We start from the raw sequence: 57,080 nt of genomic DNA, 5'->3' as shown, positions 1-57,080 counted from the left end.
TGCCCGGCCGCGGCGAGCGCCTCCGCGGCCCGGGCCGCGAGGCGGGCCCGCTCGGCCGGGAGCAGCGCGGCGAGGACCGCCTCCCTGGTCAGGGCGTGCGACCAGCCGAGCCCGCCGGCGTCGCGAACCAGCAGGCCCTCGGCGACCCCGCCGCGCAGGGCCGCGCCGATCTCGTCCTCACCGAGCCCGGCGACCGGCCCGAGGACCTGCCAGTCCGGCGCGGGACCGAGCACCGCGGCGGCCTCCACCGCTCGCCGCGCCGCCGGCGCCAGCGCCTCGAGCCGACCCTCGACCAGCGCCGCGAAGGTCGGCGGCACCGCCCGCCCGGGTGCCGCCAGCATCTCCTCGACCACGAACGGCAGCCCCTCCGAGCGGGCGTGCAGAGCGGCGACCTCGTCCTCGGCCGGGGGAGTGCCGTCCCGGCAGGCCGCGACCAGCGCCGCGACCCCGGCCGGGTCGAGCGGCCGCAGCGGCAGGACCCGCAGGCCCGGGGCCGTGGCGAGCCGTGTGGCGGCGGGACCGGGCCGGCACGACACCGCGACGAGTAGTCCGGGGCCCGCACCGGTCAGGGACGCGACCGTCGCGAGGGTGTCCCGGTCCGCCCAGTGCAGGTCCTCGAGCCGCAGGACGCAGCCGCCCGGCACGGTCGCCCGCAGCAGCCGGCGCAGCCCCTCACCGAGGACCACGGCCTGGTCGGGGGCACCGGGACCGGACTCGGGCCCGGTGCCGGAGCGCAGCCGCTCCAGCGCCGCGCGGTACGGCCGGACCACCTCGCCGTCGCCCGCCGGATCGTCGAGACGGGGGAGGACGGCCTCGGCGAGCGGCCGGAACACGCCGCCACCGGGCACCGCGCGCCCGGTGAGGACGGTGAGCCCGGCGGTCGCCGCCGCGGACGCGATCTCGTCGAGCAGGCGGGTCTTGCCGATCCCGGCCTCGCCGACGACGGCGACCGACCCGCCGCCGCCCGCCGCCGTCGCCGCGACGAGCCGGCGCACCTCGGCCAGCTCGGCCGCCCGTCCGACCAGGACGGGGCTGCGGACGACGGTCTGCACCCGGTCAGTGAAGCGCGGTCGGGCGACGCCGGGAAGCCGTTGTGCAGGGGTGCTCATCAGGGGCCCTGCTCAGGGCCTTGCTCCGCGCCCACCACGACGTGCAGCCGTATCCTCGACCGGGCCGCTTCGAGTCCGCTCAGAGCGCGCGCCCCGTCAGCAGCCAGGCCGCCGAGCCGAGCGCGACGCCGTCGGGTCCCGCCCCCTCCGCCAGGACCGCCCGCAGGGCCACGATCGCCCGTTCCCGGTCGGCCGGGCCCAGGCCGTCGAGTCCTCCCGCCAGGATCTGCCGGACCAGCCCGAACGCCTCCTCGACGTCCCGGCCCAGCACCACGGGCGCCGCGCACGGCTCCACACCGACCTCGGCGAGGCCGGCGCCCTCCAGGAGGGCCCGGGCCCGCTCCGGGTCGGCGAGGCCGAAGGCGCCCGGCCCGGGCGGCGGCTCCGGGGGCATGCGGCCCGTCAGCGCGCGCATCAGCTGGTGCATCCAGGCGTTCTCGGCGACCGAGCGCCACACGACGAACGCCACCCGGCCACCCGGCCGCAGCGCCCGCGCCAGGTTGGCGAAGGCGGCGGGCGGGTCGCCGAAGAACATCACGCCCGAGCGGCTGATCACCCGGTCGTACCGGCCGGCGAAGTCGTGCACCTGGGCGTCGGCCTCGAGGAACGTGACGCCACCCAGCCCGGCGCTGCGGTCCCACGCGACCTGCAGCATCGGGCCCGAGATGTCGACACCGGTCGCGGTGCCGTCGGGCGCCACCGCGGCGGCCGCCTTGCGGGTGACCGACCCGGTCCCGCAGCCGACGTCGAGCACCTGCAGGCCCGGCGCGAGCTCGGCGGCCTCGAGCAGCAGGGCGTCGTAGCCCGCGGCGGACGCCTCGAACTGCGCGGCGCGCGCCGCCCAGAGCAGCCCGAGGTCCCCGCCCCACTGCGCCCGCTGCTCGGCGTTCGGAGCGGCCCCCGGCGGGCCGACCGCCATCAGATGCCCTGGGCGGGCAGCAGCGGCGGGCTGGTCCAGCGGGCGGCCGGGTCGAGCAGGCCGTCCGGGTCGACCTCGGCCCGCAGCGCGTCGAGCCGGGCGACGGTCTCCGGACCGAACCCGGCCCGCAGCCGCTCGACCGCCTCCGGGTCGACGCCGCCGGCGATGTTCGTGGTCGTGCCGCCGGTCGACCAGGGCAGCAGCCGCTCGACGATCGTGGCGAGGGCGCCGGGCACGTGCTCGGCGATCGGCGGCACCAGCATCCCGACGGAGTCCAGGAAGTACGGTGCGGTCCGACCGGCCACCGCGTTGGGCACCGCCGGCGGCCGCGCGAAGGCCGCGCCCAGCAGCCGGATCTCGCTCAGCACGAACGGCAGCCCGGCGGCGGGCGAGGTGACCTCGGCGAACGCGTCGAGCGCCGCGTCGGGCAGCTCCGCGAGCATGACGCCGCGGTCGACGAACGGCATCGGGTCGACCGGGTCGGCGTGGATGGCGGCGAACGCGGGGACCGGCAGCGGGCCGACCGTGTCGAGCAGGGGCTCGGGCAGCGCGGCGCGCAGGGGCGCGATCAGCCGCTCGCCCTCGGCGGCGTCGCCGACGAACGCGAACCGGATGTGCACCACGGCCTTGCCGCGCAACGGCTCCGGCAGCATCGGCAGGTCCGGCAGGTTGAGCCGGGCGACGGAAGGACCGGCCGTCTCGGGCAGCGCCTCCGCCCAGTCCCGCCAGGTGCGCAGGAGACCGGGGACATCGGCCGTCGTGGCGTCGACGAAGATCCCGCCCGCGTAGAGCTCCGGTACCTCCACGAGGTCGATGGTCATCGCGGTGACGATGCCGAACGCCGCGCCGCCGCCGCGCAGGGCCCAGAACAGGTCGGGATCGTGGTCGGCGTCGACGGTGCGCAGCACGCCGTCGGGCGTCACGACCTCGATCGACCGCACGTTGTCCGCCGCCCAGCCGAAGGTCCGGCCGATCGGGCTGAGGCCGCCGCCGAGGGTGTAGCCGACGACACCGGCGCCCGGCGACGAGCCGCACAGCCCGCCCAGACCGTGCGGAGCCGCCGCGTCGAGGACCTGCTGCCAGCGCACCCCGGCGCCGAGCGTCGCGGTGCGGGCCGCGGGGTCGACGGTGAGGGCGTCGAGGTCCGCGGTCACCAGCAGCACCGTCCCGGGGCCCGCCGGTGCGGCGCCGTGCCCGGTCGCCTGCACGGCCACCCGCCGCCCGGTCTCCCGGGCGTACCCCACGGTCGCCACGACGTCCTGCGCGTCCGCGGCCCGGACCACGTGGTCCGGCCGATGCTCGGTCGCGAGGTTGTAGCCGGCGGCGGCATCGGCGTACCCCGGGTCGCCGGGGGCGAGGACCACGCCCGTGACCAGGGGACCGAGCTCCGGGGTGTCGGTGGTGAGGCTCATGCGCTGCTCCTGTGCGTGATCGAGAAGTACGTCTCCGAGCACGTGTGGATCAGCGGCGGCGTTAACGCCCGTCGTCAACTCTGGGGACGGCTGCCGCGCCGGGAGGCGCGGACGTACCTCCGTGCGGGCGCGCCCGAGAACGACGACGGCCCCGGGCCGGAGCCCGGGGCCGCGCGTCGGACTCGACTCAGTCCAGGTAGTCCCGCAGGACCTGCGACCGCGACGGGTGGCGCAGCTTGGACATGGTCTTCGACTCGATCTGGCGGATCCGCTCGCGGGTCACGCCGTAGACCTGGCCGATCTCGTCGAGCGTGCGGGGCTGGCCGTCCGTGAGGCCGAACCGCAGCCGGACGACGCCCGCCTCGCGCTCGGACAGCGTGGCCAGCACCGACTGCAGCTGGTCCTGCAGCAGCGTGAAGCTCACCGCGTCGACCGCGACGACCGCCTCGGAGTCCTCGATGAAGTCCCCGAGCTGCGAGTCGCCCTCGTCGCCGATCGTCTGGTCCAGCGAGATGGGCTCCCGGGCGTACTGCTGGATCTCCAGCACCTTCTCCGGGGTGATGTCCATCTCCTTGGCCAGCTCCTCCGGGGTGGGCTCGCGGCCCAGGTCCTGGAGCAGCTCGCGCTGGATGCGGCCGAGCTTGTTGATGACCTCGACCATGTGCACCGGGATGCGGATGGTGCGGGCCTGGTCGGCCATCGCGCGGGTGATGGCCTGGCGGATCCACCACGTCGCGTAGGTCGAGAACTTGTAGCCCTTGGTGTAGTCGAACTTCTCGACCGCACGGATCAGGCCCAGGTTGCCCTCCTGGATCAGGTCCAGGAACGCCATCCCGCGGCCGGTGTAGCGCTTGGCCAGCGAGACGACGAGGCGCAGGTTCGCCTCGAGCAGGTGGTTCTTGGCCCGCTCGCCGTCCCGGACGATCCAGCGCAGGTCGCGGCGCAGCTGCGGCGAGAGCTTCTCCGAGGCCTCGATCGCCCGGCGCAGCCGCTCGGCGGCGTAGAGGCCGGCCTCGATCCGCTTGGCGAGCTCGACCTCCTCCTCCGCGTTGAGCAGCGCGACCTTGCCGATCTGCTTGAGGTAGGCACGGACCGAGTCGGCCGAGGCGGTGAGCTCGGCGTCCTTGCGCGCCTGGCGCAGGGCCTCGGACTCGTCCTCGTCCCAGACGAACTCGGTCGACTTCTGCTGGGAGGAGCGGGTGGTCGGGGCGCGACGGTTGGCGCCGGTGTTGGCCGGCTCCTCCTCCTCGTCGTCCTCGTCCTCCTCGTCGGCGGAGTCCTCGGCCGCCTCGGCCGTGTCCTCCTCGACGTCCTCGATCTCGACGTCCTCGAGCTCGACGTCCTCGCCGAGCTCGGCGTCGTCGAGGTCGACGGCCTCCTCGTCGCCCTCGGCCGAGGTCGACTTCTTCTTGGCCGAGGTCTTCGGACCGGTCTTCGCGCCCCCACGTGGGCGCGCCGGCCTGGCCTTCGTCGCGGTACCCGCCCCGCGGCCACGACGGGCGGGTGCGGCCGCCGTCTCGTCCACGGTCGAGTCGGTTCGGGTTGCGGAGTCTGCGGCTGCCACCTAGGCCCTCTCGCTGCGTGCGCTTGCGGTCCGCCGGAGCTGCCGAGAACGCGGCGGGCGCTCCGGTCCGGCTGGCTTCGAGTGACTTCGCCTCGCCGGTCGCCGCCGTTTCTCGTGGGGTCGGCGCGCGTCCCGGGGGTGAAGTTCTCCGCCATTGTAACTGCGCCTGCGCCCGGTGCTCGCCGGTCGCGCCCTCCTCAGAGCACCCGCATCGGTTCAGAGAGGGCCCGGACGGGCCGGACGGACGTCCCGCTGCGCCGGGCGGCGCCCCGCGGGCCGGGCCGAACCCCTCGCCGACCTGCGGGCTGTGGTCGGATGGGTGACATGACCACGAGCAGTGCCCCGGCCGGCGCCGGAGTACCCGGCACGGACGCGACCACACTTCCGGACGCCGCGGAGCTCGCCGAGCTCCGGCGTGTCGCGGTCCGGGTGGCGGAAGAGGCGGCCGCCCACCTGCGCACCCTGCCCGCACCCCGGGAGACCGGCGCGGTCGGGACCAAGAGCACGCCCACGGACGTCGTCACGGAGTCGGACCGGGCCCTCGAACGCCTCGTCCGGGAGCGGCTCGCGGAGCTGCGGCCGGGCGAGCCGGTGTACGGCGAGGAGGCGGCGGGCGACGCGGGGGCCGCCCGCTGGGTCGTGGACCCCATCGACGGCACCGTGAACTACCTCTACGGGCTGCCCTGGTACGCGGTGTCGGTCGCGGCGGTGCGGGACGGGGTGTCGCTGGCGGGCGCGGTCGTCGAGCCGGCATCGGGCGTGGTGTGGAGCGCGGCGGCCGGGGCGGGCGCGACCCGCGACGGCGTGCCGCTGCGGGTCACCACCGAGACCGAGCTCTCCCAGTCGCTGGTCGCGTGCGGCTTCTCCTACGACGCGGGCCGCCGCGCGCGGCAGGCCGCGATGATGGCGGCGGTGCTCCCGCGGGTCCGTGACCTGCGGCGGACCGGATCGGCGGCGCTCGACCTGTGCGGCCTCGCCGCCGGCCGGATCGACGCCTACGTGGAGCACGGCATCAACTGGTGGGACTGGGCGGCCGCGGCGCTCGTCGCGCAGGAGGCCGGGGCCCTCGTGCGCGTGCGGCCCGCGCCCGGGCGCGCCCGCGGGGACGGCACCGAGCTGGGGGAGGACGTCACGCTCGCGGCCACCCCCGGCGTCGCCGAGGCGTTCGAGGAGCTCCTGCGGGAGGCGGGCGCCGCGGACGTCTGACCTCGTCCGCCGGCGTCAGCAGCGGGCGGCCTCGCGCGCCTCCGCCAGCACCTGCGGGTCGAGCTGGGGCGCGGCCACCTGCTGGCCCTCGCCGGTCTCGCCGGAACCGGGGGCGCCGAGCTGCTCCAGGGCGTCGCGGACGGCGCGGTTGGGGTTGACGTCGGTGAACCCGGTCCCGACGGCGACGTCGACCGAGTCGTCGCCCCGCTCGTCGCGGACCAGCTCGAGGCAGGGGAGAACCAGCTGCAGCGTCGCCGCCGAGCCCTCGCCGGACTGCCCGAACCGCAGCTGGCCGTGGCACTCCAGGTCGCCGCCGGGGTAGAGCGGGTCGTTGTCCGGCTGCCGGGCCTCCCCGAAGCCGAGGTCGCCGAGCTGGGCGGCCACGAGGTTGGCCTGCCCGCGCTGGCCGCCGGCGTTGAGCACGGTCGTCCGGATGTCCGCCGGTGGCGTCGGGGCGGCCGAGGCCAGCGCGTCGGAGTCGAGCACCTCGCCGGCGGCGCCCGAGGCGGAGGTGTTGCACGCGGCGAGGCCGGACTCGGCGGAGGCGTTGAAGAACACGATCGTCCAGGTCACGAGGGCGGCCACGGCGAGCGCGCCCACCGTGATCGCGACCGGCCGGGACCGGCGCCGCCGGTAGGGACGCAGCCCCGCGCTCACGCGTCCACCCCACCCGAACACACCCCGCGGATCAGCACGGCGGAACCCTAACGCCCCCACCGCTCCCCGGCGGGCGGGCGACACGGGTGGGCCCGGTGCGGGGGCTTGACCGCTCGGCTACCCTCTGCGCGCCGACGGGGGAGCACGACGTTTCGCGGGGCCCGGTCACGGGTGCCGCGGGTCCCTGCCCTGGTCCCGGCGAGGGCTGCGCCGTTCCGCAAACGGGTGAGACCGGCGTCACTCCGATGCCGGGCACAAACGCCTGCGGCCGGGACGTTGTGCAGCGGCACGACAGAAGACGAACAGTACTGAGGGTGGGAACGATGGCTACCGACTACGACGCACCGCGGCGCAACGAGGCCGACGACATGGCGGAGGACTCGCTCGACGAGCTCAAGGCCCGTCGGAACGAGGCGCAGTCGTCCGCGGTCGACGTCGACGAGTCGGACACGGCGGAGAGCTTCGAGCTCCCGGGGGCGGACCTCTCGGGCGAGGAGCTCACGGTCAAGGTCCTGCCGAAGCAGGCGGACGAGTTCACCTGTGGCAGCTGCTTCCTGGTGCACCACCGCAGCCGGCTGGCCGAGACCCGCGGCAACCTGTTCATCTGCCGCGACTGCGCGGCCTGACGGACCGCCGCCGGCCCGACCCGGCGTCGAACGACGCGGACACCGACGAGGGCGTCCCGGATCCCCGGGACGCCCCTTTCGGCGTTCTCGGGGCCGGGCGTCCTCGGGGCTAGGCGCGGGTGGCGCTCAGCGCGGCCACCAGCTCCTCCGGGCGGCGGGTGCTGACGACCCAGTACGGCACCGGGCTCGCGGGGTCGCGCGTCTCGATCCGCACGACCGGGCCGATCCAGCCGCGGTGCAGCACGTGGGCGACCGGGTCCAGCTCCGGGCCCAGCGCCTGCTGCTTGTCCTTCCTGGACACGATCTGGGTGCGGCCGACGTGCTCCAGCGCGATCCGCTCGTCGCCGGCCACCAGCTCGGTCTCGGTCACCTGGACCCGCACGCTGCCCAGGCGCCACACCACCAGCAGCGCCAGCGGGATCAGCACGGCGTAGCCGATCCACGAGCGCACGCCCGGATATCCCATGTGGATCTCGGCGCCCAGCAGCACGGCGACGCCGCCGGCGAACAGGAACCACCAGAGCGGTGTACTCAACCGCTCGTCGAACCCAGGACGGCCGGACGTCGCAGGACCGGCGCTGGACGGGTGCTCGCTCACGACGACCCACTGTAACGTCGCCCGTTGTGCCCGGCCCGATCGATGCTCCCCCGCACGAGCCGATGGTCACGCCGCTCGTCGACGTGCTGCTGACCCGCCTCGACCCCGACATGCCGCTGCCCGCGTACGCCCGACCCGGCGACGCGGGGGCGGACCTCGCGACCACGTCCGACGTCGTCCTCGCCCCCGGTGAGCGCGCCGTCGTCGGCACGGGCGTCGCGATCGCCCTGCCCATGGGCTACGCCGGCTTCGTGCACCCGCGCTCCGGGCTGGCCGCCCGCGCGGGGCTGTCGGTCGTCAACGCGCCGGGCACGATCGACGCCGGATACCGCGGCGAGATCAAGGTGTGTCTGATCAATCACGACCCCCGCGAGGAGATCGTGCTCCGCAGGGGTGACCGGATCGCCCAGTTGGTCGTTCAGAAGGTGGAGTACGCGCGCTTCGTCGAGGTGCCCGAGCTCCCGGCCTCCGACCGGGGGCCGGGCGGGTACGGCTCGACGGGTGGGCACGACCGGCTGGCGGGAGGGGACGGACCGTGAGCGTCCGCTACGGCGAGGACCTCGAGGACCTGGAGGCCGACGACTCGGTGGAGACCGGGTACGACGGCGAGTACGACGAGGAGTACGACAGCGAGTACGACGGGCCGGACTTCGGCCCGTTCGACGTCGCCAAGCTCGACCCCGAGATGACGGACGCGCTCACGCGCATGGACTTCGGCGCCGTGCAGGTGCCGATCCCCCCGCAGGGCAGCGTCGTCGAGCCGGAGGACGGCGCGCGGCTGTCCGCGGTGCACATCACGATGCCGGGCGGTGGGCGGCTCTCGCTGTCCGCGCTGGCCGCGCCGCGCTCGGGCGGGCTGTGGAAGGACCTCTGCGAGGAGATCGCGCAGTCGCTGCGCGAGGGCGGCGCCACCGTGCGCTCGTACACCGGCGAGTGGGGCCGGGAGCTGCGCGCGACCACGCAGGTCGCCTCGTCGGTGTTCGTGGGCATCGACGGCGAGCGGTGGATGGTCTACGGCGTCGCCGCGGGCCCCGAGGAGCAGGCCGAGCGCCTCGACGCCGAGATGCGGCGGATGCTGCGCGGCACGATCGTGGTGCGCGGCAAGTCGCCGTACCCGCCCCGGACCGTGCTCCCGCTGACGCTCCCCTCGGCGGTCGACGAGGCCCCCGATCCCGACGCCGAGGCCCCGCAGCCCAAGGCCACCCTCACCCTGCGCACCCGGTCGGTCACCCCGGCCGAGGAGGCGGGGGAGTCGGCGGAGGCCGCCGCCGAGGCTCCTGCGGGTCCGGCCGGCGCCGGGCAGGTCGGGGTCGGGCAGGCCGGCGCCCCGGGCGGTGGGGCGCCGGGCGGTGCCGCTCCGCTCGCGCCCGCGGCATCCGCGGGGGCGTCGGGTGGGGTGGGCGCCGGGGCTGGTGGGCCCGGTGCTGGTGGGCCCGGTGCTGGTGGGCCCGGAGCTGGTGGGCCCGGAGCTGGTGGGCCCGGTGCGCCGCAGCACGGCCCTGCCGGGCCGCGGCCTGATCAGCCCCAGTTCGGCGGTCCTCAGGTCGGTGGTCCGGAGTTCGGTGGCCCGGCCGGCGGGCGGCCGGCGGGCGGCGGGTTCGGTGGGCCCCCGGTCGGCGGTCCCGGTTTCGGCGGTCCCGGCCCCGGTGGTCCGGGGGCCGGCGGTCCCGGCTTCGGTGGACCTGGGTTCGGCGCTCCGGCGGCCGGTGCTTCGTTCGGCGGCCCGGCCACGCAGAGCGGATACACGCCTGGCCCGGGTGCAGGCGGTCCGGCAGGTCAGGCACCGTTCGGCGGCCCGACCGGTGGGTACACGCAGGGTCCGGGAGCCGGTGGCCCGGCGGGCCAGGCGTCGTTCGGCGGCCCGGCCACGCAGGGCGGGTACACGCAGGGTCCGGGCACCGGTGGCGCGGTCGGCCAGGCGCCGTTCGGCGGCCCGGCCACCCAGAGCGGCTACACGCCGGCGCCGGGCCTCGGCGGTCCGGCGGGCGCTCCGCCTGCGGGCCCGCGCTCGTTCGGTGACCCCGCCGACGCCCCGAGCGGCCCGTACACCGCGGCCGGTCCCGGTCCGTACGGCCCCGGCACGGGGAACACCCCCGCCGGGTCCCCGTCGGTCGAGGGCGCGGGGTTCGCGCCGGCCGGCCCGTCCGGGACCTACCCGGCGGCCGGTCAGGACCCGCGCTTCGGTGGTCCCGCCGCGCCCTCGACCGGCGCGCACGCCGGATCCGGCGCATTCCCGCAGGCCGGGCCCGGCGCCCAGGGTGGCGCGGCCGGCGCGGGCGAGACGCGCGCCCTGCCCGTCGTCGGGCGGGGTGCGGGTGGTCCCGGGTCCTGGGGCGACCAGCCCGTCGAGCCCGCTCCGCAAACCGCCGGCCCGCACAGCGGCGGCTGGGCGACCGCGGAGTACCGGCCCGACCGGTCCGCCGAGGACCGTGCGGACCGCGACCCGGGCTCCGGTGAGTTCGGCGGGAGCGGCGGGGGTGAGTTCGGCGGGAGCGGCGGGAGCGGCGGCCCGCGCCACTCCGGGCCGACGGCCGACCAGGCGAGCGGCGGCTGGGCGACCGGCGGTCGCCACGGCGACCCCGCGCCCTCCCGCTGGGCCGAGCGGCAGCCGTCGGAGCCCGGGCGGGACCCGCGGTTCCCGGCTCCGGGCGACGTCCAGCGCCCCGGCTGGGCCACCGAGCAGGCGGACGGCCCGCGGCACTCCGGCTGGGCGGCCGAGCAGCAGGACAACGGTCGGGCCGGCGACTCGCCGCAGTCCGGCCTCGGTGCGAACGTGAACCCGTCCGGCTGGGCTGCGGACCAGCAGGGCAGCAACTCGCTGCAGCCGAGTGCCGGTGCGGCGTCCGCCCCGGGCCGGGGCAGCGAGCAGCAGGACTCCTGGGCCGGCGGCTCCTCGCAGTCGCCGGCGGCGTCCGCGTGGGGCCCGGAGCAGGGCGGTCGCTTCGGTGGGCCGCAGCAGTCCGGCCCGGCGGCGGGCGGTCGGCGCGCCGAGGTCCCGTCGTGGCAGGACCGGCCCGCGGAGCAGCCGAGCGGTGGCTGGACCGGCGCGCCGGCGTGGGGGAGCGGGAACCCGTCCGCGGACGGCGGACGGCCCGGCGAGCAGCCGAGCGGCCGCCGCGCCGCCCCAGAGCCCACCCAGGGCGACCGAGGAACCGGCCACGGCCTCTACGACGCGCCGTCGCACGGCGGTCAGGCCGCGGAGGGCCGTCCGGACGGCTGGACGCCCACCGTGCACCAGCCGCCGGGCCCGGGTTACGAGACCGTCGACCGGGACTCGGGCCGGCTGCCGCAGTACGGCTACACCGCGTCCGGCTGGTCGTCACAGGGCGGCGGCCGCGAGGTGACCGGGTTCGCGGGCGTCCGGACGGGTCCCGGCTCGCCGGCCGACGTCCCGACCAGCCTCTTCGACGCCCTCATGGCCGAGTCCGCCGACCGCGCCGCCGACCACCGTCCCGCCGCCCGCAACGGCTACGGCCCGGTCAACGGGCACGCCGGCCCCGGTGGCACGAACGGCCACGACGCGCGCAACGGCTGGGCCGGCCCGAACGGCTACGCCGGCTCGCCCGGCCACAGCGGCCGGAACGGCGGTGGGAGCCCGGAGGGCCACGGCACTCCGAACGGATACAGGGCACCGAACGGCCACGGCCCGTCGGACGGCTACCGCGGCCAGAACGGCCACGGCCCGTCGGAAGCCTCTTGGGGCCAGAACGGCCAAAGCCCGTCGGCCGGCTTCCGGGGCCAGAACGGTCACGGCCCGTCGGACGGCTACCGCGGCCAGAGCGGCCAGGTCGGCTACGGCGGGCACGGGCACGACGCCCCGAACGGACACAGCGGCCCGGGCGGCCACGGCTCCCGGGAGCCCGGCCCCGGCGAGCCCGAGGCGGGCGGGAACCGCCGCCACGGCGAGGGCCCGGGCTCGCGACCGGCGCTGTCGTTCCTCGACGCCGACCCGCTCAACGGCGCCGACCCGGACCGCGGCCGCCACCGCCGCCCCGAGTAGGCCCGCCACACCGCGGCAGTCGACCCGGCACACCGCCGAGGAGCGCGGCACACCCCGCCAGCGGGGTGTGCCGCGCTTCTTCGGTTGTGCGGCGCTCCTCCGGTCGTGCTTCCTCCCGCACGCCGCCGTCCGAGCCGCGGTCGTCGCAGGGCGGTGAGAGCGAGATTCGGGTTCGCACACCCCTTCTGGCCGGCTGTCACACCTGGGAGGAGCGCGCGACACATGCCATCGATGGGCTGTGCCCCGCTCACTCGAGGTGTGAGAGCCGACCACGACGGGTGTGCGAGCCCCCACCCGCGTCCACCGGCACGCCGAACGGCGCGAGACCAGCGTCACACCCATCCACCGTGACGACGAGCGGGAACCGCACCCCCGTGAATCCGCCCAGAACGCCGCAATCCGGGCACGCTGAGCCGCATCACCCGTCCGGGGACCCGCGTGTCGTCGCGATGATCTGGCCGCTCACCGACGGGGGAGATCGGGATCGCGTCCGGCTGCGGGAAGCCGCCCGTTCCGGGCACACATCCCGTTTCTCCCGCGTTACCCTTGCACGGGCAGCGGCCGGATCAAGGGAGACGGCCCGCGCCCGAGCAGCCGAGGAGAGAGATGGGCAGCACGGACGGTGGGGCGTTCCGCCGCATGCTTCGCAAGCTCACCAGCGACGTCGACGTCCTGGACGCGGACGACCTGTCCGAGGATTCCGAACGTTCCGGCGCGCAGCGCGCGAGCGAGTGTGCGTGCGGACAGGAGGTGACCATGCTGGGTCGCCTCCGGAGTGTGGAGTTCTGCCCCGAGGACGACAGCAGCGCACAGCTCCAGGCGGAGCTGTACGACGGCACCGAGGGAGTGACGCTGGTCTGGATGGGTCGACGCCGGATCCCGGGCATCGAGCCGGGCCGGACGATGCGGGTGCGCGGCCGGATCTCGGTCCGGGACGGCCGGAAGGTCCTGTACAACCCGTACTACGAGATCTGCCAGGCGCAGTGACGCCGGGTCCCGAAGGGGACCAGCCGACCACCCGGATCCCGCGGGTGGCCGGCGAGCCGGCGGACCACGACTCGGCCACGGGCCCGATACCGCGCGTCCCGGCCGAGGAACCGGCCGGTGTGACGGCGGAGATCCACGAGAACGACCGGTCCGAGGACACCGACGACTCGGGGCGCCGGCCCACGCTCCTCGAACAGATGGGCGGCATCCCCGGCATCATCGCCTCGACGGTGCCGGTGGCGGTCTTCGTCGTCGCCAACGTCCTGTTCGAGCTCAAGCCCGCCCTGATCGCCGCCGTCGTGGCCGGCGTGCTGGTGGCGGTGTTCCGCATCGCGCGCAGGCAACCGCTCCAGCCGGCGATCTCCGGGCTGTTCGGTGTGGCCGTGTGCGCCTTCATCGCCTACCGCACCGGCGAGGCCCGCGGCTTCTACCTGCCGGGCCTGCTCTACAGCGCGGCGCTGGGGCTCGCCTTCCTGGTCTCGATCATCGTGCGAAGGCCGCTCGCCGGCGTGATCTGGCACGCCGTCAACGGGCACGGCCAGGGCTGGCGCCGCAACCCGCGCATGCTCCGGGCCTACAGCTGGGCCAGCGCGCTGTGGGCGCTGGTGTTCGCCGCCCGCCTCGTGGTCCAGGGCTGGCTGTACAACGCGGACGAGGAGACCTGGCTCGGCATCGCCCGGCTGGCCATGGGTTACCCGCTGCTCGGCCTCGCGATCGTCGGGACGGTCGTGGCCGTCCGCCGCGCCGAGCGCACCCCGGCCGCCGGCTGAGCGACCTCCCGGAGCACAGCCGCCGGCCCGCCGTCGACGAGTCGGTGCACGCCCTGGAGCCTCAACCCCTCGCGGCGTCGACGACCGCCGCCCGGATCTCCTCCTCGACCGCGGCGGTGGCGACGAAGAGCAGCTCGTCGCCCGGCTCCAGCGCGTCGTCCGCCTGCGGGACGATCACCCGGCCGCCCCGCAGGATCGTGACCAGCGCGGAGTCCGGGGGCAGCGCCAGGTCCCGGACGGGCCGCCCGGCCAGCGGCGTGTGCGTGGGCAGCGTGACCTCGACGAGGTTCGCCTGACCCTGCCGCAGCGTCAGCAGCCGCACCAGGTCGCCGACGGCCACGGCCTCCTCGACCAGCGCCGCGAGCAGCCGCGGGGTGGAGACCGAGACGTCGACGCCCCAGTTCTCCCCGAACAGCCACTCGTTGCGGGGGTCGTTGACCCGCGCGACCACCCGGCGCACCGCGAACTCCGTCTTGGCGAGCAGCGAGACGACCAGGTTGACCTTGTCGTCCCCGGTCGCGGCGATCACGACGTCGCAGCTCTCGATCCCGGCGTCCTCGAGCGTCGTGAGCTCGCAGGCGTCGGCGTGCACCCACTCCGCCTCCTCCACGGCGGCGGGGTCGATCTGGCCGAGGTCGCGCTCGATGAGCATGACCTGGTGCTTGTTCTCCACGAGCTCGCGCGCGATGGAGCGGCCGACGGCGCCGGCCCCCGCGATGGCGACCCTCATGACCTCACGCCCTCTCGGGTTCTCAGGAGTCGGCGGGCGGTGCGGCCGCCGCGGCCGTGACGTCGGAGACCGTGCCCGAGACCGCCGCCACGTAGACGACGTCGTCGGCCTGCACGGCCGTCTCGCGGGTGGGCAGCACGCCGCTGCCGAACCGGACGACGAACGCCACCCGGGAGTTGGTGGCCTCCTCCAGCTCGCGGATCGGGCGCCCGACCCAGTCCTCGTGCAGTGGCAGGGGCAGGATCGCGACGGTGCCGGCGGGCTCGCGCCACGCCGTCGCGACGCCGTCGGGCAGGACCATCCGCATGAACCGGTCCGTGGTCCACGGCACGGTCGCGACGGTCGGGATGCCGAGCCGCTCGTAGACGGCGGCGCGCTTGGCGTCGTAGATCCGCGCGACGACCCGCTCCACGCCGAAGGTCTCCCGGGCGACCCGGGCGGACAGGATGTTGGAGTTGTCGCCGGAGGAGACGGCGGCGAAGGCGTCCGCCTTCTCGATCCCGGCCTCGATGAGCACCTCGCGGTGGAACCCGAACCCGACGACCTGGCGGCCGCGGAAGTCCGTCCCGAGCCGGCGGAAGGCCTGCACGTCCCGGTCGATGACGGCGACCTCGTGACCGAGGCGTTCGAGCCCGGCGGCGAGGGACGCGCCGACGCGGCCGCATCCCATGATCACGACGTACATCGGATGGGCCCTCCCGGGCTCGCTCGGTCTCACGTGTCGACGGGCCGGCTCCTCCGATCGGGCCCCGGGCGCGTCGTCGACGCACGCTATCGCGTCCGTCCGCCGTCGAGAGCATAGGCTTCGGACGTGTCCAAGCTCGGCGTCGCCGTCAAGCGCATCCTGGTCGGTCGCCCGCAACGCAGCGACCGCCTGCACAGCACGCTGCTGCCGAAGCGGATCGCGCTGCCGGTGTTCGCCTCCGATGCCATGTCCTCGGTCGCCTACGCGCCCGAGGAGATCTTCCTGACCCTGTCCGTCGCCGGGGTCACCTCGTACGCGCTGTCCCCGTGGATCGGCCTCGCGGTCGTGGTCGTCCTGCTCACGGTGGTCACCAGCTACCGGCAGAACGTGCACGCCTACCCGTCCGGCGGTGGCGATTACGAGGTGGCCACGGTCAACCTCGGCCGCAAGGCCGGGCTCACCGTGGCGAGCGCCCTGCTCGTCGACTACACGCTCACCGTCGCGGTGTCGATCTCGGCGGCCGCGGCGAACATCGGCGCGCTCATCCCGTTCGTGGGGGAGCACAAGGTGCTGTTCGCGGTGCTCGCCATCGCGCTGCTCACCGCGATCAACCTGCGCGGCATCCGGGAGGCCGGGGCGGCGTTCGCCGTGCCGGTCTACCTGTTCATGCTCGGCATCGGCACGATGATCGTCTGGGGTCTGACGCGGGTGCTGCTCCTGGGCCAGGACGTCGAGACGGCCAGCACGAACCTGCACCTCGTGGCCGAGGGCGACACCTTCACCGGGCTCGCGCTCGTGCTGCTGATCCTGCGTTCGTTCACCCAGGGCGCGGCGGCGCTGACCGGCGTCGAGGCGATCTCCAACGGCGTGCCGGCCTTCCGCAAGCCGAAGTCGCGCAACGCCGCGACCACGCTGCTGATCATGGGTCTGATCTCGGTCAGCATGTTCATGGGCCTGATCGCGCTGGGCCGGCTCACCGGCGTGCAGATCGCGGAGGACCCGGCCCACCAGTTCCCCGACGCCCCACCGGGCTACCAGCAGCAGACGATGGTCGCGCAGCTGGCCGACGCCGTGTTCTCCGGCTTCCGGCCCGGGTTCTTCTTCGTGGTGATCATGACGGCGCTGATCCTGGCGCTGGCCGCGAACACCGCGTTCAACGGCTTCCCGGTGCTGGGCTCGATCCTCTCCCAGGACCGCTACCTGCCCCGGCAGCTGCACACCCGCGGCGACCGGCTGGCCTTCTCCAACGGCATCCTGATCCTCGCGGCCTTCGCGATCGTGCTGGTGGTCGGGTTCCAGGCGGAGGTCACCCGGCTGATCCCGCTGTACACGGTGGGCGTGTTCGTGTCGTTCACGCTGAGCCAGGCGGGCATGGTCCGGCACTGGAACCGCGAGCTCGCCTCGACGACGGACACGCGCGAGCGGGCCCGGATGCGCCGCTCGCAGACGATCAACGGCTTCGGCGCGATCATGACCGGCCTCGTGCTGCTCACCGTCCTGATCACCAAGTTCACGCTCGGCGCGTGGATCACCATCGTGGCGATGGCCGGCTTCTTCGTGCTGATGGTCGCGATCCAGAAGCACTACGACCGGGTCTCGGCCGAGCTCGTGGCCGGCGAGTCCGACGGGGTGCTGCCGAGCCGCAACCACGCCGTCGTCCTCGTGTCGACGCTGCACAAGCCCACGCTGCGGGCGCTCGCCTACGCCCGCGCGACGCGGCCGGACGTCCTCGAGGCGGTCACGGTCAACGTCGACGACGCCGACACCAAGCGGCTCGTCGCGGACTGGGGCAAGCGCAAGATCCCGGTCAAGCTGAAGGTCGTCGAGTCGCCGTACCGGGAGATCACCCGACCGGTCCTCGAGTACGTGAAGCGGTTGCGCACGAACAACCCGCGCGACGTCGTCACGGTCTACATCCCCGAGTACGTCGTGGGCCACTGGTGGGAACAGCTGCTGCACAACCAGTCCGCGCTGCGGCTGAAGAGCCGGCTGCTGTTCCAGCCGGGCGTGATGGTCACGAGCGTGCCCTGGCAGCTGGACTCCTCGGCCGCCGCGCAACCGCTCTCGCCGCTCTTCGCGCCGGGCGCCTCGCGCCGCGGCTACCCCTCGATGGAGCAGCTGCCCGGCGAGCAGGTCACGAGCGCCGCCGCCTCGCGCGCCACCGCGCTCCGCAAGGACGCCGCGACCGGCAAGGAGACCCCACCCCGGAAGGACACCGGTGACCCGGTCCGCTGAACGCACCCTCGACTGGACCGACCGGGTCCTCGACCTGGAGGTCGGGCCGGTCGCCCACGGCGGGCACTGCGTGGCCCGGCACGAGGGCCGCGTGCTCTTCGTGCGGCACGCGCTGCCCGGCGAGCGGGTCCGGGCGGTGGTGACCGAGGACCAGGGCGGGTCGTTCTGCCTGGCCGACACGATCTCGGTGCTCGACGCGTCGCCGGACCGGGTCCCGGCGCCGTGCCCGTGGGCGCGCGCCGGCGGGTGCGGGGGCTGCGACTTCCAGCACGTCGCCCCGCCCGCGCAGCGCGCGCTCAAGACCGCCGTGCTGCGCGAGCAGCTCACCCGGCTCGGCGGGCTGACCGGCGGGATCGCCGGGACGGTCGAGGTGGAGGAGCTCTCCGGCGGCGCGCTCGGCTGGCGGCAGCGGCTGCGCCTCGCGGTCGACGACGAGGGCCGCGCCGGCCTGCGCGCCCACCACAGCCACGAGGTCGTCCCGATCTCGGACTGCCTGCTCGCGCCCGCCGGGCTGCTCGACGACCTGCTGGAGCGGCACTGGCGGCCCGGCGACGAGATCGAGGTGGCCGTCGACGCCCTGGGCGAGCGGCACCTCGGCGCGGGCGTGCCGCCCGCGGAGCGCAGCGCCTCCGTGCAGCACGCCGCCGGCCGGGACTGGGAGCTCTCCCCGGGCGCCTTCTGGCAGGTGCACCCGGAGCTGGCGGACACGCTCGTCGAGATCGTGGGGGAGTGGGCGGCGGCGCCCGCCGGCGGCACGGCCTGGGACCTGTACGGCGGCGTCGGCCTGTTCGCCGCGGTGCTGGCCGGGCAGGTGGGGCCGGAGGGCTCGGTGACGGTCGTCGAGTCGGCGCGGCAGGCCGTGGCCGACGGCGAGCGCGCCCTGCGGGACCTGCCGCAGGTCTCCTTCCGGTCCGGCCGCGTCGAGCGGGTGATCACCGGGCTGCCCGACCCCGACGTCGTCGTCGCCGATCCGCCGCGCAAGGGGCTGGGCCGGGCGATGGTCGACGAGCTGTGCGCGCGGGCGCCGGAGCGGATCGTCTACGTGGCCTGCGACCCGGCCGCGCTCGGCCGCGACGTGAAGCTCTTCGCCGCCCAGGGCTACGCGCTCGCCGCCCTGCGCTCCTTCGACGCCTTCCCGATGACGCACCACATGGAGTCGGTCGCGCTCTTCCACCCCGTGAGTGCCGAACGCCCCTAGCGGGGCAGTCGGCACTCACGACCCCGGCTGACCAGCGCAAACGACGGCAGACAGGAGGACCATGGGCATCGCTGAGTACGTCGAGGGCTGGGAGCCCGGACCCGTCGAGGTGCGGGAGGTCCTGGATCGCGTCCCGTCGGACTCCTTCGCGGGGCTCCTGGACCAGACCTCGCCCATCGACGCCCCGGGCCAGGGCTCGACCGCGATCCCGCCGCTGTGGACCGCGTTCCACTTCCTCGAGCGGCCCGCCACCGCCGAGCTGGGCGAGGACGGGCATCCCCGCGAGGGGCACTTCCTGCCGCCGATCCCGAACCGCCGCCGGATGTTCGCCGGCGGGCGGCTCACCGTGCACTCGCCGCTGCGCGTCGGCGACGAGGTGACCCGGCGCAGCGCCCTGAGCTCGATCACCCCGAAGTCCGGGCGCTCCGGGGACATGCTGTTCGTGACCCTGACCCACGAGTACCTGCGGGCGGGCGAGGTGGCGCAGGTCGAGGAGCACGACGTCGTCTACCGGGAGCAGGAGCCCGGCGCGGCGCGCGCCGCGGCCCCGGCGGCCCCGGAGCCGCGCGAGCCCGAGCCGCCGGCGCCGGGGGAGTGGCAGGCCGTGCTGCGCCCCGACGAGGTGCTGCTGTTCCGGATGAGCGCGCTGACCTACAACGCCCACCGCATCCACCACGACCTGCCCTACACCCGGGACGTCGAGGGCTTCCCGGGGCTCGTGGTGCACGGGCCGCTGCTCGCGCTGATGCTGCTCGAGCTGCCCCGCCGGTTCGCCCCGGACCGCCAGGTCGCGGAGTTCTCCTACCGGTTGCGCCGCCCCGCCTTCGCCGGCGCGCCGGTGGTGGCGACGGGCAAGCCGGACGGCTCCGACCTGGTATGCGGGGTCCCCGGCGCCGACCCGAGCATCACCGGCCAGGTCACCTTCGCCTGAACCCGTCCGCACCGAACCCGACCCCGCCCGCACCCGTCCGGGGGCGGCCCGGGGAGGATGGGGGCGTGACAGGTTCGGTTCCCGCAGCGGCCTCCGCGGCCCCCACCGGGGCGTCGGCTCCGCAGTCCCAGACCACCGTCCAGCCGTCGATCGAGCAGCGCATCGCCGACGAGCTGGGCGTGCGCCGGCACCAGGTCGCCTCGGCCGTCGACCTCCTCGACGAGGGGTCGACGGTGCCGTTCGTGGCCCGCTACCGGAAGGAGGCGACGGGCGGGCTCGACGACGCCCAGCTCCGCACCCTCGAGGAGCGGCTGCGCTACCTGCGCGAGCTGGAGGAGCGGCGGACCGCCGTGCTCGAGGAGATCCGCAAGCAGGGCAAGCTCACCCCCGAGCTGGAGCAGCAGGTCCTCGCCGCCGAGTCGAAGGCCCGGCTCGAGGACGTCTACCTGCCGTACAAGCCCAAGCGCCGCACCAAGGCCATGATCGCCCGGGAGAACGGCCTCGAGCCGCTCGCCGACGCCCTGCTGGCCGACCCCTCGCTGACCCCCGAGGACGAGGCGGGGAAGTACCTCGGCGAGAACGTCGCCGACGCCGCCGCCGCGCTCGAGGGCGCCCGCGCGATCCTCGTCGAGCGCTTCTCCGAGGAGCCCGACCTCATCGGCGGCCTGCGCGAGCGGATGTGGAGCCGCGGCCTGCTGGTGTCGAAGGTCCGCCCGGGCAAGGAGGCCGAGGGCGCCAAGTTCTCGGACTACTTCGACTTCTCCGAGGCCTTCACCTCGCTGCCGAGCCACCGCATTCTCGCCGTGTTCCGCGGGGAGAAGGAGGAGGTGCTCGACGTCTCGCTGGAGCCCGACGCCGAGCCCGCCGAGCCGGGCGTCCGCACCGACTGGGAGACCCTGATCGCCGCGCACGTCGGGATCTCCGACCAGGGGCGGCCTGCGGACCGGTGGCTCAACGACGTCGTGCGCTGGACCTGGCGCACGCGCATCCTGCTGCACCTGGGCATCGACATCCGGGTGCGGCTGCGCACCGCCGCGGAGGAGGGCGCGATCGGCGTCTTCGCCTCCAACCTGCGCGACCTGCTGCTCGCCGCGCCCGCCGGGACCCGGGCGACGATGGGCCTCGACCCGGGCCTGCGCACCGGCGTGAAGGTCGCCGTGGTCGACGGGACGGGCAAGGTCGTCGCCACCGACACGATCTACCCGCACGAGCCGCGCAAGGACTGGAACGGCGCGCTGGTCAGGCTGACCAAGCTGGCCACCGAGCACGCCGTGGACCTGATCGCGATCGGCAACGGCACCGCCTCCCGCGAGACGGACAAGCTCGCCGGTGAGCTCGTGGCGATGAACCCCGGCCTGAAGATGACCAAGGTGATGGTCAGCGAGGCCGGCGCGTCGGTCTACTCGGCCTCGGCGTACGCGTCGGCCGAGCTGCCGGACCTCGACGTGTCGCTGCGCGGCGCGGTCTCCATCGCGCGCCGGCTGCAGGACCCGCTCGCCGAGCTCGTGAAGATCGACCCGAAGTCGATCGGCGTCGGGCAGTACCAGCACGACCTGCCCGAGGCCTCGCTGTCCCGCTCGCTCGACGCCGTCGTCGAGGACTGTGTGAACGCCGTCGGCGTCGACCTCAACAGCGCCTCCGCGCCGCTGCTGCGGCGGGTGTCGGGCATCAGCGAGTCGCTGGCCGCGGCGATCGTGTCCCACCGGGACGCCAACGGGCCCTTCCGCACCCGGACCGCGCTCGTCGACGTCCCGCGGCTGGGCCCGAAGGCCTTCGAGCAGTGCGCCGGCTTCCTCCGCATCCGCGGCGGCGACGAGCCGCTCGACGTCTCGGGCGTGCACCCCGAGGCCTACCCGGTCGTCCGGAAGATGGTCGACGCGGCCAAGGTCGGCATCGACGAGCTCATCGGCAACACCGCGAAGCTGAAGAACCTGCAGCCGCAGCGGTTCGTCGACGACCGGTTCGGGCTCCCGACCGTCTCCGACATCCTCGTCGAGCTGGAGAAGCCGGGCCGCGACCCGCGTCCCGCCTTCCGCACCGCGACCTTCGCCGAGGGCGTCCACAAGATCGCGGACCTGCGGCCGGGCATGGTGCTGGAGGGCGTGGTCACGAACGTGGCCGCGTTCGGCGCGTTCGTCGACGTCGGCGTGCACCAGGACGGCCTCGTGCACGTCTCGGCGATGTCGAGCCAGTTCGTGTCGGACCCGCGCGAGGTCGTCAAGTCCGGCGACGTCGTCAAGGTCAAGGTCCTCGACGTCGACGAGGACCGGAAGCGGATCTCGCTCACCCTGCGTCTCGACGACGAGCCGGGCAAGGGCGGCGCCGGCGGCCGGCAGCGCGGCGGCGGGGACCGCCCGCGCGGCGACCGCGACCGGCAGGGCGGCGGCAGGGGCCAGGGCGGCCAGGGTGGCCGCGGCGGTCAGGGCGGTCAGGGCGACCGCGGGGGCAAGGGCGGTCAGGGCCGGCAGGGCCAGGGCGGCGGCCGGCAGGGCCAGGGCGGCCAGCGGAACCGCCAGGAGAAGCCCGCCCCGCTGAACAACGCGATGGCCGACGCCCTCAAGCGCGCCGGCTTCAAGTGACCCGTGAGTGGCGATAGTCGCTATAGCGACTATCGCCACTCACGAGGGCCGTTCGGGCGTCGGTCAGCCGACGAGCCGGCGGGTGAGCAGGTCGAGGTCGTCCGGGTCGGTGCCGTGGGCCAGCAGGTGCCCGCGCAGGCCGGACGGGTGCGCCTCCATCTCGTCGAGCACCGCCTCCAGGGCCGCGCGGTCGACGCCGAGCAGGCCCCGGACGTCGGCCGGCAGGGGAGCGCCGGCCGCCTCCAGCCGCGCCCAGAGGCGGTCGAGGTTCTCGTTGGTCCGCAGGTAGTCCGCCACGACGTGCTCGCGCGGCACCCCGACCACGCCGAGCACCACGGCCGTGACGATCCCGGTGCGGTCCTTGCCCGCGGCGCAGTGCACCAGCACCGGGCCGCGGGAGCGCGCGACGATCCGCACGATCCGCGCCAGCTCGGCGGAGGCCTCCGTGACGAGCAGCCGGTAGGCCCAGGCGAGGTCGCGCTCGTCGGCCGGGGTGGCGGCCACGACGTCGGGCGCGAGCGCAGCCCCGAGCGGCACCGCGTGCACGTCCGCGACCCCGGTCAGTGGGTGCGCGAGGCCGCGGGTCTCGGCGGTCGAGCGCAGGTCGACGACGGTGCCGGGGACGACGGTCGTGAGGTCGCCGGGCTGCGGGGCGTCGCTGCGCAGGTACTCGCCGGCGCGGACGCGGCGCCCGTCGGCGGTCGGCAGGCCGCCGACGTCGCGGAGGTTGGCCGGGATGTGCAGGTCGGAGGTCGGGGCGGTCGGCGAGAGGCTCACCCGTCCGAGGGTCCCGGCGCCCGGTGAACGCCGGGTGGAATGGTGACCGGACCCACGGCCCGGCCCGCACGGGATCACAGTCGGGCCGCGATCACGGCGCTGAACAGGGCGGGAACGGGCGGGAACAGGCAGGCGCCGACGGGTGTTGATCCTCGTGTCGGCGGGCAGGACCCCGGCCCGCCGCGATCTCCCGCGACCCACGTGTGACAATGGGTGCCGTCGGCTGTCAGCGATGACGTCAGCCGAGAGCCCCATGGTCCTTGTCAGGCGGTACCGAGCCGCTCCGGGCCCGCGGGCTTCCCCGCGGGTGCGTCGTCCGTCCGGATGTCGGTCGGCCACCCCGCTGCGACGAGGACATGAGTGAGCACTCTGCTGGACCTGCCCGAGAACGACTTCGACGACTTCGAGAACGACCTCGCCTCCGAGCGTGAGGACGGCGAGGACACCGAGAACGACGACACCGAGGACGACGCCGCCGGCAGCGGTTTCGCCGAGCTGGGCCTCGCGCCCGGCATCCTCGGCGTGCTCGCCGAGCTCGGTTACGAGAGCCCCAGCCCCATCCAGGCCGAGGCGATCCCCTCCCTGATCGAGGGCCGCGACCTGCTGGGCCAGGCCGCCACCGGCACCGGCAAGACCGCCGCGTTCGCGCTGCCGATGCTGCAGCGCCTGAGCGGGACCGACCGCCGGGGCGAGCGCCGCCCGTTCGGCCTGGTCCTCGCCCCCACCCGCGAGCTGGCCATGCAGGTCAACGACGCGATCACCCGCTACGGCTCCGAGATCGGCGCGCGCGTGCTCGCCGTCTACGGCGGCGCCCCGATCGGCCCGCAGCTCGGCTCCCTCAAGCGGGGTGTCGACGTCGTCGTGGCCACCCCGGGCCGGGCGATCGACCTGATGAACCGCGGCGCGCTGTCGCTCGACGCGCTCGAGACCGTCGTGCTCGACGAGGCCGACGAGATGCTCGACATGGGCTTCGCCGAGGACATCGAGACGATCCTGCAGGCCACCCCGGACGAGCGGCAGGCGGTGCTGTTCTCCGCCACCATGCCGCGCCGCATCGAGTCGCTGGCCCGCGAGTACCTGCGCAACCCGGTCACCGTGCGGATCGCGCGCGAGGAGGTGCCGGCCGGCGAGGCGCCGCGTGTGCGGCAGACCGCCTACATGGTGCCGCGCACCCACACCACCACCGCGCTGGGCCGCATCCTGGAGCTCGAGCGGCCCACCGCCGCGATCGTGTTCTGCCGGACCCGGGCGGACGTCGACGCCGTCACCGAGACCCTCACCGCCCGCGGCCTGCGGGCCGAGGCGCTGCACGGCGGCATGGACCAGGAGCACCGCACCCGCGTCGTCGAGCGGCTGCGGTCCGGCCGCACCGACCTGCTGGTCGCGACGGACGTCGCCGCCCGCGGGCTGGACATCGAGCAGCTCACGCACGTGGTGAACCACGACGTGCCGAAGTCGCCCGAGGCCTACGTCCACCGCATCGGCCGGGTCGGCCGCGCGGGCCGCGAGGGCGTCGCGATCACGCTGGTGCCCTCCGGTGCGATCCGGCACCTGCGCAACATCGAGCGGCTGATCGGCAAGAGCGTGCCGGTCGCCCCGGTGCCCACCGTCGCGGACCTCAAGCAGGCCCGCCTCGAGCGCACCCGCACCCAGCTGCACGAGCAGCTCGTCGCCGACCTGCGGGCCGACGCCGACTCGGACCCGGACGGCGTCCGGGCCATGGTCGAGTCGCTGGCCGGGGAGTTCGACGCGCTCGACGTCGCGGCCGCCGCGGTGCGGATCGTCCGTGCCGGCAGCACCACCGCCGACGACGAGATCGACATCCCCACGCTCTCCGCGCCCCGCGAGGGCCGTGGTCCCCGCGACCGGGCCCCGCGCGAGGGCCGTCCCGGTGGTCGCGGCCAGGGTGCCCGTCCGCCGAAGGCCGGGGCCACGCGCCTGTTCGTCTCCGCCGGGCGTGCCGCGGGCATCCGCCCGCAGGACATCGTGGGCGCGCTGGCCAACGAGTCGCGGCTGTCCGGCCGGGACATCGGGGCCATCCAGATCCACGAGCGGCACACGCTGGTCGAGATCCCCGAGCACGCGGCGGACGACGTGCTGCGCTCCCTGCGCGGCGTCACCACCCTGAAGGGCCGGCGGGCCAACGTCCGCCGGGACCGCGCCACGAGCTGACCCGCGCACGGCCGAAGGGCCCCGCACCTCCTCCGAGGTGCGGGGCCCTTCGTCGTGGATCTAGTGGATCTCCACTTCGTCGCCGACCTCCAGGTCGTCGTACCAGGCGACGGCGTCGTCGTGGCCCAGGTGCACGCAGCCCGCGGACGGGTTCTGCGGGTTGCCCTCGTGGAAGGCGATGCCGCCGTCGGCGAAGAACACCGAGTACGGCATCGGGGCGTCGTTGAACTCCGCGGACCGGTGGTCCTTGTCCTTCCACTGGACCTCGAAGTCCCCGGTGGGGGTCTCCTTGCCCTGCCCGCCGTGCGAGATGCCGACCGGGCCGCGGGTGACCTTGCCGTCGTGGATCAGCCAGGCCTGGTTGTGGGCGAGGTCGACGCACGCCCGGGCGTGCTTCGAGCACGGCGTGCCGTCGGTCTGGTTCCAGTGCCCGTCGTCGGCGAACGCCGCGCCGGTGAGGGCCGCGCCGCCGAGCAGCGCGGTGAGTGCGCCGGTCGCGGCGAACCCGGTGATGCGTCGCCGGCGGCCCTCGGCGCGCCAGGCGTGTCGTGCCATCTTCTCGTCGTCCCTTCGCCCGTTCCCGAAGCCGCAACGACGGCGCGCGATACAGGTGACGGGCCGTGACCGCAAGTCGACCGGACGTGCCGGGAGTCCGGATCGTCCCCGTCGATCTTGTGTCTCCGAGGGGCTGCCGAGGCGGCCGTGAGGGAGCACGATGACCCTTGAGCCCACCACGGATCGCGATCGACGAGGAGCGCCTCCATGCCCGATCTCAAGCCCCGGTCCCACCAGGTCACCGACGGCATCGAGCGCACGGCCGCCCGCGGCATGCTCCGGGCCGTCGGGATGCGCGACGCGGACTTTGCCAAACCGCAGATCGGCATCGCGTCGAGCTGGAACGAGATCACCCCGTGCAACCTGTCGCTGCAGCGCCTGGCGCAGGCGGCGAAGGAGGGCGTGCACCGCGCCGGCGGCTACCCGATGGAGTTCGGCACGATCTCGGTGTCCGACGGCATCTCCATGGGCCACGTGGGCATGCACTACTCGCTGGTCAGCCGCGAGATCATCGCCGACTCGGTGGAGACGGTCGTGGAGGCCGAGCGGCTCGACGGCACCGTCCTGCTCGCCGGCTGCGACAAGTCCCTGCCCGGGATGCTGATGGCCGCCGCCCGGCTCGACCTGGCCGGGGTGTTCGTCTACGCCGGGTCGATCCTGCCCGGCCACGTCGACGGCCGCGAGGTCAACATCGCCGACGCGTTCGAGGCCGTCGGGGCGTGCGCGCGCGGGCTGATCAGCCGCGAGGAGCTGGTCGAGATCGAGCGGGCGATCTGCCCCGGCGAGGGCGCGTGCGGCGGCATGTACACGGCGAACACGATGGCCAGCGCGGCCGAGGCACTGGGCATGGCGCTGCCGGGCTCGGCCAGCCCGCCCGCGGTCGACCGGCGGCGCGACGGCATCGCCCGCGCCTCCGGCGAGGCCGTGGTCGGGCTGCTGGAGAAGGGGATCACCGCCCGGCAGATCCTGACCCGGGAGGCGTTCGAGAACGCGATCGCGGTCGTCCTGGCGTTCGGCGGGTCCACCAACGCCGTGCTGCACCTGCTCGCGATCGCCGCCGAGGCCGGGGTGCCGCTGGAGCTCGACGACTTCAACCGGATCGGCGAGCGTGTCCCGCACCTGGCCGACGTGAAGCCCTTCGGCGCGCACGTGATGAGCACGGTCGACCAGGTCGGCGGCGTGCCCGTCGTGATGAAGGCGCTGCTCGACGCCGGCCTCCTGCACGGTGACGCCCTCACCTGCACCGGGCGCACCGTCGCCGAGAACCTGGCGGAGATCGACCCGCCGGGCCTCGACGGCACGGTGATCCGCGACCTCAGCGACCCCATCCACCCGACGGGCGGCCTGACCATCCTGCGCGGCTCGCTCGCGCCCGACGGCGCCGTGGTGAAGAGCGCCGGGTTCGACGCCGCCGAGTTCCGCGGGCGCGCGCGGGTGTTCGACGGCGAGCAGGGCGCGCTCGACGCCGTCACGGACGGCACCGTCGTCCCCGGCGACGTCGTGGTGATCCGGTACGAGGGCCCGCGCGGCGGGCCGGGGATGCGGGAGATGCTCGCCGTGACCGGGATGATCAAGGGCGCCGGGCTGGGCAAGGAGGTCCTGCTGGTCACGGACGGTCGGTTCTCCGGGGCGACGACCGGCCTGTGCATCGGGCACGTCGCGCCGGAGGCGACCGACGGCGGCCCGATCGCGCTGGTGCAGGACGGCGACCCGATCGTGCTGAACATGGCCACCAAGACCCTCGACCTGGACGTCTCTGAGGAGGAGCTGGAGAAGCGGCGGACGGACTGGACGCCGCGCGACCCGGGGCGGCGTCGGGGCGTGCTCGCGAAGTACGCGAGACTCGTGGGGTCGGCGGCGCAGGGGGCGGTCTGCTCCCAGGACTAGCGCCGGAACGCGCACGAGGAGCGGTGTGGGCAAGAAGCAGCAGTCGCGGGGCCAGAAGCGGGCGGCGAAGGTCGCGGCGCGGCGGAAGAAGGCCGGGCGGCCGCACGAGCCGCTGCGTCCCGTCACCACCCTGCCCGGCCTCGACGAGTACGGGCCCGCCGACGGCCTCGGGCAGGACCTCGTCGAGGAGCTGCAGCCCGTCGACGAGATGCGCTACGCCGTCGCGGAGATCCGCACCGTGCGGGCGGTCGGCCCGTACGACGGCAACCCGGAGTGGCTGGAGGTCCTGGAGGCCAACGTCGCCGCGCTCGCCGAGGCCGGGGAGGACGACCTGGTCGTCGAGATCATCGACGACCGGGTGCGGCGGGCCGTCGCGGACACCCTCGCCTCGTCGTCGCCCGAGCCGGCCCGGGAGGAGGTCCGGTGCCTGGTGGCGTCGGACGGCGAGACCGCGCCGGCCGACCTGGCCCCGGGCGAGCCCGGCGGCGCGCCCGCGCAGGCCCTGGCCTTCGCCGTCCTGCTCGGCTGGCTCGCCAACAGCGGCCCGCGGCCGATCCCGGCGGCCGCCCGCACGCGCGTCCCGGAGTGGGTCCGCTCGACCCTGGGCGACGGGGCGGCCGCGGCCGTCGACCGGGTGATCGGGATCCTCGGCTCGGATGCCGACCGTGCGGAGGCGATCGGCCCGGTCGCCGAGGAGCTGGGCGACGACTACCTCGCCGCCCTCATGTGGATCGCCGCCGGCCTCGTCGCCCTCTACGGCGAGGGCTCGACCGACTACCTACCCGGCGTCGACGCCGAGGGCTGACCACGCAGGTCCGTGTGTGGCCCCGTGCCTCGGGCGAGTAGTCACGCGTCCTGGACCGCGAAGACGGGGTAGCGCTCGGCCAGGGGCGCGAGTTGCTCGATCGAGGGGTGGGGCGGCAGATCGAAGTAGTACCGCGCCGCCCGCGCGGGGGAGCGGGACAGCGCGCGACGCTGCAGGAACGCGTGCAGGATCGGGGCGCGGTCGGGCACTGCCACCGGGGTGAGCCGCACCCGTCGGGCGTCGCCGTGCCGGAGCACGGCCTCGCCCCCGGCCGCGCGCAGGTTGCGCACCCACTCCGACTCGCCCGCCAGGGACACCAGGTAGTCGCGGTCCGCGTGCCGTGCGACGACGACCGCGATCCGCCGCGGCAGCCCGGTACGGCGCCCCCGCACCTCCAGCGAGACCGTGTTCCCCGGGGTCAGGCCGCGCGCCGCGAGCCGTTCGACGGCGGCGTTCACCCGGTGGCCGAGCGCCGGCGGCAGGGCGTTGGTACGGCGGCGGGCCGGTGCGCCGGGAGTGCTCCCGGGCGGCACGTCGGACGTAATCCGGAAGACGGGAAAGTCCCCGGCGATCCGTTCGAACTCCGCGAGCGGGGCGTCGGAGGGCACCCGCAGGTGGGGCCGGGCGCCGGGGGCGAGCTGCAGGTAGCGCCGCAGGATCGGGGCCCGGGCGGCCGGCTCGAGCTCGTCGAGGTGCACCGCCTCGCGCCCGCGCCGACGCAGCACCGCCCGCCCACGCGCGGCGCGGACGTTGCGCACCCACTCGGCGCGCTCGCCGAGCATCGACACCAGGTACCGCCGGCCCTCCTGCTCGACGACGACGACCGGCAGCGCGATGGTCCGACCCGACCGCCGCGCGGTCACCTCCAGCGTCGCCGCCCGGCGCGGCGACAGCAGGCCTGCGGCGAACTGCGCCGCTGCCAGGTGGTTCATCGCCCGGGCGAGCCGGCCCGGTCGTCCGCCCCGATACATCCACCGCTTCAGCGCGTGCAGCCACTCGACCGACCGAGCGCGGTTGCCACCGGTCATCCGGCACCCCTCCGTCGGCCATGCTCCCGGCGGGCCGCTCCGGCCGAGAAGAGCCGTTGGGCCCGGGCCGTCCGCGTGGTCCGCAGATCCCGCAACCCGATCCACACCCACGTCGAGGGTCGACTACGCAGGTCCGCGTATGGTCCGCGCCCGGGGCGAGCGGGACCATCCCGGCATGTCGACGGAGCCGATCGGGGTCGTGGTCATCCCCGGCGCGGGCTGGCGGGCGGCCGACGTGCGGGAGGTCGCCCGGGCGGCCGAGGACGCGGGTTACGCGGCGGTGCTGAGCGCCGAGGTGAACAGCGACACGCTCACCACGGCCCAGGTCATGGGTGGCGCGACGAGCCGGATCCGGGTCGGGACCTGGGTGGCCGACATCTACCTGCGCCACTCGTACGTGCTCGCGAAGGGGGCCGGGCTGATCGCCGACGACACGGGCGGCCGGTTCGTGCTCGGCCTCGGCGTGAGCCACCAGCCGGTCAACACCGCGCTCGGCATCGCGATGGGCGAACCGGGCGCCGACCTGCTGCGCTACACCGCCGAGCTGCGCGACTGGTTCGCCGGCAAGGGCCCGGTCACGCACCTGCCGCAGCAGCCCGCGCCGGTCGCGGTGCCGATCCACCACGCGACGCTCGGGATGCGCGCCGTCGAGCGGGCCGCCGAGGTCGCCGACGGGATCATGCCGACGATGTGGTCGCCGGAGCGGACGGAACGCAGCCGCGAGGCGATCGTCCGGGGCCGGCATCGGGCCCCGCAACTCGGCCCGCTGGAGGTGACGCTCGGGATCCCGACCTTCGTCGGCGACGACCTGCCCACCCTCCGCGACCTCGCGCGGCAGAACCTCGCGCTCTACACGACCTTCCCGTTCTTCCGCCGGATGTGGCGCTCCGAGGGGTACGTCGAGGAGACCGACCGGATGGCGCGGGGCGAGGGCGGCGCCGCGCTGAGCGACCGCCTCCTCGACTCGTTCTGCCTGCTCGGTCCGGTGCCGCGGTGCCGGGAGCGGCTGGCGCGCTACCGCGAGGCCGGGGTGGAACTGCCGATCCTCGTGCCGCCCATCGGCCCCGCCGCCGCCCTCGCCGTCCTGGACGCCCTCGTCCCTGGGTGACCGCTCATGCGGAGCGGGTCCGGCCCTCCTCCCACGCCTGCTCCAGCAGCTGGAGGAGGGCGTCGGCAGGCTGGGCACCGGAGGCGCCGTAGGTCGCGTCGACCACGAAGAAGGGGACGCCGGTGATGCCGTAGCGGCGGGCCTGGTCCTCGTCGGCGCGGACGGCGTCGAGGTACTCGTCGGATCCCAGGACGCGGTCGACGGCCGCGGCCGGCAGCCCGGCGTCGAGGGCGAGGCGGCGCAGGGCCTCGGGCTCGCCGATCGGCTCGCCCTCGGCGAAGTACCCCTGCTGCAGGCGCTCCTTCAGCGTCTCCTGCAGTCTCGCGCCGCCCTCGTCCCAGGCCAGGTGGAGGAGCCGGTGGGCGTCGACCGTCGATCCGTCCTGCGCCTTCTCGAACCGGAACTCCACGCCCTCCGCGGCACCCATGTCCGTCATCCGGTCGTGCATCGCGCGGACCTGGGCGCGGTCGCTGCCGAACTTCGCCGCGAGCCGCTCCTCGCGGTCGCCCTGGTGCCGCCGCGGCGCCCCGGGGTCGAGCTCGAAGCTGCGGTAGCGCACCTCGACCTCGTCGGCGTGCGGGAAGCGGGCCAGCGCCGCGGCGAACCGGCGCCGGCCCAGCACGCACCACGGGCAGACGACGTCGGACCAGATCTCGACCTTCACCCCTCGCCCAACCGCGGAGGCGTCAACCCGATTCCGCCGTCCGGCTCACAGGCTCCTCTCAGCGCCGTCCTACCGCTCGGCGAGCGGTTCGGGCCATGGTCGTGGAGTGGTACTGAGGGGGAGACGGGAGACGGGGGAGCGCGCGAGACGGCCGGAGGGACCGGACCGGGAGATCGTGGCGCGGGCGTCGGCGGGGGATCCGGCGGCCGTCGCGGAGGTCCTGCGGATCGTGCGGCCGTTCGCGCTGCGCTACTGCCGCGCGCGGATGGGGACGGCGCTGCCGGGCCTGACGGCCGAGGACCTGGCCCAGCAGGTCTGCATCGGCGTGCTCGGGGCGCTGCCCCGCTACGAGGACCGCGGCCGGCCGTTCCTGGCGCTGGTGCACCGGATCGCCGTGCACGAGGTGGGCGACGCCTACCGCGCCGCCGCGCGCAGCCCGGAGCTGGCCGACCTGGTCCCGGACCGCCCGGACCGCTCGGCCGGGCCCGAGGAGCGGGCGCTGGCGCACGACGACGTCGCCCGGCTGCGGCCGGTCCTCGACCGGCTGAGCGCGGCCGCCCGCGAGGTCCTGGTACTACGGGTCGTCGTGGGCCTGTCGGCCGACGAGACGGCGGCGGTCGTCGGCAGCACGCCGGGCGCGGTCCGGGCGATGCAGCACCGCGCGCTCACCACCCTGCGCCGGCACGCGGAGGCCGAGGGGCTCTCGCCGCCGGCGACCGCGGAGATCACATCCCGCTGAGCTGCGGCGCGCCGGGATGTCCGGCCCCCTTACCTCCCGGCAACACGCCGGATCCGGTGCCGACACACGGGAGATCCACCGTGGCGGTATGCAGGAGAGCGTCGGAGGCCCCGTGGGTGGCCCTGTGCACGGCGTGGAGGCCCTGGCCGCGCCCGGTCCGTCGCCGACCTCCGGGGTCGGCGTGATCGTGCCGTTCGACTTCGCGCTGGACCGCGAGCTCTGGCGCTGGGTGCCCGACGACGCCGCCCTGCACGTCACGCGCACGCCGTTCGTGCCGTCGCCGGTCACCGCCGAGATGGCGCGGGCGATCTCCGACCCGGAGCCGGTGCGCCGCGCCACCCGGGACGTGCTGGTCCCCGAGCCCGGGGTCGTCGCCTACGCCTGCACGTCCGGCAGCTTCGTCGACGGCGCGGCGGGCGAGATCGCGCTGACCGGGGTGATCCGCGAGGCGGGCGCGCCGCACGCGCTCACCACGGCCGGGGCGCTCGTCGAGGGCCTGCGGTCGCTCGACGTGAACCGGGTCGCCGTCGTCACGCCGTACGTGGACGACCTGACCCGCCGGCTCGAGGAGTTCCTCGCCGCGCACGGGATCGACACGGTCGCGAGCGTCGGGCTGGGGCTGCTCGGCCAGATCTGGCGGGTGTCCTACGAGGAGGTCGTGCGCGCGGTCCGCGCCGCCGACCGGCCCGAGGCCGAGGCCGTGTTCATCAGCTGCACCAACCTGTCCACCTACGACGTGATCGCTCCGCTGGAGCGCCTGCTCGGCAAGCCGGTGATCACGGCGAACCAGGTGACGATGTGGGCCGCGCTGCGGGCGGTCGGGCACCGCGCTGTCGGACCCGGCCAGTCGCTGATCCACGGCACGGCCGGGTCGCCGCCGCCACCGCACCTGCGCGTGGTGCCGGACCAGCCGGCCCACCACGACGCGGACCCCGGCGGCCGGGGCGGGGGTCCCGGGGACCCGCAGGTGCTGCACAAGGTCCGCGTCCGGCTGCCGGACGAGTCCGGCGCGCTCGCCCGGCTCACCGAGGCGGTCGCCCGCGCCGACGGCAACATCCTCGGGCTCGCGGTGCACGGGCAGGACTCGCGCTCGGTCGTCGACGAGATGTTCGTCGGGTCCTCGCGGGGCGCCGACGAGCTGGCCCGCGCCATCCGCGAGGGCCTCGGCACCCAGGATCCCGGCGCCGTGCTCGTCACCCCGGCCGATCCGCACGACCTGGTCGACGCCCCCACCCGGGCCCTCGACCTCGCGGTGCAGGCGGTCGGCGGCGCGGCCGCGGGGGACGACTCCGCGCTGGCCCGCGGCCTGGGCGCGCTCGTCCACGCCGACGACGTCCGGCTCCGGCCGACCGAGCCCCCGCACCACCCGCACGTCCTGTCCGTGCCCGCGCCGAACGGCGGGTGGCTGGTCGCGCTGCGCGACTGGGCGCCGTTCACGGTCACCGAGCAGGCCCGCGCGGAGGCGTTCCTGCGCGCGGCGGACCTCGAGCCGGTGCGGCCGCGGTGGGACATCGTGCTGCTCTCCGGCGACGAGCTGGTCGCCGAGCCCGCCACCGGCGACGAGGTGGGCGCCGTGGAGGACCTGCTCTGCGCCTGCCTCGCCGCGCTGGGCCCGGCGGACAGCTACACCGCCAGCTGGACCGACCGCGAGCTGCGCAACCTGCTCGTCACGCCCCGGGGCCCGGCCCTCGTGGTGCGCGACGAGGCGGGCGTGCTCGTCGGGCTCGGTGCCGTGCTGGAGGGGTCGGCACCGGGCGCGGACGGCGAGCTGGTCCTGCTCGTGCACCCGGACTACCGCGGGATGCGGCTCGGGCGGTGGCTGCGCAAACGCCTCGCCGCGCGCGCCGTCGTGTGAATGCGTCCTAGGCTGGGGGTGTGCCGCTCCCCGAGAACTGGTCGCAGTGGAAGGACACGGTCGAGGTCGGCCGTTACGACGCGCGCTGGGACGCCCTCGCCGCCGCCGGGAAGAACGTCCACGGCGAGGCCGACCTCGTCGCCGCGTACTCCCCGGGCTCGGTGCTCGACGGCGGCTGCGGCACCGGGCGCGTCGGCATCGAGCTGGCCCGCCGAGGGATCGCCGTGGTCGGCGTCGACCCCGACCCGGACATGATCGCCGCGGCGACGGCCAAGGCGCCGGAGCTGCGCTGGATCCGCAGCGGCCTGGAGGACCTGGACATCACCGACAGGTTCGACGTCGTGGTCCTGGCCGGCAACGTGATCCCCTACGCCCGGGAGCGGGCCGGGGTCGTCGCCGGCAGCGCCCGGCACCTCGCGCCGGGCGGCCGGCTGATCGCCGGGTTCAGCCTGCAGGTGGGCTGGCCCGGCCTCGACGAGTACGACGCCTGGTGCACCGCCGCCGGGCTCGCGGCCGAGGACCGCTTCGCGACCTGGGACCGCGAGCCCTACACCGGCGGCGGCTACGCGGTCTCGGTCAGCCGGAAGCCCTCGTAACCCTTGGCAGCGACGTCGTCGCAGATCTGCCGGTAGGGGCCCACCCCGCCGACGTACGGCAGCAGCACCCGCGGCTTGCCCGGCACGTTCGCGCCCAGGTACCACGAGTTCGCGTGGTGCATCAGCGTCTGCGCGCCGACCTCGGCGACGTGCGCGGTCCAGCGCTCCTGCGCCTGCTCGTCCGCCTCGATCGTCCGGCCGGCCAGCGCGGCGAGGCAGTCGGTGATCCAGTCGACGTGCTGCTCGATCGACACGAGCATGTTCGACAGCACCGAGGGGCTGCCCGGCCCGGTGATGGTGAACAGGTTCGGGAAGCCGGCGATGCCCAGGCCCAGGTAGGTGCTCGGGCCCTCGGCCCACACGTCGCGCAGCCGCACGCCGTCCCGGCCCCGGACGTCGACGGCCAGCAGCGCGCCGGTCATCGCGTCGAACCCGGTGGCGAGGACCAGGTCGTCGACCTCGACGAGCTCGTCGGTGGTCCGCACGCCGGTGGGCTCGATCGCGACGATCGGCGTCTTCCGCAGGTCGACGAGCCGGACGTGCGGGAGGTTGTAGGTCTCGAAGTAGCCGGTGTCGAGGCAGGGGCGCTTGGTGCCGAAGGGGTGGTCCTTCGGGCCGAGCGCGTCGGCCGTCTCCGGGTCCGCGACGATCCCGCGGATCCGGCCGCGGATGTACTCGGCGACGGTGTCGTTGGCCTCCAGGGTGAGGCCGAGGTCGCCGAAGGACTGCCGGAACGACCCGAGCCCGCCCCGCTCCCAGGCCTGGTCGAACGCCGCGGTGCGCTCCTCGGGCGTCACGGACAGGGCCGAGACCTCGGACGGCGTGCCGAGCAGGCCGGCGAGCGACTCGCGGGCGAGCTTCCGGTAGGTGGGGTACTCCGCCTTGCGGGCGTCCTGGGTGGCGGCGTCGAGGGGGGCGTTGCGCGCGGGGACGACGTAGTTGGCGGTGCGCTGGTAGACGGTCAGGGCTGCGGCCTGCCCGGCGATCACCGGGATGGACTGCACGCCGGAGGAGCCGGTGCCGATCACCGCGACCCGCCGGCCGGTGAAGTCGACGCCCTCGTGCGGCCAGCGGGAGGTGAAGTACGTGGGGCCGGCGAAGCTCTCGACGCCGGGCAGGTCGGGCTCCTTGGGCACGGACAGGCAGCCGGTGGCGAAGATGCAGTAGGTGGCGGTCAGCTCCTCGCCGCCGCCCGTCCGGATCTCCCAGTGGTCGTCCCGCCAGGTGGCGTGCGTGACCCGGGTGTCGAAGGTGATGTCGCGGCGCAGGTCGAAGCGGTCGGCGACGTGCTCGGCGTAGCGGAGGATCTCCGGCTGGGCGGGATAGCGCTCGGTCCACTCCCACTCCTGCTCCAGCTCGGGGGAGAAGGAGAACGAGTACTCGAGGCTCTCGACGTCGCAGCGCGCGCCGGGGTACCGGTTCCAGTACCAGGTGCCGCCGACGCCGCTGCCGGCCTCGAACACCCGCGCGCGCAGACCCAGCCCGCGCACCCGGTGCAGCTGGTACAGGCCGGCGAACCCGGCCCCCACGATGACGACGTCGGTGTCGGCCATCAGCACTCCCTCGTGTCGGCGGTCACCTCAGCATGCAGGATTCCGCCGCGGAAGTCTGAGCGTTCGTTCAGGAGGAATCGCCGAACGGTCGTTCAGGCGCGCGCCAGGATCTCGCCGTGGGGGACGAGGAACCAGCCGTCTTCGTTGGCCGCCCAGGCCCGCCAGCCCGCGGACATGTCCTCCAGATCGGCGCGGGTGGCGAGGCCGCGCTCGACCGCCTGTGTGGCGATCGAGGACGACACGATCCGCTCCGCCCACAGTCCGCCCCACCAGGCACGGGTCTCCGGGGTGGCGTAGCACCACACCGAGGCGGACGGGGTGATCTCGGTGAACCCGGCGGCCCGGGCCCAGGCGAGGAGGCGGCGGCCGGCGTCGGGCTCGGCGTCGTTGCCGTGCGCCACGGCGCGGTAGAGGGCGAGCCACGCGTCGAGCCGCTCGTCGTGCGGGAACCAGGTGAAGGCCGCGTAGTCCGCGTCCCGGGCGGCGACGACCCCACCGGGCCGGGCGACCCGGCGCATCTCGCGCAGCGCGGCGACCGGGTCGGAGAGGTGCTGCAGGACCTGGTGGGCGTGGACGACGTCGTAGGAGTCGTCGGGATCGGTGAGGCCGTAGACGTCGTCGACGGCGAACTCGACGGTGTCGCCGAGCGCGCGGGCCTCGGCCAGCGGCTCCTCGACGACGTCGATCCCCCGGACCCGGCCCGGCGCGACGCGGGCCGCCAGGTCATGGGTGATGGTGCCGGGCCCGCAGCCGACGTCGAGCAGGTCCAGACCGGGGCGGAGCAGCGGCGCGAGGTAGGCGGCCGAGTTCTCGACGGTCCGGTTGCGGTGCGAGCGCAGGACCGAGTCGTGGTGGCCGTGGGTGTAGGTGTCGCTCACTCAGCGGACCCTACGGATCCGGATCGGCCCGCGGGCCGTGGCCGGGTCGACGACCTCGCCCTTCTGCGTGATCTCCACCTTCCGGGCCGCGACGAGGCGGCGGGCGGCGGCGCGGGCCGGTTCCATCAGGTCGCGCCAGTCCGTGGGGGAGACGCGGCGGGCGGCGTCGGACGGGCAGATGGTGCCGGAGCGGGCGGCGAGCAGCTCCTCGATCGCCGCCTCCAGCTCGCTGTCGACGCTCATCGACCCGCCTCCCCTGGCGCACTATGGATCCATACTGCGCTCGAATGCAGGTCCCGGGCGCACTATGGATCCATAGTGCGGGCAGAGCCGGTGCTGGAGCGCGTTATGGATCCGTAGTGCGCTCAGGATCGCGCGAGCACGGCCTCGTCGAGCGCGGTGCGCATCGCCTCGACAGGGCCCGGACGGCCCGTCATCAGCTCGACCTGCGCGACCGCCTGGTGCAGCAGCATGTCCAGCCCGCTGGCGACCCGGCAGCCCGCGGACGCCGCACCGGCGCCGAGGGCCGTGGGCCAGGGGGCGTAGATCACGTCGAGCACCACGGTGGCGGGGTTCCAGCGGAGGCCGCCGAACTCGTCGGCGGCACCGGCGGGCAGGGTCGACACGACGACGTCGGCCTCGGTCAGCAGCCCCGACGCGGCGGCGAGGTCGGCGCCGGCCCCGCCCAGCAGGGCCCGGACCTCGGGCTGGACCTCGAGGCGTTCGGCGGCGGCGGTCAGCTCACCGGCGCGGCCGGCGTCGCGGACCAGGACGACCGGGTCCTTCGTGCCCAGCTCATGCAGCGCCGCGAGCGCGGCCTGCGCCGTGCCGCCCGCGCCCAGCACGACGGCCCGCTCGACCGCCGAGACACCCGCCGCCTGCAGCGCCCGGACGATCCCGGCCACGTCCGTGTTGTCCGCCAGCCGCCCCTCGGGGCGCAGGACCAGGGTGTTCGCAGCGCCGGTGGCGGCGGCGAGCGGGCTGACCCGGTCGGCGACCTCGAGGGCGACGCGCTTGAGCGGCATCGTCAGGGAGAGCCCGGCCCAGGTGCCGTCGAGGCCGTCGACGAACGCCGGGAGCCCGGCCTCGTCGACCTCGTGCGCGGTGTAGGACCAGCCGGCGAGGCCGAGCGCCTCGTAGGCCGCGCGGTGCAGCACCGGGGACAGCGAGTGGCGGATGGGGGAGCCGAGCACCGCGGCCCGTCGTTCGCCGGTCACCGGGTCAGTATGGTCCAGCGCCCTCCTGGCGCCGGAACGCCTCCAGCGTGACGTGCTCGTCGGCGGCGAACCGGGCGGCGGCCCGCTCGATGCCCGCCATGGTCGCGACGGACTGGGCGCAGCCGAAGCCGTACTTCTGCCGGACGCGCTGGTCGGCGATCCGCATGCAGGTCCGGCTGGTGTCGACGAAGTCGCCCACCGGGTACGCGTGACCTGCGCGGAAGTACTCCTCGACGATCAGCGACGGGGAGTAGAAGGACTGCGTGGAACCGTCCGGCCAGCGGACGTCGAAGAGCACCTCGGGCACGGCTCGACGGTAGGTGGGCCGTGTTTCGCGGGTGTTGCGCCGCGCTTCTACCTCATCGTGATGAAACGTCCGCGTTGGTGCTAATGGCCCAACCGCGGTCGCGATGGGCAGGGTGTTCCGGCACTGCTCCCGAGGGGACCCCGATGACCACCACCCAGCCCGAGCGCACGGCCCCGACGGCCGGCGTCCTGCCCGACGAGGTCGTGCGGGGCGAGGTGGCCGAGGACCCGACGATCGCGATCCCCGTGGTGCCGCGGCAGTACGCGCCGGTCCCGCCGCCCCACCCGCGGCCGATCGCGGACCCGTACGGCCCGCCCGCCGGCCTCGGGCCCGTCGCGCCGCCGCCGGGCTACGGCTCCCTGCCGTACGGCGGGCCGATGTTCGGGACTACCGGCGCCCCCGCTCCCGTGCGCTCCCGCAAGGGCGTGTTCGTCGGCGGGATCGCGGCCGGGGTGGCCGCGCTCGGCCTGGTGATCGGGATCGGGGCGGTGGCGTCCGCCGCCTCGTCGATGGACGTCACCGGCACCTTCCGGCTGGTCGACGACGGCTACTACGGCTACGGCGGCTTCAGCTCCGGCTCGGTCTGCAGCGGCGGCGGGGGCTACTCCGACATCCACGCCGGCACCGGCGTGACGATCGCGAACGCCGCGGGCGCCGTGATCGCCACCGGCTCGCTGTCGCCCGGCCGCGCAAGCAGCTCGACCACCTGCGACTTCACCTTCACCGTGCCCGACGTCCCGGCCGGCGAGGACTTCTACCAGGTCGAGGTCTCGCACCGCGGCACGCTGACCTACACCGCCGACGAGCTGCGCGCGGGACTCGGCCTCTCCCTCGGCGACTGACCACCCCTGCGAGACTCCCGACCATGACCGGGACGCTGCTGGTGCTGGGTGGGCGGAGCGAGATCGGGGTCGCGGTGGCGCGGCGGCTGGCGGGGCGCGAGGCGTCGACCGTGGTCCTCGCGGCCCGTCGCAGCAGCGATCTCGACGCCGAGGAGAAGGCGGTCCGGGAGCAGGGCGCCGAGGTCGAGCGCGTCGAGTTCGACGCCGACGACCTCGCCGGCCACCGCCCCCTGCTCGACGACGTGGCGGCGCGGCACGGCTCCGTCGACACCGCCGTCGTCGCCTTCGGGCTGCTCGGCGACCAGGCCCGCGCCGAGGCCGATCCGGCGCACGCGGTGCAGATCGTGCACACCGACTACGTGGCGCACGTGCAGATCCTCACCGAGCTCGCGCAGGTCATGCGGGCGCGGGGGAGCGGCACGATCGTCGTGTTCTCGTCCGTGGCGGGGGCGCGCGTCCGCCGAGCGAACTACGTCTACGGCAGCGCCAAGGCCGGGCTCGACGGGTTCGCCTCCGGCCTCGCCGACGCGCTGCACGGGTCGGGTGTCCGCCTCGTCCTGGTGCGGCCGGGCTTCGTGATCGGGCGGATGACCGAGGGCATGCGACCGGCCCCCTTCTCCAGCACCCCGGACCAGGTCGCCGACGCGACGGTCGCCGCGCTGCGCGCCGGGCGGAACGAGGTGTGGGTGCCCCGGGTGCTGCGGCCGATCTTCGCCCTGCTCCGGCACGCGCCGCGCGCGCTCTGGCGCCGCATGCCCCGCTGAGTAGCCGGACCAGCGGAAGCCGGGGGCGCGACTCGCGAACAGTCGACAGATCGGTGACGGGAAACCACGTCCCCCTTCCCCTTCGGTGACCGCGGTCATAGGGTCGGGTGCGCATCTCCCCATGTGACGACGGTGTCCCAGGAGGAACACGAAGTGCAGACCCGCGGAGCAGTGATTCGGCAGGCGCCGGGCAAGTACGAGGTCGTGGACCTCGAGGTCGACGACCCCCAGAACGGCGAGATCCAGGTACAGATGGTCGCGTCCGGCATGTGCCACTCCGACGACCACGTGGCCACCGGCGACATCCCGGTCGGCGTGTACCCGTTCGCCGGCGGGCACGAGGGCGCCGGCATCGTGACCAAGGTCGGCCCGGGAACGCGGGGCTACAAGGAGGGCGACCACGTCGTCTTCTCGTTCCTGCCCGGCTGCGGCCGCTGCCGCTGGTGCGCCACCGGCCAGCAGAACCTGTGCGACCTCGGCTCGACCCTGCTGCAGGGGTCGCGCTGGGACGACCCGGAGAGCTTCCGGCTCCACCTCGACAACGGCCAGCCGGTCGGCCAGATGTGCGGCATCTCGACCTTCTGCGAGACCACCACGGTCGCGATCGACTCGGCCGTCGTGGTGCCGGACGACATCCCGCTCGACAAGGCCTGCCTGGTCGGCTGCGGCGTCGGCACCGGATGGGGCTCGGCGGTGAACTCCGCGGAGGTCAAGCCCGGCGACACCGTGATCGTGATGGGCATCGGCGGCATCGGCATCAACGCCGTGCAGGGCGCCCGGCACGCCGGGGCGTCGAACATCATCGCGGTGGACCCGGTGGCCTTCAAGCGCGAGAAGGCGCAGGAGCTGGGCGCCACGCACGCGGTCGACTCGATGGAGGAGGCCACCGAGCTCGCCAAGCAGTTCACCAACGGCCAGGGCGCCGACTCGGCGATCGTGACCGTGGGCGTGACCAAGCCCGAGCACGTCGGGCAGGCCTTCGCCGCGATCCGCAAGGCCGGCACGGCGGTCGTGACGGGCCTGGGCGACATCTCCGAGGTCGGCGTGCCGATCGCCATCTCCGAGCTGACCCTGTTCCAGAAGCGCCTGCAGGGCGCCCTGTTCGGTGCCTCGGCGCCGAGCTTCGGCATCCTGCGCCAGCTGGAGATGTACCAGCAGGGGCACCTCAAGCTCGACGAGCTGATCACCAAGACCTACTCGCTCGACGAGATCCAGCAGGGCTACCAGGACATGCACGACGGCAAGAACATCCGCGGCGTCATCGTCTACTAGGACGACCTAGCCGCTGCGGGCCTCCAGCCGTTCCCGCACCTCCCCGGGCAGCAGCTCGCGCAGCTGCTCGGGGAGGAGGGGGAGGTCCAGCAGGCTCAGCTTGACCCGGCTCCGCTGGGCGTGGACGTCCGGATCCAGCCGGACGACCCGCCCGGCCGCGGCCTGCACGGCGATCTCCACCCGGTCCCCGGGCCCGACCTCGCCGTGCCCGATCCCGTCGGCCTCCAGGGCGAGCGCCCCGCACCGCGGGTTGAGCTCCAGTTGCAGGGTGTCCGCCTCGGACAGCACCAGCGGCCGGGAGATCCCCGACATCGGCGCCGAGGGCGTGACCACGATCCCGCCCACCGACGGCGACACCAGCGGCCCGCCGGCCGCGTAGCTGTACGCCGAGGAGCCGGCCGCCGTGGCGACGACCAGCGCGTCGCACCGGTAGTAGCCGTACCGCAGGCCGCTCACGGCGAGCGTGGCGTCGACCGTGCCGCGCCCGGGGTGCCGGGCGAGGGCCAGGTCGTTGAACGCGACCGCCCGCCGCTCGCCCGCGGTGATCCGCAGGGCGCTGTGCGGCTCCTCCACGAAGTCCCCGTCGAGCAGCCGGGCCAGCGCGGAGTCGAGCTCCGAGGGGTGCACCTCGACGAGGAAGCCCAGGTTGCCGAGGTGCACGCCGAGCACCGGGACCGGCTTGTCGGCCACCAGGCGCAGGGCGCCGAGCATGGTGCCGTCGCCGCCGAGGCTCACCACGCCGTCGGCCTCCGCGGCCAGCTCGTCCGAGCCGACCGGGACCGCGCCGGGGACCCGGCCCGCGTCGAGGGCGCGGACCAGCACCTCGACGCCCTGGGCGTTCGCCAGCCCGACGACGCGTTCGGCGACCTCCGTGACGTCGTTGCGCGGGTGCAGGACCAGGGCCACGCGGGCCACGCGGGGGGAGCCGTCCACGCGGCCCAGTCTGCCGGTCCGCGATCACCGGTGCACACTGCTCGGCTGTGCACGCCACCGACCTGCTCTCCGGTACCCCGCTGATCGACGGCCACAACGACCTGCCCTGGGCGCTGCGCACGCTCGGCGAGCCGGAGCCCGACCTGGCCCGGGGCGAGCCGCGGCTGCACACCGACCTGCCGCGGCTGCGCGCCGGGAAGGTGGGCGGGCAGTTCTGGTCGGTCTACGTGCCCTGCTCGTACACCGGCGACGCCGCCGTCCGGGCCGTCGTCGAGCAGGTCGAGCGGGTGCACCGGCTCGCCGACACCTACCCGGCCGACCTGCGTGTGGTCACGACGGCCGACGAGGTGGAGGCGGCCTTCGCCGATGGCTGGATCGCCTCGCTGCTCGGCGCCGAGGGCGGGCACAGCATCGGCGGGTCGCTGCAGGTCCTCCGGGCGTTGCGCCGCTCGGGGGTCCGCTACCTGACCCTGACGCACAACCTGAACACCGAGTGGGCGGACTCCGCGACGGACGAGCCGGTGCACGGCGGGCTGTCGGAGTTCGGCCGCACCGTCGTCGGCGAGATGAACCGGATCGGCATGATCGTGGACCTCTCGCACGTCGCCGCCACGACCATGCGCGTGGCCCTCGCCACCACCACGGCGCCCGTGCTGTTCACGCACTCGTCGGCCCGCGCGGTCACCGACCACCCCCGCAACGTGCCCGACGGCGTCCTGGAGTCGTTGCGGGACAACGGCGGCGTCTGCATGGTGACCTTCGTCCCGCGGTTCGTCTCGCGGGCGGTCGCGGACTGGGACGCCCGGCTGGCCGATGCGATGGCCGCGGCCGGGCGGGACCACCGCGACCTGCGGGCGCGGGAGGCCTTCGCCGCGGCCTGGGACGGCCCGCCGCCGCCCGGGGCCACGCTCGACGACGTCGTGGCCCACCTCGAGCACGTGCGCGAGGTCGCCGGGATCGACCACATCGGGATCGGCGGCGACTACGACGGTGTCGCCGAGCTGCCCGCCGGGCTGGAGGACGTGAGCGCCTACCCGCGGCTGTTCGACGCCCTGCTCGCCCGCGGCTGGAGCGCCGCGGACTGCGGGAAGCTGGCCGGCCGCAACGCCCTCCGCGTCCTGCGCGCCGTCGACGAGGTCGCTGAGTGATCACCCCCGCAGCGCGGGGCGGAGGTCCTCGGGCGTGACGTCGTCCGTGCTGCCCGCCCGCTCGATCCGCGCGGCGAGGGCGAAGCCGTGGTCCTGCAGGCCGCGCAGGTCGAGGCCCGCGGGCGGGTCGCCGACCCAGCGGGCGATCCCGTCCGACGCCCGCTCGAGCAGCGAGACGGCCCCGCGCGCGTTGCCGCGCTGGGCGTGCGTGAGCCCGGCGCCGTACTGGGCGAGCGCCCGCCACAGGTCGCGGGTCTCGGGCCCGGACGACTTCCACGCCGCCTCCAGGACCTCGTGCGCCTGGAAGGGCAGCCCCTCGTCGAGCAGCCGCTGGGCCTCGGTGACGGTCTCCTCGGGGGTCAGGTCGAGATCGTCGGGAATCTGCGGGACGCCCGGGGTGCCGTAGGGGAGGGGCCGCCCGGCCGCGTCCCGGGGGCGCGCGTTGCGGGCGCGGCCCGCCTCGTCTCGATCACGGACCCGTCGGACGCTCACGTGTCGGAACCCTGCCACACCGGCCGCCCGCCCTCACGTCCCGGCGCTCAGTCTCGGTGTTCACGTCTCGAGGGGGCGCAGCTCCTGGTCGAACGCGTCGAGGAAGCCCTGCCACGAGGCGACCGGCGTGGCCGGACGCACCACGAACTTGGTCAGCCCGGCGTCGACGTACTCGCGGATCCGGTCGCGCGCCTCGGCCCAGCCGTGCGCCACGATCTTCTGCGGGTCCACGTCCGGCCGCCGGTCCAGCGACGCCGCGACGGCCGCCTCGACCTGCGCGGCGGTCGCCTCGGGCGGGACCACGGCAAGGTTGGTCCCGTAGTGGTCCTCCTCGATCTCCCGGCCCGCGGCCGCGGCGGCGCGCTCGATCGTCTCCCGGCACTCGGCGGCCTCGGCGGGGGTGACGAAGCTCCCCAACCAGCCGTCGGCGAGCCGGCCGATCCGCTCGAGGCCGACGGGGGCGCGCCCGCCGAGCCAGAGGTCGAGGCGGCCGGGCGGGCGGGGACCGATCGTCGCGTCGTCCAGGTCGAAGAACTCGCCGTGGTGCGTGACGCGCTCCTCGGCCAGCAGCCGCCGGACCACGACGAGCGCCTCCTCGAACACCGCGGCGCGCTTCCCGTCGGGCACGGGGTAGAGCTGGCGCTCCCGGGCCCGGGCGGGGCGCACGCCGAAGGCGGGCAGGATCCGCTTGGGCGCCAACGCCGCCAGGGACGCGAGCTGCGCCGCGACGAGCGCGGGGTTGCGGCCGGGCAGCACCAGCACGCCGGTGCCGACCTTGAGCGAGCGCGTGCGGCCGACCGCGAACGCCATGCCCGTCAGCGCGTCGACGGAGTCGGTGCCGACCAGGTCGGGCAGCCAGAGGGAGTCGATCCCGCGGGCCTCCATCTCGTCGACCAGCTCCGCGAAGCCGCCGTCCCCGGTCGCCGGCGTGGGCAGCGACCCGATCCCGATCCTGACCTTCACCCGGACGACGCTAGGTCGCGCCCGGAGCGGTGTCGACCGACCGTTGGGCGGGGTCTTCTCACGTCACGGTCGGGCGCGTCGCCTCCGGGGCGGGGGCGGACTCCGGTCCCGCCGCCGTCGCCGCGGGCGATGCGGGGGCCGGCGGCTCCGCAGGTGTGGTCGGTTCGGCGGGGGCGGGCGCGGTGTCCTCCGCCCGCAGCTCGGCCTTGAGGATGCGGGCGGACCGGCCGAGTCCGCGGGCCGCCTCGGGCAGCTTGCGGGCCCCGAACAGCAGCACGAACACCCCGATGACGACCAGCCAGTGCCAGACGCTCAGCTCACCCATCGTCGTCCCTCCGCCTCGCGCGACCCGCCCAGTGTGCGCCTCCGCGGAATCGCACTCCAGAGCCGGGTGCGCAATTCCTCCGGCGTCCGCGGGAATTGCGTACGAATTGCCGATGATCGTCCGGAAGGGGCGTTTCGGGATGATCGTGGGCTCACCGGCGGTTGACGGTCCCTGCTGGTAGACAGTGCACCCGTGGGTCTCGCGTGGGGTGTGCGGCGGCTGGCGGTGCTGGTCGTCGTGGCCGGTGTCCTGGTCGCCGGAATGCTGTTCCCGGTCGCCGGCGGAATCGGGCTCCTGGCGGGCGCGGTGAGCGATTCCGCGGTGGGCACGAACGCGGATCTGGAGGCGGGCGTGCTGCCCGCGGTGACCACGATCGAGGACGCCACGGGCCGGACCGTCGCCTCGCTCTACGACCAGTACCGCGTCCCGGTCGAGAGCGACCGGATCTCGCAGGCGATGAAGGCGTCGATCGTCGCGATCGAGGACCGCCGCTTCTACGAGCACGGCGGGTTCGACCCGATCGGCGCCGCCCGCGCGCTCGTCAACAACTCGAACGGCGGAGCCACGCAGGGCGCGTCGACGCTCACCGAGCAGTACGTGAAGAACTACGACCTCTACGTCGCCGCGCGGACGGACGCCGAGCGGCAGGCCGCGGTCGCGCCCAGCTACGCGCGCAAGCTCAAGGAGGCCGAGCTGGCGGTCAGCCTCGACCACGAGCTGTCGAAGGACGAGATCCTCACCCGCTACCTCAACCTCGTGTACTTCGGGCACGGCGCCTACGGGGTGCAGGCCGCGGCGCAGGCGTACTTCGGGGTCGACGCCGCCGCACTGACCGTCCCGCAGGCCGCGCTGCTGGCCGGAATGGTGCAGAGCCCGGCCGAGTACGACCCCGTCACGCACCCCGACGGCGCCACCGGCCGGCGCAACGTCGTGATCGAGGCGCTGCGCCAGCAGGGGTCGATCAGCCAGGAGCAGGCGTCGGAGGCGGCGACCGCGCCGCTCGGCGTGGTGCCGGACCCGACGATCCCGGCCGAGGGCTGCATCGGCGCGGGCGACGCCGGCTACTTCTGCGACTACGTGCTCGCCTACCTCGAGCAGTCCGGCTTCCCCACGGACGCCCTGTCGGGCGGCGGGTACACCATCCGGACCAGCCTGGATCCCGACGCGCTGGCCAAGACCAAGGCGGCGGTCGACGGGCAGGTGCCGCCGACCCAGCCGCACGTCGCCGACGTCATGGCCGTGGTCCGCCCCGGCACGGACGCGCACCAGGTCGTCGCGATGGCGGCCAACCGCACCTTCGGCAACAAGCAGGGCGAGTCGAGCTACGGCCTGCCCTACGAGCCCGAGAACATGGGCGCCGGCTCGGTCTACAAGATCTTCACGGCGGCCGCGGCGATGGAGCAGCACCTGATCGGCATCGACACCGTGATCCCGGTGCCACCCAGCGGGTACACCTCGCCGATCTACAGGAACGGGGCCGGGCGCCCGATCCCGGTGGGCAACGCCGGCAACTACCGCACGGCGCTGACCCTGCAGGACGCGCTCGCCGAGTCGCCCAACACGGCGTTCGTGAAGCTGGAGGAGAGCACCGGGGTCCCGCCGGTGGTGGACATGGCGGTCCGGTTGGGGCTCACGTCGCTGGCCGAGACGCCGTACAGCGGGAAGCCGGGGACGGCCTCGATCGCGGACGTCATGAAGCAGCAGAACCAGGCGTCGTTCACCCTGGGCGTCACGCCGACCAGCGCGCTGGAGCTGGCGAACGTGCAGGCCACGCTGGCCAGCCACGGCACCTGGTGCCCGCCCTCGCCGCTGCAGTCGATCACGGACCGCGCCGGTGCGTCGGTCTCGGTCACGCAGGCGGCCTGCCGCCAGGCGCTCGACCCGGCCATCGCCGACACCCTCATGACGGGCCTGTCGAAGGACGACGCCGCGGGCGGCACCTCCGCGGCCGCCGCCGGGCAGATGGGGTGGAACCGGCCCATCGCGGCGAAGACCGGGACCACGCAGGAGTACAAGTCGGCGGCGTTCGTGGGCGCGACGCCGCAGCTCGCCGGCGCGGCGATCGTGTTCGACGACTCCAACTCGCCCAGGCCGATCTGCGACGGCAGCCCGCCCCGCACCTGCTCGGGCGGCAACATCTACGGCGGCAAGGCCCCCGCGCGCACCTTCTACCGCGCCTTCGGCGACATCCTCGCCGGCCAGCCGGTGGCCCCGCTCCCGCCCACCGACCCCCGCTACCTCACCGGCACCATCCCGTCCGTCCAGGTCGTCGCTCCGCCCGCCCCGGAACAGGGCCAGGGCGAGACCGCCCCCACCGACCGCCCCACCGACAACGGCAGCCGCGGCGGCGACAACGGCGGGAACAGAGGAGGCGACAACGGCGACAACGGCGGCGACAACGGGGGCGGAGGGAACGGCGGCGACAACGGCGACTGACCGCGAGTCGCGCCTGCCGACTCGCGGGGTGGTCAGCGGGGGCCGAGGGTCTCGGTCAGCGCCCGGTCGAGGTCGGCCACCAGGTCCCGCGGGTCCTCGAGACCGACCGAGAAGCGCAGGTGGCCCCAGCGCCGGAACTCCTCGGGGTAGGCACCGGCGCGCTCGTCGTCGCCCGAGACGTGCACGATCAGCGACTCGTCGTGGCCGAGGGACACCGCCGACGTGATCACCCGCAGGTTCGCGACGAACCGGTTCTGCGTGTCCGCGTCGCCGCGGACCGCGAAGGCGAGCATCCCGCCGAAGCCGGTCATGGTGCGGGCGGCGAGCGCGTGCTGCGGGTGGTCGGGCAGGCCGGGATAGGCGACATAGGCCACCCGCGGGTCCGCGTGCAGGAACTCCGCGACCGCCTGCGCGCTCTCGCAGTGCTGGCGCATCCGCAACGGCAGGGTCACCGCCCCGCGCATGATCAGCCAGGCGTTGAACGGGCTGATGGCGCCGCCGACGTTGACCATCGCGTCGGCCCGGATCCGGTCGGTGAGCGCGCGGTCGCCGATGACCGCGCCGCCCATCGCGTCGCCGTGGCCGTTGAGGTACTTGGTCAGCGAGTGCACGACGAGATCGGCGCCGAGCGCCAGCGGACGCTGCAGGACCGGCGTGGCGAAGGTCGCGTCGACGCTGAGCAGGGCGCCCGCCTCGTGCGCGATCCGCGCGACGGCCTCGACGTCCGTGATCCGCGTCGTCGGATTGGCCGGGGTCTCGACGTGCACGAGCCGGGTCTCCGGGCGGATCGCGGCCTGCACGGCCTCCGGGTCCGAGGAGTCGACGAGCGTCGCGGTGATCCCGTACTTCTCCGGCAGCAGCTCGGTGAGCAGCCGGTACACGGCCACGTACGTGACGTCCGACGACACCACGTGGTCCCCGCTGCGCAGGAACGTGAAGAACACCGCGTGCAGGGCCGCGACCCCGCTGGCCAGGGCGACGGCATCGACGTTCCCGCGCTCGCCCGCGGTCTCGAGCAGGGCCAGCTTCTCCTCGGGCCAGCCCTGGTTGGCCCCGCCGTTGCGGGTGTAGAGGGGCGTGCCGAAGTCCGACCAGCTCAGCGCGGAGGGGTCGTCCGGCAGCGCGTACGAGTTGGCCATGACGACCGGGCGGCGGATGGCGCCGGTGCCGGGGTCCACGTCGTTGCCCGCGTGGACGCTGAGGGTCTGCAGATGGGGCCGTTCCACGGCGGCATTCTCGCCGCCGCGCACGCCGTTATCCGTTCGGGGACCAGCGCGGGTCGCGGCCGGCGTAGCCCAGCACCTGGTGGAAGACCGGGGCGCCCTCGCCGACGGGCACGGCCGGGCCGAACAGGCCGTCGACCGCCTCGCCCTGGGCGAACGACGAGCAGAACTCCAGGCACGCGGCCGCGCTCGCGGCATCGACCGAGAAGCGCTGGCGCGTGGCGCGGGCCAGGTCCCAGCCGTGCACCACGATCTCGTTGAGCGCCACGACGCCGTGCACCTGCGCCGGCAGCACGACGCCGCCCGCCTCGGTCTCGCCCTCCCAGGCGGCGGGCTCACGCCAGGCGGTGACCAGCGCGGCCAGCCGGTCCGGCAGCTCGGTGCGCCAGTCGGGGTCGAGGTGTGCGGCCGACGGGACGGGCGGCCCACCGCCCGCAGGGGTCTTGTGCGCGGCGTCGGTGAAGGCGGTCGTGAGCCCCATGAGGTGGTCGAGCAGGGCGGCCACGGTGAAGTCCGGGCACGGCGTCGGGTCCGCGAGCTGCTCGGCGCGGATCGCCGGGAGCAGCGCGGCGAGCCGGCGGGCGGCGGGCTCCAGGTCGAGGGTCGGGACGGTGCTGGCGGTGGCGGCGGTCACGGGTCCTCCTCGGTGGTCCGTCTGCTCGTACGACCGCGGCCGCTCCCGGAACTCATCGGCGACGTGGAGTTCGACACCCGGTAGAAGTTGTGGGCGTTCCATGGGGCACCATGGACGGTGAACCGTCGATCCGGACAAACCAGACTGGAGTGCGATGAGCACGAGCACCGACACCGCCAACACGGGCACCGCCGTCACCGGTATCGGCCGGCTCTTCCGCGCGGTCGCCATCGCCGAGGCCTGCTCCTGGGTGGGCCTGCTGATCGGCATGTTCTTCAAGTACGTGGTCGTGCAGAACGAGATCGGCGTGCAGATCTTCGGTCCGATCCACGGTGCCCTGTTCGTGCTCTACGTGGTCGTGACGCTGCTCGCCGCGCGCCGCCTCCGCTGGAGCGCCGGTACCCTGGTCCTCGCCCTCATCTCCAGCATCCCGCCGCTCATGACGGTGTGGTTCGAGCGCCGCGCCGCCCGCGAGGGCAAGCTCCAGGCCTCCTGACCGTCCGATCGTGGTGCAGGAGCCGCTCCACAGCGGCTCCTGCACCACAACTCGTTCACGCCGCTGCGGACAGGGCGGCATGGATCTCCCGCAGGACCGCGGCCGGGCGGTTGTGGAGGTCGTGCCAGGTGAAGCGGAGCGGAATCCAGCCAGCCGTGACCAGCGCGTTCTGCTTCCGGCGGTCCGCGCGGAACCGCTCGACGTCCTGGTGCCAGGCCCATCCGTCGACCTCGATGGCGATGCGGGCCCAGGGAAAGGCGACGTCCACGGTCCAGGGCCCCACCCGCAGGCCGAGCGTCCAGCCATCAACCCCGGCGCTCTCCAGCAGGCCGATCAGGAGTCGCTCGGCCGCGGACTCGGCGCCGTCGGCCGCGGCGTCGAGGAGCAGCCGCACGGCGGGCCAGCCGCGCGCACCCCGATTGCGGTCGAAGCAGTCGACCAGATCCTCGAGCCGGACGTGCTTCTGCAGTGCCCGGTCGAGGAACACCGAGCCCTCGTGGCGGGTCGCGGCCGTCTCCAAAGTGGTCAGCGCCGTGCTCGTGACGGGAAGCCCGGCGACCAGGGTGACGTCGGCTGGGTCGAGGTCGCGCCGCCGGACGCGGATGCCCGCGGGTGCCCGCGGATGGAGGGTGCGTGGCACGGTGACGCCGACGATCGCAGGGGCACGCGGCAGCATCCCGTGACACCACGCCGCTGCCTCGCCCGACACCACAGCCCGTTCACCGGCCCACAGCTGCGCAGCCCAGACCCGCGCGGCGTCGGTGAGTCGGTGCCCACCCACGAGGTAGACGGCAGGGTGCACTCGGGTCCACTCGCCGGCCACCGCACGCCGCTGCGGGACGTCCGGAGACAGTCCGCATGCCACGGCCTGGGTCAGCGAGACGACTCCGGCCTGGCGCTCGAGGACCCGGCGTAGCTGCATGTCCGCAGCATCGCCGGACCGAGGCGGTATCGTCGCGTGTGCGGCCGGACCCGGCACCGGGAACCGCGCTCGGTTCGGATCGTGGTGCAGGAACCGCTCCCACGCGGCGGATGTACCGCAACCCGCCCCGCCCCGCCCCCTCGATGACGGGGGAGAGGGGGCCGTGTACCCTGCGGAATGCGACCACCCCGTCGCGCGTTGAACCGCGCGTCAGGGCGATCAAGTGGAGCCCCGCTCCCACCCGCTCACCGCATGCAAGGTGTCCGGGTCCCGGTCGGCGGTCCGCGTTCAGCGCGGGCCGCTCTGATCGACGGGTCTTTGCTTGTCGTCGCGAGACATGACGGCACAACGAGGAGACCCCATCAGCACAGAGACACGCATCAACGACCGCATCCGCGTTCCCGAGGTCCGACTCGTCGGCCCGAACGGCGAGCAGGTCGGCATCGTGCGTATCGAGGACGCCCTGCGGCTGGCGCAGGAGGCCGAGCTCGACCTCGTCGAGGTCGCGGCCCAGGCCCGCCCGCCCGTCTGCAAGCTCATGGACTACGGCAAGTTCAAGTACGAGAGCGCGCAGAAGGCCCGGGAGTCCCGGCGGAACCAGCAGCTCACGGTGATCAAGGAGCAGAAGCTCCGGCCGAAGATCGACACCCACGACTACGAGACCAAGAAGCGCAACGTCGTGCGCTTCCTCGAGGGCGGGAACAAGGTCAAGGTCACCATCATGTTCCGCGGTCGCGAGCAGAGCCGGCCCGAGCTGGGCTACCGGCTGCTGCAGCGGCTCGCCGAGGACGTGCAGGAGCTCGGGACCGTCGAGGCCGCCCCGAAGCAGGACGGCCGCAACATGACGATGGTGCTCGCTCCGACCAAGAAGCCGGCCAAGCGCCCGGCGGCCCAGCAGGCCCCGGCCGAGGCCGAGCCCCAGGCCTGAGTCTGAAGCAAGCGGCACGAACCTCCCCGCCCCGTGCGGGAGGTCCCCCACGGTGCGCCCCGCGAGGGGCGCACCGCGACACCGAACGGATCAGTCATGCCCAAGAACAAGACGCACAAGGGAACGGCCAAGCGGGTCAAGGTGACCGGCAGCGGCAAGCTCCTGCGCCAGCAGACCGGCCTGCGCCACCGGCTCGAGGTCAAGTCGAGCAAGGAGACCCGGGACCTCTCCGGCGTCGTCCCGGTGAACAAGGCCGACGTCAAGCGCGTCAAGAAGCTGCTCGGCCGCTGAGCCTCACCGCACCCACCCGCTGAACCGGCCTGCCCAGCCCCCCGGGCCGGCCACCCGAGAGACAGGACAGACCCATGGCACGCGTGAAGCGCGCGGTGAACGCCCAGAAGAAGCGCCGGACGATCCTCGAGGCGTCCGCCGGCTACCGCGGTCAGCGGTCGCGGCTCTACCGCAAGGCCAAGGAGCAGCAGCTCCACTCGATGACCTACGCCTACCGGGACCGTCGCGCCAGGAAGGGCGACTTCCGGCAGCTGTGGATCACCCGGATCAACGCCGCGGCCCGCGCCAACGGCATGACCTACAACCGTTTCGTCCAGGGCCTCAAGGTCGCGGGCGTCGAGGTGGACCGCAAGAACCTGTCGGAGCTCGCGATCAGCGACCCGACCGCGTTCGCCGCCCTGGTCGAGGTCGCCAAGGCCAACGTCCCGGCCCAGGCGTCGCAGAACGAGAGCGCCGCCTGACCGAGCACATGCTCGGAACGGAACGCACCCCGCGCGTCGTGGCAGCCCGCAAGCTGCTGCGGCGCGCGGGTCGTGAGAAGGCCCGGCGCTTCCTCGTCGAGGGCGCCCAGGCCGTGCGCGAGGCCGTCACCGGCGAGGTCCGGGTGCACGAGCTGTTCGCGACCCCGCTCGCGGTGGAGCGCAACGCCGACATCGTCGGCATCGCCGAGGGCCAGGGCATCCCGGTGACCGTGGTGGGCGACCGGATCGCCGAGGTCCTCTCCGACACGGTCACCCCGCAGGGCCTCGTGGCCGTCTGCGACCTGATCGACGTCCCCGTCGCCGCGGCGCTCGACGGCTCCCCGCACCTCGTCGCCGTCCTCGCCGGCGTCTCCGAGCCAGGCAACGCCGGCACCGTCGTGCGCGCCGCCGACGCCGCGGGCGCCGACGCGGTGCTGCTGGCCGGGGACAGCGTCGACCCGCACAACGGCAAGGCCGTCCGGGCCTCCACCGGCAGCGTCTTCCACCTGCCCGTCGCCCGGGACCGGGACACGACCCGCGTGCTCGACGCCTGCCGCGCGGCCGGGCTGACCCTGCTCGCGGCCGACGGGCACGGCGAGCTCGACCTGCACGCCCCGGAGGCCGGGGAGGTCCTCGGCGGCCGGGTGGCATGGATATTCGGTGGCGAGGCACACGGGGTCCCGGAGACCGTGCTGGCGGCGGCCGACCACCGCGTCCGGGTCCCGCTCTACGGCCGCGCCGAGAGCCTCAACCTGGCCGCCGCCGCGGCGGTCTGCCTGTACGCGAGCGCCGCGCACCGGCGCTCTAGGATCACCGACCGTGCATGAGGGAACCCGATGACCGAGAACCTGCTCGACGCCGCGTCGCTCGACGCCGCCGTCAAGGCCGCGGTCGAGGCGTTCGACGCCGCCGGTGACCTCGACGCCCTGGCCGCGGCCAAGCCCGCGCACCTCGGCGACAAGGCGCCGGTGCTGCTGGCCCGCCGCTCCCTCGGCAGCCTGCCCGGCCCCGAGCGGGCCGACGCCGGGAAGCGCGTCAACGCGGCCCGCCAGGAGGTCCAGGCCGCGTTCGACGCCCGCCGCGAGGTGCTCCTCGCGGAGCGGGACGCCCGCGTGCTGGCCGAGGAGTCCGTCGACGTCACCCTGCCCTGGGACCGGCGGCCCCGCGGCGCCCGGCACCCGATCACGCAGATCGCCGAGCGGATCGCGGACGTGTTCGTCGCGATGGGCTACGAGGTCGCCGAGGGTCCCGAGGTGGAGTCCTCCTGGCTGAACTTCGACGCGCTGAACTTCGGCAAGGACCACCCGGCGCGCACCATGCAGGACACGTTCTACCTCGGCGAGGGGCAGGACTCGGGCACCGTGCTGCGCACGCACACGTCGCCGGTGCAGGTCCGGGCCCTGCTGGAGCGCGAGCTGCCGGTGTACGTGGTCTGCCCCGGGCGGACCTTCCGCACGGACGAGCTCGACGCCACCCACACGCCCGTCTTCCACCAGGTCGAGGGCCTGGCGGTGGACAAGGGCATCACGATGGCGCACCTCAAGGGCACGCTCGACGCGTTCGCCCGCGCCATGTTCGGGGCGGAGTCGACCACTCGCCTGCGGCCGAGCTTCTTCCCCTTCACCGAGCCGTCGGCCGAGGTCGACGTCTGGTTCCCGGAGAAGAAGGGCGGCGCCGGCTGGGTCGAGTGGGGCGGCTGCGGCATGGTCAACCCCAACGTGCTGCGCGCCTGCGGCGTCGACCCGGAGGTCTACTCCGGTTTCGCCTTCGGCATGGGCCTGGAGCGCACCCTGCAGTTCCGCAACGGCCTGCCCGACATGCGGGACATGGTCGAGGGCGACGTCCGGTTCAGCCGCGCGTTCGGTATCTGAGGAGTATTCGGTGCGAGTCCCCCTGTCCTGGCTGCGCGACCACGTCGCCGAGGTCCCCGCGGACGCGGAGGCGGTCGGCGAGGCCTTCGTGCGCGTCGGCCTGGAGCTCGAGGAGATCCACGGGACCCCGGAGCTCACCGGCCCGCTGACCGTCGGCCGGGTCGCGGAGATCGAGGAGCTCACCGAGTTCAAGAAGCCGATCCGGTTCTGCCGGGTCGACTTCGGCGACACCACGCGCGAGATCGTCTGCGGCGCGCGGAACTTCGTGGTCGGTGACCTGATCATCGCTGCGCTGCCCGGCGCGGTCCTGCCCGGCCCGTTCCCGATCTCGGCGCGGAAGACCTACGGCCGGACCTCGGACGGCATGATCTGTTCCGCCAAGGAGCTGGGCCTCGGCGCGGACCACTCGGGCATCCTGGTCCTGCCGCCGGGCACCGCGGAGCCGGGCACGGACGCGCTGCCGCTGCTCGGTGTCGACGATCCGGTCGTCGAGCTGGCCATCACCCCGGACCGGGGCTACTGCTTCGCCGTGCGCGGGATCGCGCGTGAGCTGGCCGCATCGCTCGGCGAGGACTACACCGACCCGGCGAGACGCGTGCGGGTCCCCGAGGCGGAGGGCCCGGCCTGGCCGGTCCGGATCGCCGACGAGGCCGGCTGCCCGCGGTTCGTCACCCGTCGCGTGACCGGCGTCGACGCCAGCGCGCCCACCCCGTGGTGGATGCAGCGCCGCCTGCTCGCCGCCGGCATGCGCCCGATCTCGCTGACCGTCGACGTCACCAACTTCGTGATGCTCGACCTCGGCCAGCCGATCCACGCGTACGACGCGACCCGGCTGCAGGGCGGGATCGTGGTGCGCCGGGCCGAGGCGGGGGAGAAGCTCCGCACGCTCGACGACGTCGAGCGCACCCTCGACCCGGACGACCTGGTCATCACCGACGACTCCGGCCCGATCGGCCTCGCCGGCGTGATGGGCGGCGCGTCCACCGAGATCCCGCTCGACAAGACCGGGTCGGTCGACGTCGTGATCGAGGCCGCGCACTTCGCGCCGACCGTGATCGCGCGCGCCGCCCGCCGGCACAAGCTGCCGAGCGAGGCGTCGAAGCGTTTCGAGCGGAGCGTCGACCCGCAGCTCCCGCCGATCGCGGCCGAGGCGGTCGCGAACCTGCTGGTGGAGCACGGCGGTGGCCGGATCGAGCCGGGCCGCACGGACGTCGGGGCCGCGCCGATCCTCCCGCCGGTCCGGATGCCGCTCGACCTGCCGGACCGGACCGCGGGCGTGAGCTACGAGCGCGGGGCCACGGTCGCGCGGCTCACCCAGGTCGGCTGCGCGGTGGAGCTGGAGACCAGCGGGGACGGCAAGGCCGGTTCGACCACCCTGGTCGTCGCCACGCCGCCGTCCTGGCGGCCGGATCTGGACCTGCCCGCCGCGCTGGTCGAGGAGGTCCTGCGGCTCGAGGGCTACGAGACCATCCCGTCGACCCTGCCGCCTGCGCCCGCCGGGCGCGGGCTCACCCCCGCCCAGCTGCGCAAGCGGGCCGTGTCCCGCGCGCTGGCCGAGGCCGGGCACGTCGAGGTGGAGCCGTTCCCGTTCGTCGGCGACGCGGCGTGGGACGCGCTGGGCCTGCCCGAGGACGACGTCCGGCGGCGGACCGTCACGGTGGCCAACCCGCTCGACGCCGACCGCGACCGGCTCGCGACCACCCTTCTGCCGGGTCTGCTCGAGACGCTGGTGCGCAACAAGGCCCGCGGGTTCGACGACCTCGCGCTGTACACGCTCGGCCAGGTCGTGCTGCCGCACCGCAACCCCGTGCCGATGCCGGACCCTGGCGTCGACCGGCGGCCGACCGACTCCGAGATCGCCATGATCCGGGCGGCGCTGCCCGCGCAGCCCGTGCACGTCGGCGTCGTGCTCGGCGGGGACCGCGAGCCGCGCGGCTGGTGGGGCCGCGGGCGCCCGGCCGGCTGGCAGGACGCGATCGAGGCGGGCCGGCTCGTCGGCGCCGCCGCCGGCGTCGAGCTGCGGGTGACCAAGGCCGAGCTGGCGCCCTGGCACCCGGGCCGGTGCGCCGCGCTGCGGGTGGGGGAGTGGGTCGTCGGGCACGCCGGCGAGCTGCACCCGAAGGTCGTCGAGGCGCTGGGCCTGCCGCCGCGCACCTGCGCGATGGAGCTCGACCTCGACGCGATCCCGCTGCAGGACGCGCGGCCGGCGCCGCGGATCTCGCCGTACCCGCCGGTGTCGGTCGACGTCGCGCTGGTCGCGGCCGAGACGGTCCCGGCCGCCGAGGTGGCCGCGGCCCTCACCGAGGGCGGCGGCGAGCTGCTCGAGGAGGTCCGGCTGTTCGACGTCTACACCGGTGCGCAGGTCGGCGAGGGGAACCGCTCGCTCGCCTACGCCCTCCGGTTCCGGGCGCCGGACCGCACGCTGACCAACGAGGAGGCGAACGCGGCCCGCGACGCCGCCGTCGCCCTCGCCGCCGAGCGCGTCGGGGCCGTCCTGCGGTGACGCCCCGGCGTCGGCCGGCCGGGCTGTGAAGTGAATTGACCGCAGCCTGACTACGCGGTCTTGTCGAGGGTGACGCGGTAGCCGAGGTTGTGGAGTTGGCCGACGAGGCGGTCGCGTTGGCGGTCGGTGTTTCGGCGGGTGAAGTAGTCGCCGCCGAGGTCGGTGTAGTCGCAGTCCTCGGTGAGCAGGTGCCAGCTGATGACCAGGATGGAGTGGGCGACGGCGATAG

Annotated in this window: 52 protein-coding genes and 1 pseudogene; 29 read left to right on the top strand and 24 right to left on the bottom strand. The window is 74.7% G+C overall.

What is annotated here, in order from left to right:
• The 4 genes from PKE99_RS32885 to PKE99_RS32870 form a co-directional block, all read right to left on the bottom strand.
• A partial coding sequence (locus PKE99_RS32885; RefSeq protein ID WP_271214955.1) for an AAA family ATPase occupies nt 1-1,052 on the bottom strand: 1,052 nt, incomplete at its 3' end.
• A gap of 136 nt (nt 1,053-1,188) precedes the next feature.
• A complete protein-coding gene (locus tag PKE99_RS32880; protein WP_037051908.1) occupies nt 1,189-2,028 on the bottom strand; it encodes a class I SAM-dependent methyltransferase in 840 nt (279 codons plus the stop codon).
• Nucleotides 2,028-3,440 carry an FAD-binding oxidoreductase gene (locus PKE99_RS32875; protein ID WP_037051910.1) on the bottom strand — a complete coding sequence of 471 codons (1,413 nt, stop codon included), beginning with the start codon at nt 3,438-3,440 and terminating at the stop codon, nt 2,028-2,030. The genes PKE99_RS32880 and PKE99_RS32875 overlap by 1 nt, the downstream gene beginning before the upstream one ends.
• Nucleotides 3,441-3,627: 187 nt before the next feature.
• Nucleotides 3,628-5,004, bottom strand: a complete 1,377-nt coding sequence (locus PKE99_RS32870; protein WP_037051913.1) for an RNA polymerase sigma factor — start codon at nt 5,002-5,004, stop codon at nt 3,628-3,630.
• A 324-nt stretch (nt 5,005-5,328) separates the two neighbouring features.
• Here PKE99_RS32870 and PKE99_RS32865 point away from each other — a divergent pair, with 324 nt between their 5' ends.
• Nucleotides 5,329-6,210, top strand: a complete 882-nt coding sequence (locus tag PKE99_RS32865) for an inositol monophosphatase family protein (protein WP_081924631.1) — start codon at nt 5,329-5,331, stop codon at nt 6,208-6,210.
• 15 nt (nt 6,211-6,225) lie between these two features.
• Here PKE99_RS32865 and cei read toward each other — a convergent pair whose 3' ends face one another.
• A complete protein-coding gene (gene cei, locus PKE99_RS32860) occupies nt 6,226-6,867 on the bottom strand; it encodes an envelope integrity protein Cei (protein ID WP_051738113.1) in 642 nt (213 codons plus the stop codon).
• A 323-nt stretch (nt 6,868-7,190) separates the two neighbouring features.
• On the opposite strand from cei, the gene PKE99_RS32855 reads away from it, so the two are divergent.
• Nucleotides 7,191-7,493 (top strand): DUF4193 domain-containing protein, encoded by a 303-nt coding sequence (locus tag PKE99_RS32855; RefSeq protein ID WP_037051919.1) that lies wholly within the window; start codon nt 7,191-7,193, stop codon nt 7,491-7,493.
• Between the two features lie 109 nt (nt 7,494-7,602).
• Here PKE99_RS32855 and PKE99_RS32850 read toward each other — a convergent pair whose 3' ends face one another.
• Nucleotides 7,603-8,091, bottom strand: coding sequence for a DUF3093 domain-containing protein (locus PKE99_RS32850; protein ID WP_037051922.1), 489 nt, complete (start codon nt 8,089-8,091; stop codon nt 7,603-7,605).
• 62 nt (nt 8,092-8,153) lie between these two features.
• Between PKE99_RS32850 and dut the strand changes: the two genes are divergently transcribed.
• From dut to PKE99_RS32830, 4 genes are all read left to right on the top strand, one after another.
• Nucleotides 8,154-8,630 (top strand): dUTP diphosphatase, encoded by a 477-nt coding sequence (gene dut, locus PKE99_RS32845; protein ID WP_037051993.1) that lies wholly within the window; start codon nt 8,154-8,156, stop codon nt 8,628-8,630.
• The gene (locus PKE99_RS32840) at nt 8,627-12,091 is read left to right on the top strand and encodes a DUF3710 domain-containing protein (protein WP_037051925.1); all 3,465 of its coding nucleotides are present in this window, start codon (nt 8,627-8,629) and stop codon (nt 12,089-12,091) included. Before dut ends, PKE99_RS32840 begins: the two co-directional genes overlap by 4 nt.
• Nucleotides 12,092-12,697: 606 nt before the next feature.
• Nucleotides 12,698-13,078 (top strand): OB-fold nucleic acid binding domain-containing protein, encoded by a 381-nt coding sequence (locus PKE99_RS32835; RefSeq protein ID WP_037051928.1) that lies wholly within the window; start codon nt 12,698-12,700, stop codon nt 13,076-13,078.
• Between the two features lie 119 nt (nt 13,079-13,197).
• Nucleotides 13,198-13,848, top strand: coding sequence for a DUF3159 domain-containing protein (locus PKE99_RS32830; protein WP_231498392.1), 651 nt, complete (start codon nt 13,198-13,200; stop codon nt 13,846-13,848).
• A 61-nt stretch (nt 13,849-13,909) separates the two neighbouring features.
• Here PKE99_RS32830 and PKE99_RS32825 read toward each other — a convergent pair whose 3' ends face one another.
• The gene (locus PKE99_RS32825) at nt 13,910-14,578 is read right to left on the bottom strand and encodes a potassium channel family protein (protein ID WP_037051933.1); all 669 of its coding nucleotides are present in this window, start codon (nt 14,576-14,578) and stop codon (nt 13,910-13,912) included.
• Nucleotides 14,579-14,600: 22 nt separating this feature from the next.
• Nucleotides 14,601-15,263 (bottom strand): potassium channel family protein, encoded by a 663-nt coding sequence (locus PKE99_RS32820; RefSeq protein ID WP_037051936.1) that lies wholly within the window; start codon nt 15,261-15,263, stop codon nt 14,601-14,603.
• A gap of 126 nt (nt 15,264-15,389) precedes the next feature.
• On the opposite strand from PKE99_RS32820, the gene PKE99_RS32815 reads away from it, so the two are divergent.
• The 4 genes from PKE99_RS32815 to PKE99_RS32800 all read left to right on the top strand — a co-directional run bounded on the left by PKE99_RS32815 (nt 15,390) and on the right by PKE99_RS32800 (nt 22,206).
• Nucleotides 15,390-17,498 (top strand): APC family permease, encoded by a 2,109-nt coding sequence (locus PKE99_RS32815; protein WP_081924633.1) that lies wholly within the window; start codon nt 15,390-15,392, stop codon nt 17,496-17,498.
• Nucleotides 17,482-18,696 (top strand): class I SAM-dependent RNA methyltransferase, encoded by a 1,215-nt coding sequence (locus tag PKE99_RS32810; RefSeq protein WP_051738115.1) that lies wholly within the window; start codon nt 17,482-17,484, stop codon nt 18,694-18,696. Before PKE99_RS32815 ends, PKE99_RS32810 begins: the two co-directional genes overlap by 17 nt.
• Nucleotides 18,697-18,757: 61 nt before the next feature.
• Entirely contained in the window at nt 18,758-19,627 is an 870-nt protein-coding gene (locus PKE99_RS32805; RefSeq protein ID WP_037051939.1) for an HTD2 family dehydratase, read from the top strand.
• Nucleotides 19,628-19,776: 149 nt separating this feature from the next.
• Nucleotides 19,777-22,206, top strand: a complete 2,430-nt coding sequence (locus PKE99_RS32800) for a Tex family protein (RefSeq protein WP_037052002.1) — start codon at nt 19,777-19,779, stop codon at nt 22,204-22,206.
• Nucleotides 22,207-22,269: 63 nt separating this feature from the next.
• On the opposite strand, the gene PKE99_RS32795 is transcribed toward PKE99_RS32800, so the two are convergent.
• The gene (locus PKE99_RS32795; RefSeq protein WP_051738116.1) at nt 22,270-22,983 is read right to left on the bottom strand and encodes a tyrosine-protein phosphatase; all 714 of its coding nucleotides are present in this window, start codon (nt 22,981-22,983) and stop codon (nt 22,270-22,272) included.
• 360 nt (nt 22,984-23,343) lie between these two features.
• Here PKE99_RS32795 and PKE99_RS32790 point away from each other — a divergent pair, with 360 nt between their 5' ends.
• On the top strand, nt 23,344-25,155 hold the full coding sequence (locus PKE99_RS32790) for a DEAD/DEAH box helicase (RefSeq protein WP_425566489.1): 1,812 nt from the start codon (nt 23,344-23,346) through the stop codon (nt 25,153-25,155).
• 60 nt (nt 25,156-25,215) lie between these two features.
• Here the strand turns inward: PKE99_RS32790 and PKE99_RS32785 are convergent, their stop codons facing one another.
• Nucleotides 25,216-25,710, bottom strand: coding sequence for a L,D-transpeptidase (locus PKE99_RS32785; RefSeq protein WP_051738117.1), 495 nt, complete (start codon nt 25,708-25,710; stop codon nt 25,216-25,218).
• A 207-nt stretch (nt 25,711-25,917) separates the two neighbouring features.
• Between PKE99_RS32785 and ilvD the strand changes: the two genes are divergently transcribed.
• Both ilvD and PKE99_RS32775 read left to right on the top strand, forming a co-directional pair.
• Nucleotides 25,918-27,597, top strand: a complete 1,680-nt coding sequence (ilvD, locus tag PKE99_RS32780) for a dihydroxy-acid dehydratase (protein ID WP_037051942.1) — start codon at nt 25,918-25,920, stop codon at nt 27,595-27,597.
• Between the two features lie 25 nt (nt 27,598-27,622).
• Nucleotides 27,623-28,402, top strand: a complete 780-nt coding sequence (locus tag PKE99_RS32775; RefSeq protein WP_037051944.1) for a hypothetical protein — start codon at nt 27,623-27,625, stop codon at nt 28,400-28,402.
• Nucleotides 28,403-28,443: 41 nt separating this feature from the next.
• On the opposite strand, the gene PKE99_RS32770 is transcribed toward PKE99_RS32775, so the two are convergent.
• Nucleotides 28,444-29,430 carry a nitroreductase/quinone reductase family protein gene (locus tag PKE99_RS32770; RefSeq protein ID WP_063739866.1) on the bottom strand — a complete coding sequence of 329 codons (987 nt, stop codon included), beginning with the start codon at nt 29,428-29,430 and terminating at the stop codon, nt 28,444-28,446.
• 175 nt (nt 29,431-29,605) lie between these two features.
• Here PKE99_RS32770 and PKE99_RS32765 point away from each other — a divergent pair, with 175 nt between their 5' ends.
• Complete coding sequence (locus PKE99_RS32765; RefSeq protein ID WP_197040835.1) at nt 29,606-30,538, top strand: LLM class flavin-dependent oxidoreductase; 933 nt, start codon at nt 29,606-29,608, stop codon at nt 30,536-30,538.
• 4 nt (nt 30,539-30,542) lie between these two features.
• Here the strand turns inward: PKE99_RS32765 and PKE99_RS32760 are convergent, their stop codons facing one another.
• Nucleotides 30,543-31,202 carry a DsbA family oxidoreductase gene (locus tag PKE99_RS32760; protein WP_037051947.1) on the bottom strand — a complete coding sequence of 220 codons (660 nt, stop codon included), beginning with the start codon at nt 31,200-31,202 and terminating at the stop codon, nt 30,543-30,545.
• A gap of 175 nt (nt 31,203-31,377) precedes the next feature.
• Between PKE99_RS32760 and shbA the strand changes: the two genes are divergently transcribed.
• The 3 genes and pseudogenes from shbA to PKE99_RS32745 all read left to right on the top strand — a co-directional run bounded on the left by shbA (nt 31,378) and on the right by PKE99_RS32745 (nt 34,392).
• Nucleotides 31,378-31,941 carry an RNA polymerase sigma factor ShbA gene (shbA, locus tag PKE99_RS32755; protein WP_269323053.1) on the top strand — a complete coding sequence of 188 codons (564 nt, stop codon included), beginning with the start codon at nt 31,378-31,380 and terminating at the stop codon, nt 31,939-31,941.
• An 88-nt stretch (nt 31,942-32,029) separates the two neighbouring features.
• Nucleotides 32,030-32,794 (top strand): annotated as a pseudogene (locus tag PKE99_RS32750) (maleate cis-trans isomerase family protein); the annotation flags it as partial.
• Nucleotides 32,795-33,816: 1,022 nt separating this feature from the next.
• Nucleotides 33,817-34,392 (top strand): class I SAM-dependent methyltransferase, encoded by a 576-nt coding sequence (locus tag PKE99_RS32745; RefSeq protein ID WP_037051949.1) that lies wholly within the window; start codon nt 33,817-33,819, stop codon nt 34,390-34,392.
• On the opposite strand, the gene PKE99_RS32740 is transcribed toward PKE99_RS32745, so the two are convergent.
• From PKE99_RS32740 to PKE99_RS32720, 5 genes are all read right to left on the bottom strand, one after another.
• Complete coding sequence (locus tag PKE99_RS32740) at nt 34,359-35,945, bottom strand: flavin-containing monooxygenase (RefSeq protein ID WP_037052016.1); 1,587 nt, start codon at nt 35,943-35,945, stop codon at nt 34,359-34,361. The two genes, PKE99_RS32745 and PKE99_RS32740, sit on opposite strands and share 34 nt — an antisense overlap.
• 92 nt (nt 35,946-36,037) lie before the next feature.
• Entirely contained in the window at nt 36,038-36,823 is a 786-nt protein-coding gene (locus PKE99_RS32735; RefSeq protein ID WP_037051951.1) for a methyltransferase domain-containing protein, read from the bottom strand.
• On the bottom strand, nt 36,824-37,066 hold the full coding sequence (locus PKE99_RS32730) for a DUF3253 domain-containing protein (RefSeq protein WP_037051953.1): 243 nt from the start codon (nt 37,064-37,066) through the stop codon (nt 36,824-36,826). It abuts the gene before it with no gap.
• Nucleotides 37,067-37,188: 122 nt separating this feature from the next.
• Nucleotides 37,189-38,040 (bottom strand): shikimate dehydrogenase, encoded by an 852-nt coding sequence (locus PKE99_RS32725; RefSeq protein WP_037051955.1) that lies wholly within the window; start codon nt 38,038-38,040, stop codon nt 37,189-37,191.
• Between the two features lie 4 nt (nt 38,041-38,044).
• A complete protein-coding gene (locus PKE99_RS32720) occupies nt 38,045-38,347 on the bottom strand; it encodes an MSMEG_0570 family nitrogen starvation response protein (RefSeq protein WP_037051957.1) in 303 nt (100 codons plus the stop codon).
• 143 nt (nt 38,348-38,490) lie between these two features.
• Here PKE99_RS32720 and PKE99_RS32715 point away from each other — a divergent pair, with 143 nt between their 5' ends.
• The 3 genes from PKE99_RS32715 to PKE99_RS32705 all read left to right on the top strand — a co-directional run bounded on the left by PKE99_RS32715 (nt 38,491) and on the right by PKE99_RS32705 (nt 41,225).
• On the top strand, nt 38,491-39,189 hold the full coding sequence (locus PKE99_RS32715) for a hypothetical protein (RefSeq protein WP_051738118.1): 699 nt from the start codon (nt 38,491-38,493) through the stop codon (nt 39,187-39,189).
• A gap of 23 nt (nt 39,190-39,212) precedes the next feature.
• Nucleotides 39,213-39,953, top strand: coding sequence for a decaprenylphospho-beta-D-erythro-pentofuranosid-2-ulose 2-reductase (gene dprE2 / locus PKE99_RS32710; protein ID WP_037051959.1), 741 nt, complete (start codon nt 39,213-39,215; stop codon nt 39,951-39,953).
• Between the two features lie 153 nt (nt 39,954-40,106).
• Entirely contained in the window at nt 40,107-41,225 is a 1,119-nt protein-coding gene (locus PKE99_RS32705; RefSeq protein ID WP_037051962.1) for an NDMA-dependent alcohol dehydrogenase, read from the top strand.
• 6 nt (nt 41,226-41,231) lie between these two features.
• Here PKE99_RS32705 and PKE99_RS32700 read toward each other — a convergent pair whose 3' ends face one another.
• The gene (locus tag PKE99_RS32700; RefSeq protein ID WP_051738119.1) at nt 41,232-42,158 is read right to left on the bottom strand and encodes an NAD(+)/NADH kinase; all 927 of its coding nucleotides are present in this window, start codon (nt 42,156-42,158) and stop codon (nt 41,232-41,234) included.
• Nucleotides 42,159-42,205: 47 nt separating this feature from the next.
• On the opposite strand from PKE99_RS32700, the gene PKE99_RS32695 reads away from it, so the two are divergent.
• The gene (locus tag PKE99_RS32695) at nt 42,206-43,306 is read left to right on the top strand and encodes a dipeptidase (protein WP_037051964.1); all 1,101 of its coding nucleotides are present in this window, start codon (nt 42,206-42,208) and stop codon (nt 43,304-43,306) included.
• On the opposite strand, the gene PKE99_RS32690 is transcribed toward PKE99_RS32695, so the two are convergent.
• From PKE99_RS32690 to tatA, 3 genes are read right to left on the bottom strand one after another with little or no spacing between them, the layout of a single operon-like run.
• Entirely contained in the window at nt 43,307-43,798 is a 492-nt protein-coding gene (locus PKE99_RS32690; protein WP_037051966.1) for a DUF309 domain-containing protein, read from the bottom strand.
• A 60-nt stretch (nt 43,799-43,858) separates the two neighbouring features.
• On the bottom strand, nt 43,859-44,761 hold the full coding sequence (locus PKE99_RS32685; RefSeq protein WP_037051968.1) for a TIGR03854 family LLM class F420-dependent oxidoreductase: 903 nt from the start codon (nt 44,759-44,761) through the stop codon (nt 43,859-43,861).
• A 58-nt stretch (nt 44,762-44,819) separates the two neighbouring features.
• Nucleotides 44,820-45,086 (bottom strand): Sec-independent protein translocase subunit TatA, encoded by a 267-nt coding sequence (tatA, locus tag PKE99_RS38885; RefSeq protein ID WP_037051971.1) that lies wholly within the window; start codon nt 45,084-45,086, stop codon nt 44,820-44,822.
• Between the two features lie 192 nt (nt 45,087-45,278).
• On the opposite strand from tatA, the gene PKE99_RS32675 reads away from it, so the two are divergent.
• The gene (locus tag PKE99_RS32675; RefSeq protein WP_063739868.1) at nt 45,279-47,522 is read left to right on the top strand and encodes a transglycosylase domain-containing protein; all 2,244 of its coding nucleotides are present in this window, start codon (nt 45,279-45,281) and stop codon (nt 47,520-47,522) included.
• A gap of 32 nt (nt 47,523-47,554) precedes the next feature.
• Here the strand turns inward: PKE99_RS32675 and PKE99_RS32670 are convergent, their stop codons facing one another.
• Together PKE99_RS32670 and PKE99_RS32665 are read right to left on the bottom strand one after the other, a co-directional pair.
• Entirely contained in the window at nt 47,555-48,748 is a 1,194-nt protein-coding gene (locus PKE99_RS32670) for a trans-sulfuration enzyme family protein (protein ID WP_037052026.1), read from the bottom strand.
• Between the two features lie 28 nt (nt 48,749-48,776).
• Nucleotides 48,777-49,379 (bottom strand): TIGR03086 family metal-binding protein, encoded by a 603-nt coding sequence (locus tag PKE99_RS32665; RefSeq protein ID WP_051738121.1) that lies wholly within the window; start codon nt 49,377-49,379, stop codon nt 48,777-48,779.
• 154 nt (nt 49,380-49,533) lie between these two features.
• On the opposite strand from PKE99_RS32665, the gene PKE99_RS32660 reads away from it, so the two are divergent.
• Nucleotides 49,534-49,875 (top strand): DUF3817 domain-containing protein, encoded by a 342-nt coding sequence (locus PKE99_RS32660; RefSeq protein WP_051738122.1) that lies wholly within the window; start codon nt 49,534-49,536, stop codon nt 49,873-49,875.
• A 55-nt stretch (nt 49,876-49,930) separates the two neighbouring features.
• On the opposite strand, the gene PKE99_RS32655 is transcribed toward PKE99_RS32660, so the two are convergent.
• Nucleotides 49,931-50,797: a type IV toxin-antitoxin system AbiEi family antitoxin gene (locus PKE99_RS32655; RefSeq protein WP_037051972.1), complete on the bottom strand. Its 867-nt coding sequence runs from the start codon at nt 50,795-50,797 to the stop codon at nt 49,931-49,933.
• A gap of 337 nt (nt 50,798-51,134) precedes the next feature.
• Here PKE99_RS32655 and infC point away from each other — a divergent pair, with 337 nt between their 5' ends.
• The 6 genes from infC (at nt 51,135) to pheT (ending at nt 56,851) form a co-directional block, all read left to right on the top strand.
• Entirely contained in the window at nt 51,135-51,725 is a 591-nt protein-coding gene (gene infC / locus PKE99_RS32650; RefSeq protein ID WP_037051974.1) for a translation initiation factor IF-3, read from the top strand.
• 96 nt (nt 51,726-51,821) lie between these two features.
• On the top strand, nt 51,822-52,016 hold the full coding sequence (gene rpmI, locus PKE99_RS32645; RefSeq protein WP_037051975.1) for a 50S ribosomal protein L35: 195 nt from the start codon (nt 51,822-51,824) through the stop codon (nt 52,014-52,016).
• 74 nt (nt 52,017-52,090) lie between these two features.
• Complete coding sequence (gene rplT / locus PKE99_RS32640) at nt 52,091-52,477, top strand: 50S ribosomal protein L20 (protein WP_037051976.1); 387 nt, start codon at nt 52,091-52,093, stop codon at nt 52,475-52,477.
• Nucleotides 52,478-52,485: 8 nt separating this feature from the next.
• Nucleotides 52,486-53,304, top strand: a complete 819-nt coding sequence (locus PKE99_RS32635) for a TrmH family RNA methyltransferase (protein ID WP_037051977.1) — start codon at nt 52,486-52,488, stop codon at nt 53,302-53,304.
• Nucleotides 53,305-53,313: 9 nt separating this feature from the next.
• Nucleotides 53,314-54,348, top strand: coding sequence for a phenylalanine--tRNA ligase subunit alpha (pheS, locus tag PKE99_RS32630; RefSeq protein ID WP_037051979.1), 1,035 nt, complete (start codon nt 53,314-53,316; stop codon nt 54,346-54,348).
• A gap of 10 nt (nt 54,349-54,358) precedes the next feature.
• Nucleotides 54,359-56,851 (top strand): phenylalanine--tRNA ligase subunit beta, encoded by a 2,493-nt coding sequence (gene pheT, locus PKE99_RS32625; protein WP_037051982.1) that lies wholly within the window; start codon nt 54,359-54,361, stop codon nt 56,849-56,851.
• Nucleotides 56,852-57,080: the final 229 nt, after the last annotated feature.

The organism is Pseudonocardia halophobica (assembly GCF_027922425.1).
Lineage (GTDB): Bacteria > Actinomycetota > Actinomycetes > Mycobacteriales > Pseudonocardiaceae > Pseudonocardia > Pseudonocardia halophobica.
The sequence above is the reverse complement of the archived record's forward strand: the minus strand, read 5'-3'. Positions and strand labels throughout refer to the sequence as shown.

Bases quoted from the DNA above. Each gene is read 5' to 3' on its own strand.
- PKE99_RS32740 (WP_037052016.1), bottom strand. From the start codon at position 35,945: ATGGCCGACACCGACGTCGTCATCGTGGGGGCCGGGTTCGCCGGCCTG.
- dprE2 (WP_037051959.1), top strand. From the start codon at position 39,213: ATGACCGGGACGCTGCTGGTGCTGGGTGGGCGGAGCGAGATCGGGGTC.
- PKE99_RS32820 (WP_037051936.1), bottom strand. From the start codon at position 15,263: ATGTACGTCGTGATCATGGGATGCGGCCGCGTCGGCGCGTCCCTCGCC.
- dut (WP_037051993.1), top strand. From the start codon at position 8,154: ATGGTCACGCCGCTCGTCGACGTGCTGCTGACCCGCCTCGACCCCGAC.
- PKE99_RS32635 (WP_037051977.1), top strand. From the start codon at position 52,486: ATGCTCGGAACGGAACGCACCCCGCGCGTCGTGGCAGCCCGCAAGCTG.
- PKE99_RS32655 (WP_037051972.1), bottom strand. From the start codon at position 50,797: ATGCAGCTACGCCGGGTCCTCGAGCGCCAGGCCGGAGTCGTCTCGCTG.
- tatA (WP_037051971.1), bottom strand. From the start codon at position 45,086: ATGGGTGAGCTGAGCGTCTGGCACTGGCTGGTCGTCATCGGGGTGTTC.
- rpmI (WP_037051975.1), top strand. From the start codon at position 51,822: ATGCCCAAGAACAAGACGCACAAGGGAACGGCCAAGCGGGTCAAGGTG.
- PKE99_RS32855 (WP_037051919.1), top strand. From the start codon at position 7,191: ATGGCTACCGACTACGACGCACCGCGGCGCAACGAGGCCGACGACATG.
- PKE99_RS32765 (WP_197040835.1), top strand. From the start codon at position 29,606: ATGTCGACGGAGCCGATCGGGGTCGTGGTCATCCCCGGCGCGGGCTGG.
- ilvD (WP_037051942.1), top strand. From the start codon at position 25,918: ATGCCCGATCTCAAGCCCCGGTCCCACCAGGTCACCGACGGCATCGAG.
- PKE99_RS32865 (WP_081924631.1), top strand. From the start codon at position 5,329: ATGACCACGAGCAGTGCCCCGGCCGGCGCCGGAGTACCCGGCACGGAC.
- infC (WP_037051974.1), top strand. From the start codon at position 51,135: ATGACGGCACAACGAGGAGACCCCATCAGCACAGAGACACGCATCAAC.
- PKE99_RS32805 (WP_037051939.1), top strand. From the start codon at position 18,758: ATGGGCATCGCTGAGTACGTCGAGGGCTGGGAGCCCGGACCCGTCGAG.
- rplT (WP_037051976.1), top strand. From the start codon at position 52,091: ATGGCACGCGTGAAGCGCGCGGTGAACGCCCAGAAGAAGCGCCGGACG.
- PKE99_RS32825 (WP_037051933.1), bottom strand. From the start codon at position 14,578: ATGAGGGTCGCCATCGCGGGGGCCGGCGCCGTCGGCCGCTCCATCGCG.
- pheS (WP_037051979.1), top strand. From the start codon at position 53,314: ATGACCGAGAACCTGCTCGACGCCGCGTCGCTCGACGCCGCCGTCAAG.
- PKE99_RS32715 (WP_051738118.1), top strand. From the start codon at position 38,491: ATGACCACCACCCAGCCCGAGCGCACGGCCCCGACGGCCGGCGTCCTG.
- PKE99_RS32785 (WP_051738117.1), bottom strand. From the start codon at position 25,710: ATGGCACGACACGCCTGGCGCGCCGAGGGCCGCCGGCGACGCATCACC.
- PKE99_RS32880 (WP_037051908.1), bottom strand. From the start codon at position 2,028: ATGGCGGTCGGCCCGCCGGGGGCCGCTCCGAACGCCGAGCAGCGGGCG.
- PKE99_RS32730 (WP_037051953.1), bottom strand. From the start codon at position 37,066: ATGAGCGTCGACAGCGAGCTGGAGGCGGCGATCGAGGAGCTGCTCGCC.
- PKE99_RS32875 (WP_037051910.1), bottom strand. From the start codon at position 3,440: ATGAGCCTCACCACCGACACCCCGGAGCTCGGTCCCCTGGTCACGGGC.
- PKE99_RS32835 (WP_037051928.1), top strand. From the start codon at position 12,698: ATGGGCAGCACGGACGGTGGGGCGTTCCGCCGCATGCTTCGCAAGCTC.
- PKE99_RS32770 (WP_063739866.1), bottom strand. From the start codon at position 29,430: ATGACCGGTGGCAACCGCGCTCGGTCGGTCGAGTGGCTGCACGCGCTG.
- PKE99_RS32660 (WP_051738122.1), top strand. From the start codon at position 49,534: ATGAGCACGAGCACCGACACCGCCAACACGGGCACCGCCGTCACCGGT.